Here is a 57671-nt window from a genome sequence, read left to right as displayed (position 1 = left end):
ATTGTTTTTCATTGCATTATATTTCCTGCCATGCTTAAGGCAGAGGGCACTTACATTTTGCCAGATAATGTTCCGGCAAACGAGTTCCTTAACCTTGAGGGCAACAAACTTAGCACCTCTAAAAACTGGGCGGTATGGCTGCATGAATATTTACAGGATTTCCCTAACCAGCAGGATGTATTGCGTTATGCCTTAACCAGCAACGCACCCGAGACTAAAGACAACGATTTTACCTGGAAAGATTTTCAGGCACGTAATAACAATGAGTTAGTTAACATTTTTGGTAACTTTATTAACCGCGTTGTAGTACTTACCAATAAGTATTATGAAGGGCGCGTACCTCAGCCTAACGAGTTTACAGATATAGACGAAGCTACGCTGACCGAACTTCGTGCCTACCCAGCCGTGATTGCAAGCAGTATAGAGCGTTACCGCTTTAGGGAAGCATTAGTCGAACTTATGAACCTAGCACGCCTTGGTAATAAATACCTCGCCGACGAAGAGCCATGGAAAGTTATTAAGACCGACGAAGAGCGTGTTAAAACCCAAATGTATGTGGCGTTGCAAATTGCTGCGGCTCTATCTGTTTTAAGTGAGCCGTTCCTGCCCTTTACAGCTGCTAAGCTTAAAAACATTTTAAAGCTTGATGCAGTGCCCGAATCGGTTTCTGTATTTGGTATTGTAGATGAAACGCTTAGTGCTAATGATGCAAGGTTTAACAACCACGTTACTTCGTGGAACGATGTTGCCCTTAAGCAAGAACTTATTGCGCCAAACCACCACATAGGCCAGGCAGAATTACTGTTCGCTAAAATAGAAGATGAAGAAATACAGAAACAGGTAGACCGTTTAGAAGCTACAAAAACTGCTAACAAAGCAGAGAATAAAACTGCCGAACCGCAAAAAGACCTTATTACGTTTGAAGATTTCGGTAAATTGGACATCCGTACAGGAACCATTCTTGAAGCAGAGAAAACGCCCAAGAGCAAAAAGCTATTAACGCTTAAGGTAGATACCGGTATAGATGTGCGCACCATAGTAAGCGGCATAGCAGAGAGCTTTACCCCCGAAGAGATAATAGGCAGGCGTGTTACGGTGTTAGTAAACCTTGCGCCTAAAGAAATAGCAAAAGTGGAAAGTCAGGGTATGATACTCATGACCCAAAATGCCGCCGGCAAACTGGTATTTATTAACCCTGATGCAGATGGCGTGGGCAATGGGGAAGGGATTAGCTAAGGTAACTTGGGCATTTAAGTGATTAAGATGCTTTTTTAATTGAATTTTCTACGAATTACTAAAATAACTGTAAAATAACGGCGTTGATGTATTATTGTGCTTAAAAAATAGTATTTTTACTATAGTAGTTGTATTTTTGCACCCTCCTAAAACATTCAAAATGAACAAGCCTATTAAAATAGAAGCCTTTGAATATCTGCTTTTTATGCTTGTGGAATGGCATAAGAGTGAAAATAATGGTATACAAAATAACGATATAAGTATACTTAAAGCATTGAAATTATTGTTTTTTGTTTCGGCCGTTGGTACGACACGTAAATCGGAAAGCACTTTACTTGATGACGTGTTTGATAATTTCGTAGCAATGCCTTATGGACACGTAGAAAGTGATATTTATTCAGCGATAAAGGATAATTTGCTTGTCTCGTCCAAAGTAGATAATTCCAAGACTCTGATTATTGATGGTTATTGTATAATGCAAATTGATCTGAACTTAAAACTAAGGATTGATACTTCCGTTAATTGTTTAAAAAAAATTAATCCAAAATTAATTAACATGAATGCATTTGATTTAGTAGAATTAAGTCATGCTTGGTATTCATGGAAATATTATTTTGCAAAAGCTAAAGAGAAGTTTACTCTAAGAGAATTTATACCTTCTGAGATAATTAAAGCTGAGGAAAAAATTTACTTTTTAAATTAATTTTCCATCATACATGGAGAAGTTAATATCAAGAATTCCTGCTTTAATTGATGCTTTTGAGACTAGTTCTATTGATGTTAATGATATTTTTTATGAAATATCGGAGGTAAGATCTTCTTCTGATTCTTGGCTACAGGATACAATAGAATTAGAAGAAGAATCTTTACCTATAAATAATGACGAATCCTTAATTGAAAATTCAACTGATGAAGCCATTGTTACATCTGGTTCAGAAGCACCAATAATCAACTCAATTGCAGAAAATAATAATTCTCATTACGAAGAAAGACTTCTTCTAAAGAAAGATATTTTTTTTCAACAATCAGACGACTATATAAAAGATATCTATAAGCTTTTAAATTATTCTCTTTTAATTGGGGAGTATATCTATAATGTTAACATTAAGACAGAGTTAGAGGGTATTGAAGATCGTTTATCTACAACTTTAAACCTAACTAACTCATTTCATTTAGAATTACAAACTAAAATATCAGAATTTATTAGTGCAGTTAAGATAGGATGTTCGAGCTATAAAATTTTTATAAAAAGAATAGAAAATGAATATTCCTTAGATAAAGTTGAATATCTTTTTTCTTCCGATCAGCAAATAAGACGTGAGTTCAATAAATCTACATTATCTAAGTACTCAGAAAATCTTTGGCGTTATTTAGTAAATAATATTGATCTATCATTTTACGATCATTTTTTTTCAAGTGAAAATAGACAATTTGAAGGATTATATACAATTGAAAAAGTAATAGAAGAATTAGATATTTTAGAATTTGTAAAAGTTACCAAAGTTATAAAATTTAAGATAAGCTATTTAGAACACAAGTGGAAGGCTCGAAAACAGCAAGAAAATCCTTCTGCAATACATTATTCAATTGATGGAAACACTAATACATTAGAAGAGTATCAGTCAGATAATAGTAAACTAATTGATTGGTCAAAATTGATCGATTCACACTACGAATTATTTAATAACTGGAAACATGAAACACAAAAAAGAATTAAAGCCATAAAAAATTCTGAGTTGTCAACATTAAACACGATTCAAATTCATCAGTTAATTAAATATAACAAAGATGTACATAGAAATTATCAAAAATTAAAAGAAATATCGTCACATCTCCTAAAAAAACAGAGTGATGTTAACACAAATTTTTATGATAAATACGCATTAAATATTATTTCAAATTACGCATTAAATAACGCATTTTCCTCATATATTGAAAAAACGGATAATATTTATGATATTAAAGAAGAATATAATAAAACGAAAAGATTACTTAAGGGTGAAATAAATAACTTTTTTTTAGATTATAAATATTTAAACGTATTAATTAATATCCTGTCCAAAAAAAGCGAAGAAGTAACAAATCTCCAATTTTTGGATGAGTATGAAAAATTAATCACTGATGAATGTGGTAATAAATTAGACGAATACTTTTTAAGTAAAGAATGGTCAAAAACAAACAATAATTATATCTTTTTATTACCTTTTAGTGAGTGCCAAGTCCCTATAGATTCTTTTAATATAGATGAATTACCAAATATTTTTATAGCATCTTCATTTATTCTACCCGCAGTAAATAATCAAATTGATAAACAGTATATTGAAATAAAACAAAAATTCAAAAGTTTATCTTTTCAGATTGATTCAATTAAAAGAATTAGAAAAGATTTAGAAGACATTAAAGATCTTAAAAGCGAAATAGAGAAAAGAGATTTTAAATCGATTGAGATAATTAGCATATTTACGGCAATTATAACATTTGTCCTATCTTCAATTCCAGCATTTAAATTTGTAGAATCGGTATGGCAATCTCTATTATTTATGCTTTCACTTGCATCTGCTTTAGGAATTTTTATTATTTTGATATTATTTTCAACGAGAGGTTTTAAAAATAATTGGATAGGTATTATTTATGTTTTTGTTCTCTTTATTATCGCTATAGTTGGTTATAATTCTCTTTCAGAATTTGAGAAAAAAGAGGTCAAATTAGGAGATAATATATCTAAATCAGTAGATTCAATTTCATTAAAAAAGGTGGATTCAATATTAAAAAGTAAAAAAGCTAAGCCATAAAACATGCTTAAAAACAAACTGGCTCAAAAATTGTTACCTTAAATAAAAATTTGCCAGCCATGACCATCAAAAAAATACTCACCACATTACTTATAACCTGCTGCCTGCAAAACGCCTTTAGCCAGGTTGTTTTATCTGCACATAATATTGATTTAAAAAAATCGAGGGACTACCACGAAATCCTTACTGCACCGGAGGCTAAAAATCATGGCGTGGTTGTTTTTGCATCAGATAAAAATACGGTTACTGCCCTGCAGTACACCCGGGTGCTGTACTATAAAGACAGCATTGCTACAGAACGGCCCGATGCCGACGAGTACGATTTTATGGCCGGTTACAGCTATAACGAAAACGGGCAGCCATCGGCTTACTGGGCAAGTTCTGACTATAAAAAAATACAGGAGCTGCATTTTGATTTTGAAACCAAAACCGTTACCGATTATAATTTTGCGCTGCCTTTTACAAATGAGCAAATACTGAGCACCTTTAGCGAAAACAACTATTTTTACATTATAACGCTGCCTAAACTGGGCTCTAAGTTAAAATTATATGCTTTTTACGAGGGCCGCTACCTGCTCAGGCTGTTAGATTTTTCTGCGTTTACGTTTAAGGATGCCGATAACCACCCTACCACTTTAAGCAAACTTTTGGGAGACTATTCGGTTCAGAAAGTTGAAAATGCTTACACTCCCCTGCCCCCTGCTGCTGCAAAGGTAAAATTATACGTTTCTGAGAAAGCCATACAGTTTACATTCGACCAGAACCCTGCCTATACCCAGATTTTTACTGTTAATACAAGCAACTATAGCGTAACAGAAAAAGTAATTCCGCAATTAATTATAAAGGAGGGCAAGTCTAATTCGTTTTTGCACAACCAGAAGTTATACCAGGTTACCCTAAATGATGAAGAACTTAACTTATCGGCAACTAATATATTAAACGGCGAAGTGATAAAAACATACGAGGCCGGTAAAGAAGATACCATTACCTTTAAAAATTCGCCATTGCTGGAGCAAACCGGCGACAGGCGCGGCAACGAGTTTAAGAACACTAAAAAGTTTCTTCGCAAGGCAGCTATGGGCGATGCAGCCGTATCGGTTTACCAAACCCCAAATGATATTATGGTGGTAACAGGCTCTATTCGTAACATCATGCCGGCGGGCGACCTTATTTTAGGCGCCATGATGAGCGGGGCTACAATTGCATCGGGCGTTGGCAGCGGAGACATGTCGGGCATGTTTCCGGGCAATAACCAGAATGTTTATTTTGAAAGTTTGTTTGATGATAGCTTTAACCACAAGCCATTGCCCCAGCAAAGGCTTGCCGCCGATTATATAGGCCAGTATATTGCAGGCCATGAAAAAGCTGTTAGCATGCAAACTGTTTTTAAATACGATTATTATTATGTGCTTGGCTTTTATGATGCTAAAGCTAAAAAGTATGTAATGGTAAAATTTCAGGACGATTTTGTGGAGTAATTAACGGTATCCTGCTCTATAGGTTTTACCTTTGCAATATACTTATTACATACAAAATGCCTGTTACATTAAACCTTGATACCTGGCCACGCAAAGAACATTTTAAATTTTTTAGCAGTTTCAATGAGCCTTTCTTTGGCGTTGTTACCACTATAAATTGTACAAAAGCATACACTGCCGCTAAACAAAAAGGTATCCCTTTCTTTTTATACTACCTGCACAAAACCTTAACTGCCGTTAATAGTATTGAGGCTTTTAAATACCGCATTGCTAATGGCGAAGTGCTTATTCACGATACTATAAACGTGTCATCTACAGTAATGCGCAACGATACTACTTTTGGCTTTTCTTTTATGCCTTACCACAAAAATATAGAAACGTTTGTTGCCGGTGCGCAAACAGAAATTGAGCGCGTGCGCAATACTCCGGGTCTGTTTACCAGAACGTTTGATGAGGATAATTTAATCCACTTTTCTGCATTACCCTGGGTAAACTTTACCTCGTTATCTCATGCACGCAATTTTACGTTTCCTGATAGCTGTCCTAAAGTATCTGTTGGCAAAATGATGGTTGATGATGCTGGCAACCGTACTATGCCGGTATCGGTACACGTACATCATGGCCTGATGGACGGTTATCACGTGGGGCTATTTTTTGAAGTGTTGCAAAAGGCAATGGATGACGGGATATAAAACACTGTTATATGCTCCCTATAGCTTTTCATCCCATATATAAACACCCGCTGCCGGAAGGGCACCGTTTCCCAATGCTCAAGTACGAGCTATTGCCACAGCAATTACTGTATGAAGGCACGGCCGCAGAGGCGGACTTTCATGCCCCCGGCATGCCGGATATGCAGCATGTACTGGCAATACACGATAAAAGTTATGTGGACGATTTGCTCAACCTTACGCTCGACCCACGGGCAGTGCGAAAGATTGGTTTCCCTCTTTCTACCGAATTGGTAGAACGCGAACTTCGCATTGCACAGGGTACTATTTTGGGATGCCACCAGTCATTGCAAACGGGTATCGCCTTTAATATTGCCGGAGGTACGCACCATGCTTACAGTACCCACGGCGAAGCTTTTTGCCTCCTTAACGACCAGGCTATTGCCGCACAATACCTGCTTGATAATAAACTTGCCAAAAAGATTTTAATTGTAGATCTTGATGTGCACCAGGGTAATGGCACTGCCGAAATATTTACTAACAACAATGCTGTGTTTACTTTCTCGATGCACGGTAAAACCAATTACCCATTTAAAAAAGAAGTATCAGACCTTGATATTGCGTTACCGGATAACACGGGTAATGCCGAATATCTTGCTATCTTAAGAGAAACTTTACCCAAACTTATAGACTCTCACAAGCCCGATTTTATTTTTTACCTGAGCGGTGTAGATATTTTAGCCACAGATAAACTGGGAAAGCTGGGCTGCACCATAGATGGCTGCAAACAGCGTGACGAAATTGTATTATCTGTTTGCCATAAGCTGGGCATACCCGTACAGTGCAGTATGGGTGGCGGCTATAGCCCCGATATTAAGGTTATTATAGAAGCACATGCTAATACTTACAGGGTTGCAAGGGATATTTATTAGCTCAAAAAAAGATAATTGCATATCTATTTCCGGTAAAATACCAAATACACAAACATTGAAAACTGCATCGCAAACTGTAATGGGTATCTATTAAAACAAACTGCCCTGTGCCGGGGGGCATTCATGTTCCAGTAGCCATTTTTTGCGCCACAAACCGCCGGCATAGCCGGTAAGGGAGCCGTCGCTGCCTATAACCCGATGGCAGGGAACTACTATCCATAATGGGTTTTTACCATTGGCAGATGCCACAGCACGAATAGCCTTTACATCGCCTAATTGTAATGATAATGCCTGATAGGAAGTTGTTGTGCCAAACGGAATTTTAAGGAGCGCCTCCCAAACTTTTTCCTGGAAATCAGTACCTGCAGGGTTTATTTTAAAATCAAAATCATTACGGCCTCCGGCAAAATATTCCTGCAACTGCGTTACCGCTGTTTCAAGCTCATGAGGAATAGTATCAGAAACCGGCACAGCATCATCTAAAATAGATATTTTACTAATACCAAAGGCATCGCCCTTAATAAGGGCAATGCCAAGTGGAGTTTTAATGTATGCCTGGTTCATGCTGTTTATGTCTTGCCGTAAAGATACGCATCGCAAAAATCAATCGGTAGCCTCAAGTTCAAAAATATCGTTCACGCTTTTATCAAACAGTTTTGCCAGTTTAAGGGCAAGCACAGTAGATGGCACATACTTACCGGCTTCGAGCGCGTTAATGGTTTGCCTGCTTACCTGTATTCGTTCTGCAAGGTCCTGTTGGGTTAAATTGTGTATGGCACGTTGTACTTTTATGTTATTCTTCATCTTGCTGGGTAGTATAAAAACGATACATTTTATAACGAAAAAGTATTATAAATATAATTAGCTGTGAGAACATGGCTCCCATTAAAACATTTAAAAACGGCAGCCCGTAAACAAATAAGTAGCAAAACAGCAGTATGCCATAATTTGCAATGGTTGCCCAGGCAAGGCTGTGAAGGCGGATAGATTGTACCATTTCGTCTTCATGCTTTTCTTTGGCAAAGGCAAATACAACTCCGCTAACAATTACAATTGTAGCAAGTACCTCATCTACAATAGAATTTTCTACCCAGTCAAATATATCATTATTGCCTAAAAAACCGTCGTTGCCTATAATGGCAAAAACTTTTGCCTTGTACTCAAAATTACCAAACTGGTCGAATGCGTAAAAGCTAACAAACAGTATAAACGACAACACAAACAAAATACCGCTTATTGTTTTAAACCAGTGTGCAAATAAATAACTCGTTTTCATGATTGATGATTTTATTTTAAGCTAATGTAAAACAAAATACTCAATAAGTAAAACAAACTTTACATTTTGTAAAGATATTTTTCCAACTAATTTTATTTATAATTATTAAACAAAAAAGCCACCGGTTTCCCGATGGCTTTTACTAACCTTAAATGTAGAGGGTTATTATTGTTGTGTAGGACCGTTAGCAGGAGCAACTACAGCAGCACCAGGGTTTACTTTACCTTTTATAGTAAGTACTTTGTTTTGCTCTGTATCGTTAGCTGTAACAGTAATAGTTTTTGTAAACGCGCCTTCGTTAGCAGCATTGTAAGTAGCAGTTACATTACCGCTTTCTCCCGGTTTAATAGGAGTTTTTGTCCATGTAGGAGTAGTACAGCCACATGAAGCTTTTACATTTGTAAGAAGGATAGTTTGTTTAGATGTATTTTTAAAAGTAAATTCGTGAGTTACCGGTTTACCTTTTTCAATATCGCCAAAGCTGTAAACTTCTTCTTTAAAGGTAAGTCCTGTAGGTTTTTGATCTACCGGTGTAGCGGCAGCCGGGGCTACAGCAGCTTTTACAGGAACGCTTGATGTTTTTACATCTTTTTTAGCAACCTGTTGTGCATTTGCAGAGAAAGAAAGGAATAAAGCTCCTGCTACTGCGAATAAAGAAAGTTTAAGAGTTTTCATAATTACTTAAATACTATTAGTTAATAAATGTTTTTTAAAAATTGATATTACAAATATATTTACTTATAGCCACAAAGTTGTTAACCTGTTTTAAACTCTTGTTAACGACATGTTAACGGGTTGTGGCTGTGCTTATTTTATAGTAATATCGGTATCGCAATTTACGTTATCGTGTACATATAAGCAAATTACATTCCAAAAATTGAAATTCAATAAATTAAATATCATTGTTTTAATAGGGCTGCTCGCTATTGTGGGCGTTATTGCCATGCAGCTGGCCACCCTAAACCAGGCGTATACCTTTGAAAAAAAGGAACTTGGCGAAAAAATACATTTTGCCCTGCAGGATGTGGTTACAAAAATTTACAGGGATAATAAAAGCGAACAGCCGGCTACAAGCCCTATAAAAAAAATATCTGAAGATTATTATGTGGTGAATGTTGATGACGTTTTTGAGGCAGATATCCTCGAAATATACCTCAAGAACGAATTTCAGAAGGTAAAGCTCGACATGGATTATGAGTATGCCATGTATAACTGCGGCAGCGACGAAATGGTTTATGGCGAATACATAACCATGAACAGTAGCGATAAAGAGAAACATACCTGCAAGAACTGTTTTACAAAACGACCGGGGCTGGTATATTATTTTGCCGTTAGGTTCCCGCAGTTGCGCCATAGTTATATAACATCGTTACAGCAGTACTGGGTATATACCGGCGTACTACTTTTAGTATTGGTTATATACGTCTATTCTGTGCTGCTGCTTTTGCGCCAAAAAAAGTATACAGAGCTGCAAAAAGATTTTATTAACAACATGACGCACGAGTTTAAAACACCACTATCGTCTATACTCATAGCATCTAACTATGCCATTAAGCAGGAGGCTATAGAAACTAACCCTAAACTTAGTAAGTACCTTAAAATAATTATAGAGCAAAGCAACAAGCTTAATCAGCATATAGAGCGCATATTATCTGTAGCCAAAACAGAAGGCAGCATTGTATCGCTCGAAAAAAAGGCTTTTAACATTACCGAAACGCTGGAGCTGGTTAAAGACAATGCCATGCTTAAGTTTGAAAATGCACAGGTAAATGTAACGTCTTTAGGCGATAGCCGCCCAGTAAAGGCAGATGAGTTTCACTTTTATAATATTGCTTATAATATTGTAGAGAACGCGATTAAATACGGTACGGCAACACCTAAAATTGATATTACTGTTACACCCGAAGGTAAAGGGCTGCAACTTCAATTTAAGGATGATGGTCCCGGTATTGCAGCAGAGCACATCGATTTTGTGTTTGACCGTTTTTATCGCATACCGCGCGAAAATAAAAAAGAGGTAGAAGGTTTTGGCATAGGGCTTTTTTATGTAAAAAAGATTTGTGAACTTCACGGTTGGAAAATATCCATAAAAAATAATTCGGGAACCGGGATAACCATTACCATACATATACCTAAAAGCAGCCTTGAATGAAAAAAAGAATACTATATGTAGAAGACGATAATACCCTGGCATTTCTTACGGCCGATAACCTTGAGCAATATTATGAGGTAGTGCATTTTACAAATGGTAAAGATGCTTTTGATGCTTTTAAAAAGGAGGATTATGACCTGTGCATCCTCGATGTTATGCTGCCGCAAATGGATGGCTTTGAGCTTGCTGCTGCCATAAGGGCCATAAATATAGAAGTGCCCATTATATTTTTATCGGCCAAGACCTTAAAGGAAGACCGTATAAAAGGTCTTAAGCTGGGTGCCGACGATTATCTTGTTAAGCCCTACAGCATAGAAGAACTTATACTTAAAATAGAAGTTTTTTTACAGCGCAGCCAAAAGCAGCCCACCATAAAAAACAATACCTGCACGGTAGGCTCTTTTACGTTTGACCCCGATAACTATGTGGTAATAAAAAATGGCGAAAGCACCCAGCTAACCGAAAGGGAGTCGGCATTGCTGAAGCTTTTTATTGATAACAAGAATACCATACTAAAACGCGAAAAGATACTTACAGAGCTTTGGGGCACCGATGATTACTTTATGGGCCGCAGTATGGATGTGTTTATTTCGCGCCTGCGCAAAATTTTCCGGGAGGATGAGAGCATCCGTATAGAAAATATCCCAAGGATAGGGTTTAAGCTTATAGCGCCTTAGTTTAGTTTGCAGTCGCAGTTTACAGACAGAGGCCTGACATTGCTACATGTAACGTTTTAATAATTAAATCCAATATAAAATACATACGCTTTTCCATTTCGACGAAGGAGAAATCTCAAACGCTTAATTAAGAGATTCCTCAATTTCGCTGCGCTACATTCGGAATGGAATACTCAGCTCTTAAATTTTTACAACAAAAAAAGATGCCCTAAAGCATCTTTTAACTATTCAATTTTAAATCTTTAAATTTAAAGATTATACATCATCAAAATCTACATAGATCTCCGGAGTAGTAGGGTGTGCCTGGCAGGTAAGCACTAAACCTTCGGCAATTTCGCTATCAGTAAGTATGGCGTTTTTACGCATCACTGCCTTACCATTTGTTATACGCGCCATACAGCTGCTGCATATACCACCCTGGCATGAGTATGGGGCATCTACACCCTGTTTAAGGGCAGCATCGAGCACCGTCATTTGCTGAGACATTACAAAGGTAGTCTCCTCATCATCTACGAGAACCGTAATTTTTGTCTGGCCATCCAGGTTCTCCTCAATTTTCTTCTCGGCAATAGGCGTAGAGAACAATTCGAACTTAATGTTCTTTTCAGGAACGTTCTTTTCTTTAAGCACCTCGTTTACGGTAAGTATCATCTCTTCCGGCCCGCACAGGTAAAATTTAGAAAATTCTTTTTCCTTGTGCTTGTTCATAATTACAAAATTCACGGTAGAACGTTCTATACGCCCAAAAAGTGATCCTTCTTCGCGCGCTTTGCTGTACACGAACTGTACAAAAAAGCGGCCTACATATTTAAGTTGCAGCTCGTGCAAAAAGTCATGAAAAATAGTGTCTTCCGGCGATTTGTTACCATAAACAAGTACAAAAGTACTCTCCGGCTCACCCTCTAAAACAGACTGTATAATGGCAAGCACCGGGGTAATACCGCTGCCTGCGGCAAAGGCGGCATAGTTGCGCTGGCGGTCGGGTTTAGGCTCAAAAGTAAAATTACCTTCGGGTGTGCCTACTTCCATACTGTCGCCTACGGCAAGCTTTTCATTGGCAAACTTAGAGAACCCACCATTTTGAACGGCCTTAATGGCAACACGAAGTTCGCCGCTGCCGGGGGCAGAGCATATAGAGTATGCCTTTCGAATTTCTTCTCCTTCAAAAATGGTTTTTATATTAATGTACTGGCCCGCTGTAAAGTTGTACAGGTCGGCCAACAGAGGAGGAACATCAAAAGCAATAGAAACTGCTCCCGGTGTTTCTCTTTTTATATCTTTTATTTTAAGTAAATGAAATGTGGACATTGCTATATATTTCCTGCAAAAATAAGCATTCCTTTTGCGTTAATAAAATCTCTAACACTAAAATAATACTTAAGAGTATTATGCATAAGAAAATTATGTATATTTGCAGTGAACATTTTTTATATGAAAAACTCACAACTTTACAAAGGCAGCCTTAATACAATAATAATGAAACTGCTGGAAGAGAACGGCCGCATGTATGGCTACGAGATTACCCAAAAGGTAAAGCTTATAACCAAAGGCGAGCTTAATATTACCGAAGGTGCCCTTTACCCTGCCCTGCACAAACTGGAGGCTGATGGCCTGCTGGATGTGGAAGTGGAAAAGGTAGACAACCGTATGCGCAAGTACTACAAGCTTACCGAAAGCGGCGAGAAAGAAACCGTGAACCGCCTTAACGAGCTGGAAGAATTTATAAAGAACATGCAGAGTTTAGTGAGCCCATCGCCTAACCCCGATTTACAATTTTAAGCTATGAAACTTACAGAACATCAAATACAGCTTATAGATAAAGCGCTTATAAAAGCGGGTATAAACTATATTGATATCCGTATTGAATTAACCGACCATATCGCTGCCGCACTCGAACAAAAAGATGAGCGTTTTGAGCATCATTTAAAAGGTTATATGTTAGCACATAAAAGAGAACTTAAAAAGCTTAACATAAGGTTTATAATTATTGCTATGGGCAAAGCTTACAAGCAGTTGCTTATTACTTTGCTAAAGCCTTTATTTTTAGTTTTTACAATAGTGGTTTTTACAACAGGATATGTTATAAATACTTTTTTTGGCAAGGCCGAAACTATCCTTACATTATATATGGCATACATTGGCATTTGCTGTTTGGTAACAAGCAAATCTGGTGCGAGCCTGTTTGACGCTACTTTTAACAGAAAGAAGCAATACTCTTACAGCTTTAGCTTTGCTTTTATTTATGTGCTGCTGTTTTATCCTACTATGCAACTGTTTTTTCATGAAGAATATTTTAACGATACAACTTTAATACTTTGTTTTACAGCAGTAATTATGTTTAGCCTGGCAATGTTTATAACTGCTAAGCAATTTAACAAGCAATACAAATTACAATACCATGGCTAAACCACTAACCCCTTTAGAACTGCGGACTATAGATGAATACCTTGAAGAGGCGGGTGTGCGCTACGACGATATTCGCCATGAAATGACCGACCATGTGGCTACTGCCATAGAAAACATGGATGGCACATTTAAGGATAACTTTAGCCGGTACATGCTCTACAATAAAAAAGACTTGCTTGCTTCTAACCGTGCTTTTAAAAAGCTGGCACGTAATAAGGCATTAGGCATACTTAAAAGCACCGTGCTTAAGCCACAGTTATGGGCCGTAGCATTAACCCTGTTTGCTTTAGCAATACTATCTGGCAATTATAGTGATGTAGAAGATAGGGCCACCGACCTTGAAATTACATTACTTATAGTATCATCTGTGCTGTATGTTTATTTCTGGTTCTATAAAATTATCAGCAGGAATAATTACTCGGTAATAAACAGGCTGGTAACTTTTATATATTGCGGGTCGATAGTTTTTAGGGCAGGCAGGCTTATAGATAATACAATGGTTTTACTATTTTACTATTCGTTTAGCATAACATTCTTTTTGTTCCTAATGCAGTCGTTATGGGCACTTAATAAACAATACAAATTACGCTACAATGCATAAAACTGTAAACGCCGAACAAATTGTACTTATAGATGCAGCCTTAAAAATAGGGGTAGCCTATATAGATACACGGTATGAAATGACCGACCATATTGCCACCGCCCTGGAGGAACTATCGGGAGATTTTAATGAAAAGCTGAAAGTTTACATCGTGTTTCATAAAAAAGAACTGAAAAGAACGAACAGGAAGTTTATGTTTATAGCGTTCAAAAAAAGCCTCAATTACTTGTTTAAAAGTAGTCGTAAGCCGTGGTTCTTCTTGCTGTTTGTTTCGGTATTTTTAATCGCTATGCTTTTACACACTTTTCTTGACAGGGGCGATGTAACACTATTATTGTTTTTAAGCTATGTTGTATTAAGCTGTATGGCCTCTATGCCTAATGCATGGAAAGCTATTGTAGATAAAGACCAATTTTCTGCAATTTCCGGTTTTGGTATTTTACCGGCTCCGCTTTTTTACATAACCTTAAGAATGCTTAAATGGCAAAAAGAAATGGCATCAGATGCCTTGGTAATGCTGTGTTTTGCTGCAATAATTTCTTTTTCGGCATTGCTGTTAGTAACGGCAAAGCAACTTAATAAAGAATACAAATTACGCTACAATGCATAAAACTTTAAACGCCGAACAAATAGAACAGCTTTATACTTTTACCCGACAGCATTTTGTAGAATATTACGACTTGCAGACAGAGCTTGTAGACCATCTTGCCAATGCCATAGAAACACTTTGGGAAGTAAAGCCGCAGTTAACATTTGACGATGCCCTGAAAACAGAGTTTAAAAAATTTGGCATATACGGCTTTAGCGATGTGGTAGAAGAACGCCAAAAAGCGCTGGGCAAAAAATATACGAAGCTTATGGCCCGTTACTTTAAAGAGTTTTTTAAACTGCCGCGCATACTACTTACCATAGCCATGTTTGTAATAACCTATAAATTATTCAAATTTTTTCTTCCTGTTTATATACCGCTAATTCTTATATTAGAAGGTTTCAGTTTTTACAGGATAATAAAGCTTAAGAAGATATACAAAGTAAAAACTGACGCCACAGGTAAACGCTGGCTCCTGGAAGAAATGATATACAGGGGCGGATCGGCTATGGCTGTTGCAGGCATGACCATACAATTCATGCAGTTTGCATTGCGCGATCATCTGCAAGAAATCTTTATATTGTTAATGGCACTTGTATTTGTACTCAGCCTTATGCACAGCTATGTAGTGCTGTATGTTATTCCGGCAAAGGCAACAGAACATCTCTCAGCAGCATATCCTGGTTATAAATGGGAAAAACTGTAACATAGTGTAGTACCATCTATTATTATATTTAGTCGATTTTTGACTATTTTAACTTCATGCAAAGACGCTAAGCCGGATACTACACTCTTACCCACCAAGCGACTGTAAGTCGGCAAAGCTTTGCGTCTTAACAGTTGTTGTAATGACACCTAATTTAGTATACAGCTTTGCGTCTTCGCGCCTTTGCGTGATAAATTATTCAGACTGCTTTATTTTTCAATAAATACTGTAACTTTAGGCGGCATGCAGCTACTAATACCATAAACCAAACCGCAACCCTTTATGTTCAGTAAATTTTTACGCCTTGAGTGGAAATCCTTTACCCGCTCTGCATCTTTTACCGGCAACATGATCTTAAAGATATTTATGATCATTGGTAAAATAAACCTTGCCATTTTATTTGCAATGGGCGGTGTAGGCATGTTTTTTATTTTTAGGGACGAAAAAATGAACCCTATACAAACGGTAAATAGATTCCTGATTTACTACTTCCTGGCAGATGTTACCATTCGCATAATTTTTCAGTCGATACCCGTTATAAACATACGGCCGCTGCTACCCATGCCTATAAATAGGGGTACGATAATAAGCTTTATAATGGGTAAAACGTTTGTATCTATCTTTACATTGCTGCCCGCTTTTTTGTTTATACCTTTTGCTTTATTGCTCATATTTAAGGGAGATTATCCTGCCCTGAACGTAATTTTATGGATGGTATCGTTATGGGCAATAGTGTATATAAACAACCTTATAAACCTGCTGCTTGATGGCAAAGACAACCTCTTTATTATATTTATTGCGGTAATTGCAGGTTTAGGATCATTACACTACTATAACCTGTTTGATGTTACACAGTATACCGGGCCGGTGTTCGATAGTTTTTATAATACGCCTTATATGTTCCTGCTGCCTGTAATAGTGTTAGCGGCAGTATGGAAATACACCTTTACCTATTTTACAAAAGCCATGTACCTGGATACCGGGCTTAAAGGCAAACATACTGAGGCCGTTACCCAAAACCTTACCTGGCTTAACCGCTTTGGGCTTATGGGCACGTTCCTTAAAAACGACATTAAGCTAATATGGCGCAACAAGAGGCCACGCACCACTGTGTTTCAGGGTGTGTTTTTTTATGCCTATGGTATACTTTTATTATCGGGAGTAGTAGAACAATATAATAACCCGTACTGGAAGATACTCGGGGCACTTTCTATAACAAATGGTTTCATGTTTACCTTTGGGCAGTTAGTGCCCAGCTGGGATAGTGCCTACTACCCATTAATGATGAGCCAGAATATTAAATACCGCGAGTATATATCGGCTAAGTGGTGGCTCATTGTTATTGCCACAGCGGTTACAACATTACTGGCTACCGTTTGCTTATTTTTTGGTGTCGAAGCTTACCTTATGGTACTGGCAGCTGCCATATATAACATGGGTGTAAATTCTCATTTGGCATTGCTTAGTGGTGCATTTATAAAAACCCCTATAGACCTTACAACTACACAACAGGCTTTTGGCGGTAAAAAAGCATTTAATATAAAGGCTATTTTGCTGGTACTGCCTAAGCTTATACTGCCTTTTCTTGTTTTTATGTATGGCGATAAACTGTTGGGCAAAGGAGCCGGCATTGCGCTGGTAGCCGCATTAGGCATTTTGGGGTTTGCTTTCAGGAACATCGTATTTAAAGCTATCGAAAAGGTGTACCTATCAGAAAAGTACTCTACTATAGATGCCTACAAACAAAAAAACTAACCACAACTATTACTACTATATATCATGATACAGGTAAATAACCTTACAAAAACATATAAAGGAATCACAGTACTTAACATAGGCAACCTTGAGATACAAAAGGGCGAAAGCTTTGGGCTTGTGGGTAACAATGGCGCGGGTAAAACTACTTTTTTTAGCCTGCTGCTGGATTTAATAGAGCCTTCTACCGGCTCTATAACATCTAACGGGATACAGGTAAACAAGAGCGAAGGCTGGAAACCGTTTACTGCTGCATTTATTGACGAAACATTTCTTATTGGCTACCTTACGCCTGAAGAGTATTTTTATTTTATAGGCGAATTGCGCGGGCAGGACAAGCAAGCCGTAGACGAATTGCTCAAAAAGCATGAAGATTTTTTTAATGGCGAAATACTTAAAAAGAAGAAATACCTGCGCGACCTCTCTAAAGGAAACCAAAAAAAGGTGGGCATTATCGCCACCCTCATTGGTAACCCCGAAGTTATTATACTCGATGAGCCTTTTGCAAACCTGGATCCTACTACACAGTTCAGGCTTAAAAAGATTATTAAAGACCTTTCTGACGATAAAAATGTAACTATTTTGGTGTCGAGCCATGACCTGGCACATACTACAGAGGTTAGTACCCGTATTGTAGCTATGCATAAGGGCGAGGTGGTAAAAGACATAAAAACATCTGCCGAAACATTACAAGAGCTGGAAGATTTCTTTGCGGTTTAAGTTGCAATAAACAGAAACACGAATTGTGGTTTTACCACAAAGGGCGCGATGGTTTCACTAAGAACACAAAGTCAGGCCTGATACTTTGCACAAAAAATGACAATCCTGTCAATCAGGATTGAGTACACAAGGCTTTACGTATTAGCTTTGTGTACTCCCGCCTATGGCGGAATATGTACCTGTTTTATTCATATAGCCTTGTGACCTTAGTGAAAAAACTTTGTGTACTTAGTGGTTTAAATCACTTACATGCATTTGTACGCGATAACTATAAAGCACAAAAAACCCGGCAGTATTAAACACACAAACTGCCGGGGGGAATAAAACAAAAACTAACTTACAAAAACTTATTGTACAAGGGCATACTGAAAGGACGGGTTACCTCTTTCGCCCTGCTGGCTTAGCAATGCTGTAAACCTTAGTTTATAGATGTTGCCCGCCGGATCTTTAATTATATAATATCTGTCAGAATACAGCTGCACCGGAATAACATTTCGCCAGTTAGCACCTATTATTCTTTGGTCCTGCTCTGTATCTGTTTTAAGCCTGGCATCATCTGTTACAAGATTTGCAGCAGTAAAATTATCATAAGGTATTGCACTTGTAAGTACTTCATAAGCCCTTGTGCCGCCTTTGGCATTGGTAATTACAAAATCTGAATAAAAATAAGATCCTGCACCTTCTATAATATTAGTAAAGGTGGTAAAGTTAAGATCCCAGGTTGCTTTCTCGGGTTCTATTGTTACAGGTGCATTATTTTGCAGGCTGTAATAAGTAAAATTATATACAGGGTCTTTTGCAATGGCAACCTCTGTATGTGTGGTGGCATTCAGGTCGGCATATTGCAGTTTGTAACCATTACTATCTCTAAGTATGCGTATTTTTTTCCATCCTCTTAATGGTCCGGCTACGCTTACAGCTCCGTTTCCTGCCGGTGTGGTAGGTACACTAAAGCCCATGTTTACAAGATATACCTTATTATCGGCATCATTAGCGCTAACTTCTGCAATGGCGGTACCGCTTAAAAACCCGTTAGGGTTGTCAATATATACTGCATTGGCAGGGTCAAATGTCCCTATAGACACAAGATTGTTAGATGTTTGTATGGCATCTATATCTGTAGTAGTAAGTTGTTTTACAGCCATGCCTATAGAACCGTTTATTACTACCCTAAAGTTATCGCCACCATAAAAACCTAAATCCCAGTTTGATCTTAACGACGTTTTGTACTGGCCGGAGCTTAAATCAAAATATACCTGGTTAGGCTGATTAGACCCACCCACAAGTGGCGATGCCGGGCCTCCGGTAGAAGCTGTTTCATTAAAGTTTAATGTTACCGTTTCGTTGCCTGTAATTTCTACCTGGCTAAGCGATATCTGTGCTATTTTAAATACTACGTTTTTTACTTCGCCTTCGGCAGCATTGGTAATTTTATTAAAGTTAAATTCTATTGCTGTGGCTCCGGCAGTAAAGGGTAATGTAAACGTGCCACCTTCGGCAGCAGTATTCGTTGTAAAATCAGCGCCATAAGCCACATTTTGCGTGGTATAGCTAATTGTTACAAAACCATCTGATGGTGCGTCTTTATAAAAAAGGATCTTTACGGGAGTTACGGCATCTGTAATATTTACAGATTCTACTGCGAACGATACACCCATGCGGTTTGTGCCGTTATCATCTTCATTACAGGCTGTTAAGAGCAATGCCACTACAAAGGCAAAAAGTGTAACTATCTTTTTCATACTAATAGTTTATAAGTTTATGTTGTAAACCAGTTTAACAAAATAAGAACGGCCGTATGCTGCGGGCAAATCGGTACTGCCACCGCCATGGCCCAGGTTACCGCCTTGTGCTATAGAGCTGCGCACGTTTGTAACATCAAGCAAATTTCTTGCACCCAGTGTTACATCAAAACTCTTTTTAAAGAATGATTTGCGAACAGATGCATTAAGCCAGCTAAATGAACTGATTTTTGCTATACCAAATATTGATCTTGTACTGTCGTTAGGATCTGTAGTAGAAACTATTTGCTGTTGCTGCCCGTTTAGTTTGTAGAATACAGAAAATTCTGTATTCCATTTAGGAACGCTATAGTTTAAATTAGCATTTAGCTGCACTGCCCACAGGTATGAGTCATCACTCCTTACGGCCCCATTGCTTACATTTTGAGACGTTCCTGTTACTGCCCCACCGGCTTTAAGCATAAAATTATTATAGTTAAACTCGTGGCTCGTACTAAAGTTCCATACCTTAAAGTTATCTATGTTTATATACTTGTATTGCAGGGGTACAAAATTTATTTGTACCTGGCCTATCCTGTCTATAACGTCAAGGTAAGTAACCATAAAGTTGTTAGACATTTTTAAGCCCGATGAAAAGTTGGTTATTTTTTTGATATTAAGGTCTACAGATGTACTGTTTTCCGGAACAAGGTCAGGATTACCCCTTACATCGTGGTTAGAATCTACAAGGTATGTGTAAAGCTCTTCAAAGTTTGGTGTACGGTATGATTTGCCCAAAGACGAGCGCACTTCTATACCTTTATCAAACAAGTAGCGAAGGCCTACAGATGCTGCATACTGGTCGTCGAATTTTGATTGTGCTGAGTAACGTACACCGGCACGGCCAGAGAAACGTTCTGTAAAAGCCAGTTCGGCAGCAGTATACACATCATAATTATTAAGAGTAGCTCTTTTATCTGCAAAGCCACCATTTTCGTCCCTGAATAATCCTGTCCTGGAAGATGCAAATCCTTTTTCGTTTACAAGCTCATAACCTACCTGCAGGTTGTATTTTTTATTATTAAGAATGTTGCTTATACTACCCGTAGAGTACAATACCTCTGTAGACTGGTAGGTTAGCCTTTGGTTATCTGCCTCGTTGCGCTCCTCTATAAAGTATTTAAAATCTTCAAAATCGCGCGTTTGTTTTTGGTATGAGGCAGAAATGTTGTAGGCCATTTCTTTAAACAAATACCCCGACGAGTTTAAATGATGGTACAGCCTTTCTGTTTTGTAGCGCCTGTCGTTGCCAAATAAAATATCCCAAAAAGGATAATTATCCTGTATGGTTACAAGAGGGTTATAGTAATCTATATTCTCGTTAAAATAATCAAATTTATAAAATACCCTTGTTCTGTTCTTTTTGTAGCTTAATAGTGCATTGCCCACATACTGCTCTTTAGGCAGCCAGCTGTAACCACGTTGCCTGTTAATATCTGTTTCGTTATAAAGATAGTTTTTACCCCCCCTGTCGCCTTGCAGGCCTGCAAAGTCGTTACGGTTACCGCCTACAGATATAAACCAGTTATCGGTTATTTTGTGCGATACTTTTACCGATTGTATGTGCCGGCCTTTATCTGATGCAGAATATTCGCTGCCTACGCTTTCTTCCTGTAGAGTTGCTTTAATTTCCCAGTCGTGCTGCGTAGATTTTTTAGTAATTATGTTTATAATACCCGATACCGCATTTGCACCGTGGGTAACACCCATAGAACCCTCTATAATTTCTATCTGCTCTACATCATCAAGGTTTATCTGGGTAAGGTCTATGTTGTTGCCAAGGCCGGTATCGCTAACAAGCGGAACGTTATCTACGAGTACCTTTAAATATTGCCCATCCAGCCCGAATACAGATACTGTAGAACGGCCCTGCCCCGGATCCTGGTTTATGTTAATGTTGAGGTAAAAATTCATTAGGTCGGCCAGGTTATTTGCCGCCTGCCTGTCAATATCTTTACGGCTAATTACCTTTACATTAAAAACCGATTTTTTTATAGATTGAGGTTCCGGCTGTCCTGTTACAACTACTTCATCTAGGTTAGTATATATAGTGTCTTTAACCGGTTGTTGCGCCAGGGCACTAAAACTAACAAATGAGGCAATGTAAAAAAACAGTCTTGAAGTGGTTTGCATTCTGATTAAACTTAGATTAATTCTAAATTGCAAATCTAAAGGACATACGTTAGATATGCAAGTTATTTTTATTAATTCTAAATAATAATATTCTAATGTAATTTTAATGTATCTATTACTGCAAAACATAGTTATACCATCAAAGAGTATAGTAAAATAGGATGTTCGCTCTGCATAAATAAATATCTTTACTTAAAAATTTAGAAGTAGTATTAGCGGTATTTTACTTAAATGCCTTACATAATTATTAGAATTTCGCACTATGCAAAAAGATTATGAAAAACAATATCATGATGTTGAAACAGATCATTGGTGGTTTAAATCAAGGCGTGATTATTTATTAGACCTGATTAAAAATGCCCCTAAAGACAGTAAAATATTAGATATTGGATGCTCATCGGGAGTTTTTCTTAAAGATGCAGAAAAACTTGGCTTTGCAATTAACAACCTTTACGGGATTGATATTAGTGAACAGGCAATAAAGAACAGTAAGGCTAACGGTATTAAAAATTCTTATGTAATGGATGGGCAGGATATTACACTTACCCAAAAATTTGATATTATAATTGCATCAGACTGCCTTGAGCACCTTGAGCACGATAGCAAGGCCCTTGCAAACTGGAAAACCCTTTTAAATAAAGGGGGCACAATGTATGTTTTTGTTCCGGCATTTATGTCTTTATGGAGTTATCATGATGATATTAATATGCACTACCGCAGGTATACAAAAGCTGAACTGAAAGCCCGATTTAAAGAGCAAAACCTTAAAGTTGTTAAATCAGGGTACTGGAATTTTTTCCTGTTTACCCCGGTATTCCTGTTTAGAAAAGTAAGCGGTAAATTAAAAAAAGACAAATCTGCGGTAAGCGATATTGCAATGGGCAAAAGTTTTGTAAACACTGCAATGCTAAATCTTTTACTATTAGAAAATAAAATGCTGCGATTGTTCTCATTTCCTTTTGGCATAAGCACATTTTGCATAGCAAAAAAAACCGAAGAATAACTACTCCATATAATACATAAAAAATGCCTCTGTATAGAGGCACTTTATGTATTGCTATATTTAAGCCGGATATTTACAAATCGAAGCCTATATTTACACCAAGTTTAGAGGCAATAAGTTTTGTAATACGTGCTTTAAGTTCCGGTATTTTTATACTTTCTATAACTTCGTTGCTAAAAGCATACATAAGTAAAGCCTTAGCTTCTTTTTTAGGAATACCACGGCTTTGCATGTAAAACATAGCGCTCTCATCGAGCTGGCCTACTGTACAGCCGTGAGAACACTTTACATCATCAGCAAAGATCTCTAACTGAGGTTTTGCATTAATGGTAGCTTTCTCACTTATCAATATATTGTTATTCTGCTGAAAAGCATCCGTTTTCTGGGCTTCTTTCTCAACATATATTTTTCCGTTAAATACCCCCGTTGCATTACCATCAAAAATACCTTTATAATTTTGGTGGCTCTCGCAGTTAGGTGTAGCGTGGCGTACCAGCGTGTAGTGGTCTACAAGTTGCTTATCGCCTATAAGTGTAATACCTTTAAGGGTGCTCTCAATACGCTCACCCTGGTGGTAAAAATTAAGGTTGTTCCTTGTTATGTTACCTCCAAAAGAGAAGGTGTGTACAGATGCGTTGCTTTTACCTTTTTGGGCAATGTAAGTATTGTCTACAAGGTTTGCAGTAAGCACGTCGTTTTGTATCTTGTAGTAATCTACAATAGAACTTTCCTGTGCAAAAATTTCGGTAACGCTATTCGTTAAAACAGGATTACCATTAAGGCTTTGGTGCCTCTCTATAATTTGTACCTGTGCATTTTCGCCCACAATAATAAGGTTGCGCGGCTGTACCATAAGGGCAGCCTCGTTACCGGTAGAAAAATACATGATCTCGATAGGCTTATCGGCAATCTTGCTTTTAGGGATGTTTATAAAGGCACCCTCACTGGCAAAAGCTGTATTTAGCGAGGTAAGGCTATCATCTGTATTTGCTATTTTATTAAAATAGGTATCTATAACCTCTTTATACTTAGGCTTTGTTAATGCCGAAGACATTAAGCAGATATCCTGCCCATCGTGTGTGGTAGAAGACAGGAATGAGCTAAACACACCGTCTATAAACACCAGTTTAAAAGTATCTATTTCGTGCAAAAAGTATTTTTTTACATCAGGGTAATTTATAGCACTGTCCTCTTTAGGGAATACGCTAAAATCGTTTTTAAGAACGGCGTTTAGCGATGTGTATTTCCAGGCTTCTTCTTTTTTAGTAGGGAAGCCTTTATTTTCGAAATTCTTTAAAGCCTCTGTACGAACGTTGTGCAAATCAGAGTTTACATCTATACGCTCTTCAAAAGCTATAAAAGAAGATAATAGTTTTTCTTTTAAATCCATTATTCATTAGTTTGTTTAAAGTTCAATGTTTAACGTTTAAAGTTGAGGAACGGTAAACCGTTATAATAGCAACTTTAAACTTTAAACCTTAAACAAATATTAATTTTCCGACCTTATCCAGTCGTAACCTTTTTCTTCAAGTTCGTAAGCCAGTTCTTTACCACCGCTTTTTACAATTTTACCATTGTAAAGTACGTGTACAAAGTCTGGAACAATATAGTCAAGCAGCCTTTGGTAGTGGGTAATAACAATAACTGCGTTGTTTTCGCTGCGTAGTTTGTTTACACCATTTGCCACAATACGAAGTGCATCAATATCAAGCCCTGAGTCGGTTTCATCAAGAATAGCCAGTTTAGGCTCCAGCATTGCCATCTGGAAGATCTCGTTACGTTTCTTTTCGCCACCCGAAAAACCTTCGTTAAGCGAGCGCGATAAGAATTTACGGTCTATCTCTAAAAGCTCACTTTTCTCGCGGATAAGTTTCAGCATTTCGTTAGCCGGCATTTCTTCAAGGCCATTGGCTTTACGGCTTTCGTTAATTGCGGTTCTCATAAAGTTAGTTACAGATACTCCGGGAATTTCTACCGGATACTGAAACGAAAGGAAAACACCCTTGTGTGCCCTTTCTTCGGGGGCAAACTCACTGATATCTTCGCCTTCAAGGTAAATATTACCATCGGTTACTTCATAATTTTCGTTTCCGGCAATTACAGACGATAATGTACTTTTACCAGACCCGTTAGGACCCATTATGGCATGTACTTCACCGGCTTTAACCTCAAGGTTAATACCTCTTAAAATATCTTTGTCTTCTACGCGAGCGTGTAGGTTTTTTATACTTAACATTAGTTTTTTTGTTTAAGGTTTAAGGTTTAAAGTTGCCTATTGGAACTTTGTACCCCTAAAATCCTTATTATTCAAATAGATTATAAAATTATTTATTTTCCCGCTTAAGTTTTCAAATCTCTCTTTCAGAGCTATAAATTGCTCTTCACTGATATATCCAAAATCTAAAACTCTATATAATTGTGATCTTGCTTCACCGGCTGATCCTTTTGCTATTGATAAAAACTGTCTAAATTCAATGTTCCCATTTCTTTCAAACCCTTCTGATATATTATCCATAACTGAACCAGAAGATGCTTTAATCTGATCACGAAGTTTGAAATCGGTTTTTAAACCAGTGCCAATAGAAACCAAATGAATCTCTTTTGCCAATAATCTTGCTTCCTGCCAAATTTCTAAATCTTCGAATCTTTTTATTGTAGCCATTATTCAAAAGAAACATTTAGGGTTAGAGTAGAACTTTAAACCTTAAACCTTGAACAAATTATTATCCCACACTTCCCTCTAAGCTTATCTCCAGCAATTTTTGCGCTTCTACAGCAAACTCCATAGGTAGTTTATTAAGTACCTCTTTGCTAAAGCCATTTACAATAAGGGCAATAGCTTTCTCTGTAGGGATACCACGCTGGTTGCAGTAAAACACCTGGTCTTCGCCAATTTTACTTGTCGTAGCCTCGTGCTCTATTTTAGCCGATGTATTTTTAGATTCTATGTACGGGAACGTATGCGCCCCACAATTGTTGCCCATAAGTAATGAGTCGCACTGCGAGAAGTTACGTGCATTATCTGCACGGCTGCCTATTTGCACAAGGCCACGATAGCTGTTTTGCGATTTTCCTGCCGATATACCTTTAGATATAATGGTACTCCTGGTATTCTTGCCAAGGTGTATCATTTTAGTACCCGTATCTGCCTGCTGAAAGTTATTGGTAACCGCGATAGAATAAAATTCTCCTACAGAGTTATCTCCTTTAAGTATGCAGCTTGGGTATTTCCAGGTAACGGCACTACCGGTTTCTACTTGTGTCCATGATATTTTTGCGTTTTTCTCGCAAATACCGCGTTTGGTTACAAAGTTATATACACCGCCTTTACCCTCTTTATTACCGGGGAACCAGTTTTGCACGGTGCTGTATTTAATCTCGGCATCGTCAAGGGCAATAAGCTCTACCACGGCGGCATGGAGTTGGTTCTCGTCGCGGCTTGGAGCAGTACAGCCTTCAAGGTAGCTAACATAACTACCTTCATCTGCCACTACAAGCGTACGCTCAAACTGGCCTGTTCCTGCCTGGTTAATACGGAAGTACGTGCTTAATTCCATAGGGCAACGCACCCCTTTAGGGATGTAGCAAAACGAACCGTCGCTAAAAACGGCGGCATTAAGTGCTGCATAAAAGTTGTCTCTTTGCGGTACTACGCTGCCAAGATATTTCTGTACCAGTTCCGGGTGCTCTTTAATAGCCTCAGATATAGAGCAGAATATAATGCCTTTTTCGGCAAGCGTCTTTTTAAATGTCGTGGCAACCGATACCGAGTCCATAACGATGTCTACCGCTACGCCGCTCAGCATTTTTTGCTCGTCTATAGAGATGCCCAGTTTCTTAAACGTTTCAAGCAACTCAGGGTCTACCTCATCCAGGCTCTCATACTTTGCCTTTTTTAAAGGGGCAGAGTAATAGGATATTGCCTGAAAATCGGGCTTAACATAATGCACGTTTGCCCATTCAGGCTCAGTCATTTGCACCCATGCGCGATAAGCCTCAAGGCGCCAGTCGGTCATCCATTGCGGTTCTTCCTTTTTTAAAGAAAGGGCACGCACAATGTCTTCGCTTAGCCCATTAGGAAAGGTATCACTCTCTATATCAGTATAAAAACCGTACTCATACTCTTTAGTTTCGAGTTCGATCTTTAAATCATCTTCTGTGTATTTACTCATCTTCTTTTGTTCCAGGTTTAAAGTTTAAAGTTTAAGGTTGCTTACTCAAACACAAAACAGTACTGAAATAACGTGTTAATTATGGATAAACATTGCGGGTTTAATTTTCAGGCCTTAAACAACTTTAAACCTGAAACCCTAAACGTTAAACTTTACAGTGAAAAACTCTCCCCACACCCGCAGGTCCTGCTGGCATTTGGGTTATTAAAAACAAAGCCTTTACCGTTAAGGCCACCACTAAACTCCAGCACGGTACCGGCAAGGTACAATACGCTTTTTTTGTCTACGGCTATCTTAACGCCATTGTCTTCAAATACTTTATCAGTTTCGCTAAGCGCATTGTCAAATTTCAGTTCGTATGACAAGCCTGAACATCCACCACTTTTAACACCTACTCGTATATAATCGGTAACGGCATTAAAACCTTCATCCTCCATAAGCATGACGGCTCTCTTTTTTGCTGTATCAGATACTTTTATCATAATTCAGTTACTTTAAAAATTAGTCTAAATTTAGTGCAAAGATACCACATTTTTGCGTAAAGCAATAATAGGTGTCTTATTTATACATATAGCAGTATAAGCAATACTTATACCAATAGTTTACTTTAAAATAGTTAATTTGGCTGTGCAAATCTTTAACTATGAAATTATATACAATAGAGAGCGGCAATTTTAAGCTCGACGGTGGCGCTATGTTTGGCGTGGTGCCAAAAACTATATGGAACAAAACCAACCCTGCCGATAGTAATAACCTGATAGATATGGCCGCACGCTGCCTGCTGGTAGAAGATGGCGACCGCCTTACCCTGATAGATACTGGCATGGGCAACAAGCAGGGCGATAAGTTTTTTGGGTACTACTCGCTATGGGGTGACCACTCTATAGATAAATCGCTGGCGCAACATGGCTTTAGCCGCGACGATGTTACCGATGTTTTTTTAACCCACCTGCATTTTGACCATGTGGGCGGTGCCATACAGTGGAACAAAGACCGCACGGGCTATGAACCGGCTTTTAAAAATGCGCATTTCTGGACGAACGATAACCATTGGGAATGGGCAACCAAACCTAATGCCCGCGAGAAAGCTTCTTTTTTATCGGAGAATATTTTACCAATGCAGGAAAGCGGACAGCTAAAATTTGTACAACGCCCGAATGGCGATTTTGTTGAGAAAAGCGAACTGGGATTTGGGATATTTTTTGCCGACGGCCATACCGAAAAGCAAATGCTACCGCAGATAGAGTATAACGGCAAGACCATAATTTTTGCTGCCGATATGCTGCCTACCACGGGCCACATTCCGCTACCGTATGTTATGGGGTATGACACCCGCCCGCTTTTAACTATAGACGAAAAGGCAAAATTTTTGAATGCAGCAGCAGATACTGGCCATTATTTACTATTGGGGCATGATGCACACCACGAGGTTATAACGGTACAGCATACCGATAAAGGTGTGCGGCTAAAAGAAGTTTTTAAAGCTGCAGATATATTAATCTAATGTTAATGTGTACTTTTGTGTAACAAATTCGCAATACTTTCGACAAATTTTCTACTAAAGTAATTTAATCAGATAATGAAATTTAAATCCATTTACCTTTCCGCAGCATTAGCATTGTTTCTTGCAAGCTGTGGTGCAAAAAAAATCACTGCCGAGCCTCTTGCTATAACTACGCCTATTACGGCTAAAAAAGCAAACCTTACAGAAGTGCAGGAAAAACGCTGGAGCGACCTCGATCTTTTAAAAGATACCATTCCCGGTATGAGTGTAGACCGCGTTTATGAACTGCTTAAAGACCGTAAAAGCACTAAAGTTGTTGTAGGTGTTATAGACAGTGGTGTAGATATTGCTCATCCGGACCTTAAAGAGGTTATATGGACTAACCCTAAAGAAATTGCAGGTAACGGTATTGACGATGATAAGAACGGCTATATTGACGATATACACGGATGGAACTTCCTGGGCGATATAGAGCACGAAAATATGGAGTTTGTGCGTATCCTTAAAAAAGGCGATGACGGATCTGCAACGTACAAAAAAGCAAAGGCAGAATTTGATAAAGAGGTTAACGAGGCTAAGGCAAACAAGCAGCAGATGGATTTTATCCTGAAAGCCGACAAATCGTTCCAGGAAAAAACAGGGAAGGAAAACTATACTGCCGAAGACCTTGAAAAACTAAAGACAGACGACCAGATGCTTAATGCTGTTAAAGGCCGTTTTGTCCAGTTCTTGGCAAGGGTACCCCGCACAGAACTTATAGAGCAGGTAAAAAGCGGTGCAGAGCATTATGACAGCGAGCTTAAATACCACCTTAATAAGGAGTATGATGCGCGTAAAATATTAGGCGACAACCCGGATGATTTTACTAACAAAAGCTATGGTAATAATAATGTAACAGGCCCGGAAAAAGAAGGTGCTAAACACGGTACTCACGTTGCCGGTATTATTGCACAAGGCAGGGGTAATAACCTGGGTGGCGACGGTGTTGCTACAGAGCATGTACAAATTATGAGTGTTCGTGCCGTGCCGGATGGCGATGAGTACGATAAAGATGTTGCCCTTGCTATACGCTATGCGGTAGACAATGGTGCTAAAGTAATAAACGGTAGTTTTGGTAAATACTACTCGCCACACAGCGACTGGGTTTATGATGCACTTAAATATGCAGCCGATAAAGATGTTCTTGTAGTTTTTGCTGCAGGTAATGAAAGCACCGATCTTGATGGAGATACATCTGAACGTTACCCTAACGATGATAAAAACACACTTACAGAGTATACTAACAACGTTCTTACCATAGGTGCTATTAGCTATAACTATGGCCCGGAACTGGTTGCAGAATTTTCTAACTACGGTAAAACTAAGGTAGACGTTTTCTCGCCGGGTGTAAGGATATATGCTACTACGCCTAACGATACCTACTCTTTCTTACAGGGTACTTCTATGGCATCGCCTAACGCGGCGGGTGTTGCAGCATTAATACGCTCATACTACCCTAACCTTAAGGCACCACAGGTAAAACAAATTATCATGGAGTCCGGCCTTCCTATTACATTTGATGTAGTAGCCGGCGGAGACCCTGAAAATGTTAAGCCTTTCTCAGATCTTTCAAGATCTGGTAAAATTGTAAATGCTTACAACGCTATTATCCTTGCCGATAAAATGTCGAGAAAATAATAGAATAGTTTATAAATTTTTAAAAACCCACGAATTGCTAATGCAGTTCGTGGGTTTTTGTTTTATTTGGTTGAAGGAAATTCTAATGTATTAAGATTTCTCAATTCCGCTGCGCTCCTTTCGAAATGGAACACCCATCTCGAAGCGCAAAGCAATCTTGTAATTGTGGAATGTAAATTCCACTGCCCCAACCGCTCAAACTATCGTTTGCACAAGTATTTTCAGAAGAAATATATTTGGGTTATGAGTAAGCAGATTTGAGTGAATCTATGCCGTTAAAAATCATTTGCTGTTTGAGCGCAGCGAGTTCAAATGATTTAGCGGAAGCTTGAAATTTGTAGCATAAGAAGTTAGAGCCTTGTCCCGATAGCTATCGGGATTGCTTCTTTTGTTTCAGGATAAAAGAAGAAAATAAAATAATTAAGATGTATACACTACAGTTCTTAAAAAGAGGTTAAAGTATGTTACTGATTATCAAAAGTACTATCGCTATCCTTCTTAAAAAGAAAACAAAATGCTTCATTGGCCTGTCCGTATAATTTTTCATACCCTGTCAGCTTTTCTAAATACTCAATCAACGCTTCATTGGTAAGAGTACTTACTACTGATAAATCTTCAACTTTAAAAGTAAGGTTCCCATTAACTGAACTTTTATGGTCGATAAAAATAGCATCGCTGCCACTATAATAGTCTAAAATTATAGCATATAACGTGTTGCCAGATTGCGTTTCATTAATTTTTTCAGCCAGTAAATCAAAGTGCCTGAATAATTTGTCAAGATGTGGCGCTCTTCGTTTAAAACTGTTGTTGCCATATCTGTACCAGTCAAAATGCAAATGCAGGTTTAAAGGCCAATTAAAGGGGTTATCAAACTTTAAGCCTGTAATTTTATCAAAATCATTCTGAATATAAAGATTTTTGTAATATCGCTTTAAGCCTCTGTGTCGTTTCATAAAGGCAAAGTTATATCGTAAAGGTGTGGCCATCTCACAGAATCTTGAAAAATAATGGAATAGTTTATAAATTTTTAAAAACCCACGAATTGCTAATGCAGTTCGTGGGTTTTTGTTTTATACAATTGATTTGAAACTTATTACCTGTCAATACAAATTAGCTCAAATGTGTTATCTCAATCACTTTTAGATGTAAACAAATTTTGCTTAAATTCGTAGCATTCCATCATAACCACCTTTTATGAAATTCATTAAAAAATTCCTCATTGGGCTAATAGCATTTTTAGCTGTGGCCGTAGCACTGCTGTATATATTTAATGTAGACTATTTGCTAAAGGCAGTGAGGGTGGTGTATTTACACGGCAAAACCACCGCCTATCTTGACGATTATGTGCATTTTGATAACCGTGTTGTAAAAAAAGGTACTGCGCAATCATGGCCTGTTGCTAAAGATTATAATAAAATAAAAGCGACCGCAAGGCTGGAAGAAGTACACAAAGAGCTTGGTACTGTGGCTTACCTTATAATTAAGAATGACAGTATATGGCACGAAAGCTATTACGATGGGTACGGTAAGGATTCTAAATCCAACTCGTTTAGTATGGCTAAAAGTGTAACATCGGCGGCGCTGTTTAAAGCTATAGAGGAGGGAAAAATAAAAAGCCTTGACCAGAAGGTGGGCGACTACTTTCCCGAGTTTAGTAAAGGCCTGGCTGCCAACTTAACCGTGGGCGACTTATCGTCTATGGCTACGGGTTTAGACTGGGACGAAAAATACAGCAGTGCCTTTTCTATAACTACCCGTGCTTATTTTGGTACTGAGTTAGAAAAAACCATGCTTAATGTAGGCGTTACAAGAGAACCGGGCAAGAATTTTGAATACGTGAGTGGCGCTACTGAGTTGCTTGCTATGGTAATTGTAAAAGCGACAGGCAAACATTTGTCTGACTATGTATCAGAGAAGTTCTGGCAGCCTATGGGTGCAGAAAACGATGCCCTTTGGCAAACCGACCATAAAGATGGTATAGAAAAAGCATATTGCTGCTTTGCCAGTAATGCCCGTGATTTTTCGCGCTTTGGTAAGTTATTTGAGCATAATGGCAACTGGAACGGCACCAGATTGTTAGATAGTACCGATGTGCAAAAAATGGTCAATCCGCGCTTTGCTGCATCGCCACAATATGGTTACGGCTGGTGGTTAAAAACTTATCTTGGCAAAAAAATGTATTATATGCGTGGCCACTTAGGCCAGTTTGTAATTGTTGTCCCTCAGGATAAACTTATCATTACACGCCTGGGTCATAAGAAAGGCCTGCAAACCGAAAACGACCCACACAGTAACGATTTTTATGTATATGTAGACGAAGCGTATAAAATGCTTGGCCTGTTAAAACCTAATGAGGGCGAGGGAAACAGCAAAGCATTAACAAAAGCCGGAGCTAAATAAAACTTAGCCACAAATTACACTAATTGCCACAAATTATAGCTTCGTTAAAGAGAAGAACTAATTTGTATAATTGGCAAAAAAATAAACGATGATTGAGAGAATAAAGCTTGAAAACATACTTTTCCTGGATATAGAGACGGTGCCGGAGCAGGAACATTTTAACCTGCTGGACGATGAAACCCGCGAACTTTACAGCCTGAAAACCCAATACCAGCGCAAGGACGATTTTACTGCCGAGGAGTTTTATGACCGTGCAGGTATCTGGGCCGAGTTTGGCAAGATAGTGTGCCTCTCTGCAGGGTATTTTACTTTTAAGGGAGACATACGCCACTTTAGGGTTACGTCTTTTTTTGGCGAAGAAATCAAAATACTTAAAGACTTCAGCAACCTGCTTAATAACCATTTTAGCCAGCCACAACATATAATGTGCGGCCATAATGCTAAAGAATTTGATTTTCCATTTATTGCCCGCCGCATGATAATAAACAGCGTGCCCATACCGCCCAAGTTAAACCTGTTTGGTAAAAAACCGTGGGAAGTACCGCACCTTGATACTATGGAGCTATGGAAATTTGGCGATTTTAAAAGTTTTACCTCGCTAAAATTAATGACAAAAATATTAGGCATCCCATCACCTAAAGGCGATATAGATGGCTCTCAGGTGGGGCATGTTTTTCATGTAGAAAAAGATATAGACCGTATTGTAACCTACTGCGAAAAAGATGTGGTTGCCACAGCACAGGTATTACTGCGCATGCGCCGTGAAGAATTATTAATAGAGGATGAAATTATACATGTGTAATTTGTAAAATATGTTTATTTGGTAATTTGTTTACATACTTGTAAGCATAGAATATTAAATATAACAACTTACAAGGTCTTAAAGACCTTGTAGGTTTTACACCCTGATTACTTACTACACACAGTATTTTCCGGCCCCTGCAAGGTTTTAAAAACCTTGTAGGTTTATTACTTATCCCGTTTGATACTGATTAGCAAAACACGTTAGCTGTTCATGCATAGGCGGGTTTGTGTCTCACAAAATAATAGCGTATTTTTGCGGCATGATAAACGACTTAAGCAACCTTTTTACCGCACAGACTGATAATAAGGTTATTGTTTTTAGCACTAATTTAAAAGATTTTGTGATATCGCTTAACAGCGTTGCTAAAAACCTAAAGCCCTATATGTTTTACTACAGGGCGTTTAAAAAGACCGATTTTATGGAGCATACTGCTGCCGATGGCCGCAAGTTCTATCTTCAAAAAGTAGTATAGTTATTTACTTAGCACCTCATTTACCCTGGCTATAACAGCTGCCGGTGTTATGGTGCGCATGGCATCTTCATAACCCGGTACCACTTTATTACCATAAATAGAGGTGGGCAGCATAGGATATTTATCCCTGTCAGACACTAACGCATTGCTTAAAGGCTGTTTAAATGGCCCAAAACCTGCATAAGGGTGGGTAGCACCCCAAAGGGTAATTACTTTTACACCCTGCATGGCTGCCATGTGTGCATTAGCACTATCCATACTTATCATAACATCCAGGTTGCTTATAAGTTTAAGTTCCTGTCTTAATATAAACAGCCCGCCTGCTATAACTATAATATCCGGATGCCCGTTTGCATATTCCTTTAATATTTTAGACTCTGCCCTGCCCCCTCCAAAAAGAAAAACCTTAGTATCGGGAGTATTGGCAAGCTTGTTTATAACTTCTACCATTAAGTCTTTGGGGTATACCTTGCCTTTATGCTGGGCAAAGGGCGCTATACCTATCCACCTGCCGGTTTTAGTACCGGTAACGGCTATAACATCATCGCTAAGAACCTGTACCGGTGGAAAGTTAACATTGTCAAGATCTATAGGGAAACCCAGTTGTGCCAATACATCGGCATGCCTTAGGGTAACCTGCGGCAGTGGTTTAAAAACTTTATTTTTAAGAGCTGTGAGCTGTGCCCGCTCCTTACGAAGCTTATCTGTAGTAGCTGTTTTTTTACCCTTAAATGCAAACAGTTTTGTTATAACCTTAGACCGCATAACGTTATGCAAATCGGCTACGGCATAAATGTGCAGGTTGCGCAGTTCTTTAAACAACTTCCATAAACCAAAAAAACCTTTATGAAACCGTTCAAAATCAGTTTCATAAAAGTTTACATTAGGTATATTTTCAAAAAAAGCCCTGTAGCTGCCGCGCGATGCCACAGTTACCTTAACATCCGGGTATTGCTGCACAAGTGCCCGTATTACAGGCACCGTCATAGCAACATCGCCCATAGCCGAAAACCGCAAAATGAGCAGGTGCTTTTGTCTTTTTTTGTGTGGCATTCAGCCTATTTTTTGTTTTGGTAAAGCACAGGGTTAAGCTCGTTGTCGTTATACATTTTCATTTGCTTGTATACTTTCATAAATTTAGTACCTGCCTCAATATCAGTAAGCAGGGTATCTATAGCAGTGCTAAGATCCTTTTTTTGCTCTAATAATATATTAAGTTTCTCTGTACATTTAAGCCTGTGTTCTGCAGAGGCATCTTCTCGGGTGGCCTCCTCGTTCATGTGGTAAATTTTAAGTGCAAGTATAGACAGCCTGTCTATAGCCCATGCCGGGCTTTCAGAGTTTATGGTGGCATTTTCATTTGGCGTTACATTGCTGTATTGCTGCAGGAAATAGCTGTCTATATACTCTACCATATCTGTACGTTCCTGGTTAGATGCATCAATTTTACGCTTAAGCGTAAGTGCTGCCACAGGGTCTATATCGGGGTTACGAATAATATCTTCAAAATGCCATTGCACAGTATCTACCCAGTTTTTGGCATAAAGCAAGTGCTCTATTTTATCCTTACCAAAAGGGTTGTTAATAGGTTGGTCTACGCTGTCATACTGGTGATAGTCGTTTATGCTTTGTTCAAAAATAGGATAGGCGATACCTGAAAACATACTTTTTATTTTTTTACAAATATAGTTTTAATACTTTTATCCTCATAATACAAAATTAAACGTAAAATGCAGGTACATAACCTTTCTAAAAACAACAGCATACTCAACCATTTTTTGGCACAGATACGTGATGTAAATGTTCAGAAAGACAGCCTGCGCTTTCGTAAAAATATGCAGCGCATAGGCGAAATAATGGCGTATGAAATTAGCAAATCGCTGTCTTATGCACCTGTAGCTGTAACTACACCTTTAGGCATAAAAAATACTACAGCCATACAAACCCCCATAGTAATATGCTCTATTTTACGTGCCGGATTAATATTGCATGATGGCCTGCTTTCTTCTTTTGATGATGCAGAGAACGGGTTTATATCTGCCTACCGCCATCATTATAACAACGATGATGCCTTTGATATTCAGGTAGATTATAAGGCTGTACCATCTTTAAACGACAAGATATTAATATTAGCCGACCCTATGCTTGCCACAGGGTTATCGTTAGTAGCGGTATTTAAAAAGTTACTGGAAAATGAATTGCCTAAAGAAATTCATATTGCCGTGGTTATTGCTGCTCCGGAAGGTATTGCTTATGTACAGCAACAACTGCCTGATAACTGCCATTTATGGATAGCCGATACAGATAGCCACCTTAACGACAAGAAATATATAGTACCGGGACTTGGCGATGCCGGCGACCTGGCTTATGGCGTTAAGCTATAACTGCATAAAAAATATAAAAATGGCAATCGCCATTACTCCCATAAGGGCGGCTTCGCGTATCCATTTATTATCCTGGGCTTCTATAAAATTTGCCCCCATAATAGCAAGTGGCGCAAAGGTAAAGGCAAGAAAACTATTGTTTTTACCGGCAGATAATACATAAATACCCACCCCGGCAAGAAACGAGAACAGTACTTTTTTATGAGATGCCTGCAGGTTTAAAGGTTTACTGCTTAGCCCAATAGTATATGGCCATACAAATAAAACAACTATTGAGGCATAGAGGGCAAGAGCAATATTTTGATAAACGTTTTCAAAATACGTAAAATCAAAACCCGGGGTAACCTCTTCGAGTATGTGGTTAAAGAACTGGTGCCCCACCATAAGCCCTATCATTAAATACAATACAGCTACTGCAAAAAAGGCTATAAAAGGTATAATCCAGTTGCGGTAATCGCGCGATACGTGAAACACTATTGATATGAATACCAGAATTATAAACAGTATACACCAAAAGTGGAATATCGTGGCGGCAAATATCCAGAAGGAAGCGTCGAATATTTTTTCTTTTGGGGTTATAAGTGATTGCAGCGAGATAAGCCTGCGCAGTGACAGCAGCAGGAAAAAGTTTGCAATAATTATATTTTCGTTTATAAGTGTGGTAGGAAAAAGCACCAAAAAAAACAGGAACAAAGCCAGGGCATAACTGTTTGCCCTGGTTAATGTGTTCCTTAATGTTATAAAGCCTGTAAGCAGTAATGACCCTCCTAATAGTAATAGCAAGCACAGTTTTTTTATTACTAAAATGTACGAATTTGTCCACGACGTATCTTTAAGCACATACATGGCATAGAACAAAACAAGTGCACCGCCAATTAAAACGTAATTTATGGGCCTTGATTTACTAAAAATACTTGCTAACATGTGATTATTTTATACATTTGTGACTGAACTATAATACTTATCTGAAAATGACAGCATTTTTTGAAGCCATAGGATCTTTTTTTACTGATTTCCTTTTTGTTCCGTTGCATTTTTTACGCAACCTTGAGTTAGCTAACTGGTGGACTGCCAACACAATAACTTGGATGTTTATCCTTATTTGCTGTGCAGCTTTTGTATACTGGTGTAAACAAATTGCAATTTTTGACAAAACCGGAGAAGACAATCAGGATACTACAGCGCACTCGTTCTTATCTTAATTATAAGTCGAAGCCTATATCTGTTCTAAAATACATCTTATCAAAATGTAGTAATGCTATGTTTTGGTAAGATTTTTTTATGGCTTCTTTATAATCATGCCCGTAAGATGTTACAGCAAGCACACGGCCACCGGCACTAACGGCATCATCTCCGCTCACGCTTGTACCGGCATGAAATACTATAGAACCTTCTACCTTATTAAGGCCTGTAATTACTTTCCCTTTTTCATAATCTTCAGGATAACCGCCAGATACTAACATTACTGTTGCAGCACTTTTAGGGTTTACAGATAGTACGGTTTCATCCAGTTTTTGGTTTGCCACAGCAATAAATAATTCTACAAGGTCACTTTGTAATCTTGGTATTACCACTTCGGTTTCCGGGTCGCCCATACGCACGTTGTATTCTATTACAAACGGGTCGTCGCCCACTTTTATAAGCCCTATGAATACAAACCCTTTGTAATCTATATTATCGTTTATTAGACCCTGAATAGTAGGTTTAACAACACGCTCTTCTACTTTTTGCATAAAAGCATCATCTGCAAACGGCACCGGAGATACAGCACCCATACCACCCGTGTTAAGCCCTTTATCGCCTTCGCCTATGCGTTTGTAATCTTTAGCAGTAGGCAATACTTTATAGCTTTTACCATCGGTAAGTACAAAGCAGCTAAGCTCTATACCATCAAGAAATTCTTCTATAACAACCTTAGTACTTGCCTGGCCAAATTTTTCGCCTACAAGCATGTTTCTAAGCTCCTGTTGCGCTTCGGCAAGATCCTGCAATATAAGCACGCCTTTACCGGCCGCAAGACCATCTGCTTTAAGCACGTATGGCGCCTGCAGGGTTTCTAAAAAAGCACAGCCCTGCTCTACGGTTTCTTTAGTAAAACTATCGTAAGCGGCAGTAGGGATATTATTTTTTACAAGGAATTTTTTAGCAAACTCTTTACTGCCTTCCAGCTCTGCACCATGCTGAGACGGGCCTATAACAGGAATAGCTGCAAGGGCGGCATCATTTTTAAAAAAATCGTATATGCCTTTTACTAAAGGGTCTTCGGGACCCACAACAACCATGTTTACAGCCTGCTCTAAAACAAAGCTTTTTATCGCTTCAAAATCAAGGGGGCTAATGTTTATATTTTGTGCTATTGTGGCAGTACCGGCATTGCCCGGCGCTACAAAAAGGGTATTGCACAATGGGCTTTGCAGCATTTTCCATGCAAGTGCATGCTCCCTCCCTCCAGAACCAAGTAGTAAAATATTCATGTTGTTGTGTGTTTATTTTTGCAAAGGTAATTATTAATAAGCTTTTTCTTCGCCCATAAATATGTTTACCACTGTTTGTATTATAATTTTAAAATCAAGGAGCAGCGACCAGTTCTCTATATAAAACACATCATACTTAATGCGGTTTATCATGTCTTCGTCGTTAGTAATTTCGCCCCTAAAGCCCCTTACCTGTGCCAGCCCTGTAATACCGGGCTTAACATACAGGCGCACCATGTATTTTTTAATCCTGCTGCTGTAAAGGTTATTCTGCGTCCATAAATGCGGTCGCGGCCCCACTACAGACATTTCTCCATGCAGCACGTTTAAAAACTGCGGCAGCTCGTCTATACTTGTTTTGCGTATAAACTTGCCTATACGGGTTACACGGGGGTCGTTCCTGGTTACAGACTGCTCTGTGGTTTCGTTTATTTGCATGGAACGAAATTTGTAGCAAAAAAATTCTTTTTCGTTATGCCCGGGGCGGCTTTGCTTAAAGAACACAGGCCCTTTAGATTCTAACTTTATAAGTATGGCAAGCAGAGGTGCAAGCCATGACAATACAAGTATAATAACCAGCATAGAAAATGCAATATCAAAAACCCGCTTTATAACTTGTGCTGCAGGTTCGTGTAACGCTGTTTTGCGTAAAGACAGTACCGGAAAAAACTCATAGTAATCTATACGCAGGTTTTTAGAGAATATCTCTTTAGTATCGGGTATAAATTTTATGGTTTTGTTTGTAATATCGGCAAAGTTAACAAGGTCTTTTAGCTGGTCATTGCTAAGCTCGTTAAGGGAGCAGTAAATTTCGTCTATGTGATTTTCTTTTACAAAGGTTTTAATATCTGCAATGCGGCCTTTTACATCATTGTTTACTGCCGTATCAGAAAAAAACCCCGAAAAGCGGTAGCCATATTCTGTTTTTTCTTCAAAAAAACTTTTTAATCTAAGGGCGTCCTGTGTATAGCCTATAATTACTGCGTTCCTGTAATTGCTACCGGTAACCATCCTGTATTTTTTAAGGTAATAAAACAGCAGGAATTTAAAGAGTGTAATTAATGCAAATATTACAACCATGTACTTAGCCGTAGCCTCGCCACTAAAAACTGTTTGCTTTGCAAAAGGAAAAAATGCTATTACCACTAACAGGAATATAATGCCCTGCTTAACCAGCATGGCTCCTATTTGCTGTGGCGGAGTGTATCTGTATACTTCGTAAAACTCTGAAAAATAAGCTATAATAGACCAGCACACAAATTGGTATATACCAAAATGCAGGTTGTTTAACCCAAGGCCCGTAAAAAACATGGGAAAGAGCAGCGTAATTACTAAAACATCAAAACTGATGTTGATTAATCTCAGATATTTTGAGTACCCTTCCCTGTCAGATAAAATCATTATATGTATAAATCCTGAGAGAGGTTTATTTCTCTCTTTTTAATAAATAGTTACCACATTGAGTGTAAACCACTCAATATCTAAACCTAAGCATCGGGAGCTTGTGCCGGCTTAAATACACGTTGCGGATACAAGTCGTTAAAAAGGCAATAAAAAACTGTAAAAAATACTACGCCCCTTTGCCTCCATAAAAATGTCTCGGTCAAAAATAAGCTTATCATAAGAATTGCAAAAGCAATATGCACAAAATATTTTTGTTTAATGCCGTTTACCAAATTGATAATGGCCATTATAAAAATGATGAGTACACCAAAAATGCCCAAATCGGCAAAGGCTTCTACATACTGGTTATGAAAATTTAGCTTATTATAGCCCACATTTTCATCGTTACCGTGGTACAGGTTATGCTCATTTCCCTTAGCCTCTATTTTAATGCCGGAGTTATTAAGCCCATAACCGGTAAATAATATAGGGTCTTCCTGCAGCATCTCTGTAAATATCCGTATTTGGTAGGTACGAAAAGCAGTACCGTTAAAATAGTCGTTAGACGAAAATTGATTGTTACTCCATGCTTCATTTATTGTTACATTATGTATGCCCATAGAAGTTACTGTAGCACCTGTCTCTGTTTCATGAACAAACCTTTGGTATATTTTGCCATAGTAGCCCAATATTGCTGCAAGAATGCAAAACGTTGCTATAGCGGTTATCCTGGCTTTTTTTGCCATACCCGAAAAGAACAGGTAGTAATTAATTATAAGAACTACGTCTATAAAAATTATATTTTTAGAGGATAGCATAAAAACCATTATCAATAAAAAAAGCATAGAAACATTACCCATAATGGTTTTGTGCGTTCTGGATAAGAACTCGAACAATGCCAGCGAAAAAAGTACAGAGAGGTATATAGCATTAAGCCCCACCCCGGCAAGCTCATGGTAAAAAAGAACATTTGCATTGCCGGTGGCAGTATACCTTACTATTGCCCTTATTAAGCAATACAGGCCAAAAAGGCACATGCCTATGCTGTAGTTTTTTAAAATATCATCTACACCGCGGCGGCCCAGGCGCCTGTTTAAAAAGAAAGCGAGCGGTATAAAAATGAGCGATGCCTCTTTGCCCAGTGCCTTTATAGATGCAGTACAGTTTACAGACCATAATACAGAGGCAACCATTAATAAAAATAACAGTACCGGCCATAACAATACAGACCTGAAAGAAACATCCTGCCGGCGTACAGCCAGTACAGATAACAGTACAAAAAATATAATTGAGATACTGTTATACACATTGCCCATAGGAATTGTTATTGCTACAAGCGATAATAAAAAAACCAAAAGTTTTTTACCCGGAGACAGGCCTATTCTTTTTAGCAAAGCATTCCTCGAAAAATTGTAGATATTCGCCATTAATCTTATCCCAGTTAAAATCGTGCACTATGGCATTATAATTATTGTCAATTTTTTCTAAATTCTCCTCTCTTTTAAGGGTGGTAAGCAGCTGTGCCGCCTCTGCCGGATTAGAGAAGTAGTAAGCATTATCTTTAAGTATAGCGCGGTTAAAATCGTTATTGTGTGCTATAATAAATGCCCTTGATGCCATGGCCTCCAGCAACGACGGGTTTGTACCCCCCACAGAGTGCCCATGAAAATAAAGCTTAGAGTAATAACGCAGGTTATTTAAATAAGTTATGTTAAAAATACCACCGGTAAACCTAATATTGTTATAAGATTCATATTTCTTTTTTAGGTATTCGCCATACTTTGTGGTATTGTTGCCCACTATCAGTATGGTAGTTTTATCATTGCCATCTGCTACACCCTGCAATACCATGTCTATGTTATTTTCGGGTTCAAAGCGGGCAATGATCATGTTGTAGGCACCTTTCTCTACACCATATTCTTTTAAAATAGCATCATCTGGCGTTGTAAACGGGTGTGCGCCATAAGGTATATACTGCGAGTCTTTTTTGTATTTGTTTTTAAGGTATGATTGTATACCTAAAGAATCGGCTACCATGTAATCACTACTGTTAGCAGCAAGTTTTTCGGCAAACTTTAAAAATTTTTGAACCGATGGCGAATATTTAGAGCGTTTCCACTCCAGCCCATCCATATTAGTTACTATAACCGGTTTTTTGGGCAGTAAAAAATACCATATAGAGTTGCTTGTGTAACCAAGCTGAAGTATAACATCAAAATTATGTTTGCGGGAATCTGTAATACAGTTATAATCGTAAATAAACTGCCCAAACGTACCCAGCTTATATTCCGGGTCATGCTTGTGTATAAGGTTTACCCCTTTAAAGGTTTTTTCCTGGTATAAGTGGTTATGGGAGTTGTATACGTAAACGTCATGCCCTTTATCTGCAAGGTACACAGAAAAATATTCGGCAAACTGCTCAAACCCGCTGTAATGGTTTGGTATTCCTCTTGTACCTACAATAGCTATTTTCATCGCTTATTTTTTGAAAACGCAAATATATGTTTTTAAATCATTATTCACTTTATTAAGCCCGCCTTATACGGTTTAATAAGTATTGAGTATACTCACCATTCCTTCTACATATTTTTCCTGAGAAAAAGACTCTTTAGCTCTTTCATACCCCTTTTTACCCATTTCTAAGCGCAACCCTGCATCATCTGTAAGTTGCTTAATAGCATCGGCAAGGCTTTGCTCGTTACCCGGCTCTACAAGAAAGCCCGTGCTGTTCTGTACCACAATCTCAGTTAGCCCGCCGTGATTAGCAGCAATTACGGGTTTTTTAGCCAGCATGGCCTCAAGTGCTACAAGCCCGAAGGACTCTGCCTCTGTAGATGGCATCACAGCAATATCTGTAATAGTCCAAACTGCCTCCAACTCTTTTGTAAATGGTACTGTTTTTACCTTATCACTAATATTTGCTGCCTGTATAATACCTTCCACCTCATGCAGGTAATATTCCTGCCCCGGTACCGGCGACCCCACAAAAAGTAGTTTTACATTGCTGTTTGCTAAAAAATTAATGTAAGTGCTCAAAAGCCATTTATGGCCTTTTAAACGACTTATCCTCCCTACAAGGGTAACAATTATGTCGGTGTGGTTAAAACCCAATAGCTGCCTTGTAATCCCCCCGGTTACGTGTTGCACAGCTTCAGGATCGAGGCCGTTATGTACCACAATACATTTAGATGCAATAGCGGGAATGCGGCCTGTAAGATTAGCCCGGGTTGCAGCCGAGTTACATACCACAACATTTGCATACTTGTTAAGCAAATATGTAAAAAGGCCGGCTATAATTTTAGGGTGTACAATTATTTCATGCACGTGCCATATATGCTTTATTTTGCGCTTGCGTGCATAAAACATGCCTAATAAAACGGCAAGGGTATTAGAATATACTATATCAAAATTATATTTTTCATTAAGCTTGTCTAACAGGGGTATTGTTCTTGCCAGTTCTTTAAAAAACAGAATCATGTTTTTAGGGGTAAACATTTTTCTGTACAGCTTAAGTACAGGTAATATAACCACTTTAATTCCTTTATTTTCCAGTTCCTGCACCAAAGGCCCCTGACCGGGCAAAATTACTAATATGCTGAATTTTGTTTTGTCAAGATCTCCCAACAGCAAAAGCAGCGTTTTATCGGACCCATACAATTCTGCCGACTGATGTATTACAAGAATGCTTTTCATTAATAAAATAGATTTTTACTCCCCGTTTTTAGCCTTTCACGTTTTATCATCATCTCCCTGTAGCATATTATAAAACCTATGATAATAGATTTGTTTTCAGTTTTGTAATAAAGCCCAAGCAATACCCAGCTGGAAAGGAATAGAAAAATTCCTGTTCCTAATAATAATAAATTAATTTGGGTTATATAATCATCCTGTGTTTTAGGCAGCTTACATAAATAAAATAAAAATAGTATATATAATGCAATACCTACAAGGCCGGCTTTTAAATATATTGTAATAAAACCATTGTGAAGTGTAGGCAGATACCTCATAAATTCGCCATCATTAGTCCATACTTCACGGCGAAGATCAACTGTAGAACCTAAACCTTTACCCAAAACAATCCCTACATTGGTTTCTCCAACCTGCTTTAAAGTAACAATTTTTTCGTAAGAGCGGTAATTGTCATTAAAATCCTCCCAGTTTTCTTTATTAACCTTAGATTTAAAAGCTTCAATTGGTGCATTTTTAACTTTAAACCAAAAGGCCTCCATGCCGGAACCGTTTCGAGAAAATTTCATGTTAAACAAAGCTGTATACAATAATATTATGAATACTATAAAACTGCCTATTACCTTTAATGAGCGCTTATTAATTTTAAAATAACCACTCATGGCCATCCAAAAAATTAAAAACTGCAAAAAATTTGTCCTGGATACATATAGAAATGATGAAATCAGCAGGATTGATAAAATAATTAATTTGCGGTTTTTAGAAAAATTGAGCTTAAAGCGATCGCTGTAAATAATAAGTAGTAAAGAATATACTTCAAAATCACTAAAGTAACCGCCATAGTGCCTTAACTCATGTATATTTAATACTCTATATACCACGATAGAGTAAGCAATTATACACAAATGTATAACCGCAATAAAAAGCCCTGTATATACAATTGTGTGAAATGGTTTAATATCTTCGTTTCTGCATAAATTGTAGCCCAGCAATAATCCTATTACGGGCTTTAATAAATAGCTTACATCTCTAAAGTAATTATATTGAAGAAACTCATTAAAGAAAGCGCTTATAAAAGCAATTCCTAAAATAGATGTAAATATAAATATATAAAATAATATTGTTGAGGAGTATCGTTGCTTTAAGGTTAATACAGCAGTTAGTGACCAAACAACAAATGTAAGTTCATAATTATTTAAATAGGTTACCGCTATGCAAAGCGCAAATAGTAACTGGTAGATCAGGTTTTTTTTTAACTTAATCATTGTATTTGTATATCATTATTTTTTAAACGCCGTTTTTTAATTGCTAAATATGGTACAACATTAAGCATTAACATTCTCTTTTTCTATCTGGCCTTTTAAAAAAAGGTATGAATATTTAAAGTATAGGGCGGCAACAAGCATTTCTGAAAGCAGTAAAGATAACACTATACTTATAATTCCATAGTTGTTTACTACAAGAAGCATGAGCACTATGGTTATGGCAGCAACACTCATAATTATCCTTACATAAGCCTTGTTCCTGTTTATAACAAACATTAATTGCTCTAACGGATAAGACAATGCCATTATAAAAGGAATAATTAAAGCTACCCTAAAAACAGGATCGAGCGTGGCAACACCATCATTAGCCACGTTAAAGAACAAGAGTATTTTTACAGAAAAAAAGTAAAGTGTTGTAGCTCCTGTACACATTATAAGTATGCTATATCCTGTATATTTTTTCCAGAATGTAAATCCTTCCACCACATTTTTTGATATCTTATAGCAAACTGAAGGATAAAAAAACCTCAAAAATACTTGTATAAATGTTCTAAACATGCTTAATACCCTTTCTATTATGGCATATTGGCCACCTGTAACATAACCTAAAAAATAGCTTACTATAAAAAATGGAGATAACTGTCTTGCTGAAAGGAAAAGTTGCGAGATACATAAAGAAAAGTCAGCCCGCAACACAGCCCTTATTTCTTTTACATTTGGCTTTAATAAATTTAAATGGTATTTTTTTATTACATAAATAAGAAATATAATATTAAAAATGAGAGAACTAAGTCCTAATACCATATTTACATATATATAATCGCCCTTGTACTTTAAAAATATATAAACAAAAATCACGTAAGTAACCTTAGATGCTATATTGATTGCACTAACGAGCCTGAAATTTTCTAAACCCTGTAAAAACCAGCAGGGATTAAACACCTGTGCTAAAATTATTGTGGTGCTAAAAAAGTATAACAACCGCTCGCTATATAAAAAGGGTACAAACCATATAAGTATACTGATTGCTAAAAACACTACTATAAAAATTACAAATTTGGAATAAAATGTTATGTTCGCTATTTCCTGTAATTTATTAGGGTTCTCCCTGTTTTCAGATACTTCTTTAGGGCTTTTTATCTCAAAGCCATAATCAACAATAAGTATTAAAAACAAAGCCATACTAAATCCTAAATTTACCTTGCCAAAGCCGTCTTCGCCACAAATAAGTACAATGTAAGGAATAACAATTAACGGACTTATAAGGTTAAATGCTTGTCCGGAACCATATATAAAAAAATTTAGTAGCCGCTTATTTTTAAGTATCGTTTTAATCATTTTTTTTTAAATCTTTAAAATTGCAATCGTGTACTTTAATAATAAAGAATTAACTATCTCCAGTAATAAATAAAAAAAGGCTAACCTCATTTGAGATAGCCCTTTTAATTAGCTTATAGGATTGTATTACTTAATAAGTTTAGCAATGGCATTATTTAATTCAGCACCCGGATAATAAAGTGCGGCAGAGTTACTTTTAAGATTTTGTTTAAAAGTAATAGTGCCTGCTGCAGCATCTATTTGTGTATCTATAGAGTCGTTCTTTACAAAATAAGTAAAAAAATCAGAACCTTTTATTTCAAAATCTTTATTATAACAAGTAATTTTAACTTTTTTCAAAAGTACATTTCCCTGGTTTTCTTTTGTTTTAAGACCAAAATCTAATCTTAATGCTTTAGGTACTATCCCATCAGGAAACTGGAACATAAGTTTTTGTTCACTACCCGCTTTTATGCCGGCCCATAGGGCTTTATCAGCAGTAAAATTTGTAGATCCATCTTCGGTGTAGTATACTGCAAAATCATCATTTTTATCTGTAGCAGCATCAACTTCTACTTTAAAATCAGGTTTTACTTCAGCAGTTTCAGCACTTGTTTCAGTTGTTTTAGTATCTGCATCTTTTTTGCAGGATATTACTCCCAATGATAAAATAGCAGCTAAAATAAAAATACGTGTTTTCATTTTTTTGTTAATTTTTTTGCAAAGGTATATAATTTTAAATTATGTTAAATACCAAGGTTATACAATTTTTTATATATACTTAATTATTTGATTTACAGTTATCTATTAATAAGTAATTGTTAGCAATAAAACATGCCACTACATAATGCTATTATTTGGTTATTGTCTTATCGGACATTAATAGCGATTCTTTTTTTGTTACAGGGTCTGTAAGATATAGTGCAAGTTTATAGGTTCCCGGTTCAAGATTGGTTTTATCAATTTGTATTGTAAATCCAGAGTTCGACAGGTCATATTTACTTTTAAAATATGTAGTAACATCTTCCCTTAAAACACTCTCAGTATCTAATACAATATCCTTTTTGTCTGTAACCAGCACAATTGATATTTTAGATTTCTCCATAGATTGGTCATGAAAATAGGCCCATCCAGTAACAGTAACCTTCCTGCCAAGATCCTTAACAACTTCAATAGAGAATTCTGCTTCAGATCCATTTCTGTCTTTATAAGGCTTAAATTGTTCAATGCCTCCGGTTGGTTTATAATCTGCCCTTGTATGATAATGTTTTGCAGCCGCATCAAACAGTTCTAATTTTTCATCAACAACATATAAACTATCTAAAAGTTTGAGCGTAGACTCTGAATCTTTATCCGGAAAATCAAAGTAGAGAGGATTTACATACCAAAATGATTCAGGTTTTTCATTCTCATTAGTAATGCGATACGCAATTTCATTTAAAGAATTATTTATTACTTTATGATGCTCCTCTGGCCTTAAATAGTATGAAAAAAAGAATTCAAAAGTAGAGTAAATTTTTTCGTTGTTTTTGTGGTGCTCTTTAACAAAAATAGATGCTTCTCTAAATTGGGTCTTTGTGTTTTTATTATAATAGTTTTTAACAAAAACAAGGTCTGTTAAAGAGAATATTATAAAAACTGATATTAAGGTTACCTTTACAGTACTGTTTTTTATATAGTTTATTCCTGCAGCTATTAGCAAAAAAACAGGGGGCAGTACATTTATAAAATACCTGCTTACAATCATTGGCAAATGCGCAAAAGACAGCAAAAAAGGTATGAAAATGCACATGAAAATCCAGATGAAGAGAATTTGGAAAGCAAAAACCGGCTTATCTGTTACAGGATTAATTTTATAATTGCTGGATTCTTCTTCGTTAAACACCTTATAAAGAAAATATAGAATTGCTATAACAGCAATAACGATAGCAATCTCTGAAAAACCAAAAAACTCTTTAAACATTGTAGTATATACATCTCTCTCAGGAACCGGAATCCAAAACGACTTTATTCCTTTTGTACTTAGAAAAATTACAAGAGAAGGTATAAAAGATATTAATGTAATTATACCTGAAATTAAGGCATGAAAAAATATTCTTTTCCACGTAGTATTATATGGCTTAATTATAAAATATAATATAATAAGATACTGTGTGCAAAGTGCAAATAAAGCATAGAAATGCGTATTAACCAGCAAAGCGGTACTAAAAGAGTATATTAATGCAGATTTTAATGTGGGCGTTTTAATATAACGAATTAAAAAAAGAAATGATAATGTTGTCGAAAAAAACAGCATGGTATACATCCTTGCATCCTGAGAATAATATATATCAAAGTGATTTATACATAACAGAGCCACTGCTATAAGCGCAACATTTTTATTAAAAAGTTCTTTTCCTAAATAGTATAACACTACAATGCCGCCTACTCCAAATAATAATGATACAAACCTCGCCACATAAATAGAATCTCCAAAAATTTCTAAGAAAAAATGTATCGTGTAATAATACAAAGGCGGGTGTACATCGCCCTTTAAAACTTCGAAAATTTCACCTAATGATTTATCAGAATGCGAAAATATTAACGTGAATATCTCATCACCCCATGGACTTTGAAAGTCTAAGTTGTAAATCCTAAATGCAAAGCTTAAAATTATAATCCCTAATAAGATGTAATTCTCTTTACACCAATTAATTATTTTCATGTTTTTATTTAAGTTAGATAATTATGAAACTTTTACGTTATAATTTGTGGTTAGTATATACATCTCCTTTAAAATTTTAAAAGCTGTCTTCCAGCCTAATTTAGAGCCTTCTACGTCTGTCCAGTTACGCAAAGGAAATTCTCTGCCGTTAAACATTAAGTCATTGTTTTTTAGCCTGATAAATATTTCCATATCAAAAAGCCAGGATGTTAAAAACGGCTTGTTAAATGCCGTTTTTGCAATGCTTACCGGAAAAATCTTTGCCCCGCACTGGGTATCGTACACCCCTAATTTAAACCTGAAATTTACTAATGTAACTATGATCCTCCCTATAATATGGCGGTACAGTTTTCTGTCAATATTTGTATTTAAAAGCTTTACCCTGCAGCCAGTAATAAAAAATTCCGGCTTCCTGTAAAGTTCTTTAAGCATTTTTAACATCTCTGGAACAGGTGTGCTAAAATCAGCATCAAAGTAACCAATGTGCGAATATATATCTTTACTTATAAGTTCGTTAGCGGCATTATAAATTGTGGTTGCCTTGCCTCTGTTCTGTTTATAATTAAATATAAAACAGCGCTCATTAAAATCCTTCACAATATCCTCGAGCACAATAATTGTATTATCTGTACTGCCATCATTTGCAAGATAAACATCAACCGATGACTGAGCTAATAATGAAACTACTAACTCTTTTTTAATTCTCTTCTCCTCATTATAGCAGGGAATTATTATGGCTATTTTTTGCATTTTAATTAACTCTATCTTTCTCTATATTATTTTCCAGAGAATCCTGCCAGTCTGGTATACTAATAGCAAAAGATGTTTTTATTTTTTGTTTGTTAAGCACACTATAAGCAGGCCTCTTAGCAGGCGTAGGATAAGCTTTAGTGGTAATTGGCCGTAAATCTATAGTAATTTTATTTACCTCAAATATTTTTTTTGCGAAATCATACCAGCTGCATTGCCCCTCATCACTAAAATGATATGTGCCAAATTTAGGGTTAGCCTTATTAGCAGCGTTATAAGCAATTATTGCAATAAGGGTATTAGCAAGGCTATTGGCATTAGTAGGTGTACCCACCTGATCGTTAACCACGCTTAGAGAGCTGCGTTCTGCAGCAAGCCTCAGCATGGTTTTCATAAAATTACTGCCATATTGAGAATATACCCATGATGTTCTTACTACGTAATACTGCTCAATGATTTTCTGGATTTCAATTTCGCCATCGCGCTTTGTTGTACCATAAACACTTTGCGGGTTTGTGGTATCATCCTCGTTATAAGGAGTTTTCTTAGTTCCGTCAAATACAAAATCGGTAGATATATGTATGAGTACGGTATTAAATGCTTTACATGTCCTGGCAATATTTGCTGCGCCGGCAACATTAACGGCATGTGCTTTCTCCGGCTCGCTTTCGGCTTTATCAACAGCAGTGTAAGCTGCAGTATTAATACAGTATTGTGGCTTTATTTTATCAAAAATATCATGCAGGCTTTGGGCATTAGTAACATCTGCCTCGGCAGATCCTGCAAAATAAAACTGTATATTATTATGCACCGGTGCCGCCGCTTTAAGTGCCTGCCCTAACTGGCCCGTTGCCCCTGTTACTAAAACTACCATACTTTTTTGCTGTTTTGCAAATCGGGCAGCGCAATATCCTTGTCAGATATCAGGAGATTTTCCTGTGCCATACCCCAGTTGATGCCTATGGATGGGTCATTATATACAATACCCCCTTCAGACTCTTTATTATATAGATTATCGCACTTATAAAAAAAAGTGGCAGTATCGCTAAGTACTAAAAACCCATGGGCAAAACCCCTGGGTATAAAAAGCTGCTTATTATTTGCCGCGCTAAGTACTACCGCTACATGGGCACCATACGTAGCAGATTCCGGGCGAATATCTACCGCCACATCTAATACATCTCCCTGTAGTACCCTTACAAGTTTAGCCTGGGCATAACTTCCTGTTTGGTAATGCAGCCCTCTTAAAACGCCTTTTGTGCTATAGGACTGGTTATCCTGTACAAAATTTATGGTAAGCCCTGTGCCGGCTTCAAATTTAGCCTGGCTAAAACTTTCCATAAAAAAGCCCCTGCCGTCGTTTATAACATTAGGTTCTATTATAAAACAGCCATTTGGCAGTGTAGGTGTAAATGTCATGTCCTGTTTAAACTACAATTAAATATTTGCGGCTGCTTTTCTTTTGTTAATCTCGTTTTTATAATACTTTCTAAAGTTATAAATAACTATAAACAGGAACAGGAACAGTAACGGTAATATAACTTTAGAACTGCTACTTAATTTAGTAACCTTGGTGTTAAGTAAAATTCCGTTGTCTTTAATTACCTTACTATTTTCTATACGTTTAGTATTGTAGTAAGATTTAGTTTCGGCAAGCGACTGTTTTGTTCTAAGCAGGTCGTTAATCGAAGTTTTTTCGTTTAAAGCTACAAGATTACTGCTTGCTACGCCTGATGAAGATGAATAAGCCCTGATCACGGCATCTATTTGATTTGAAATAGAATCGTTAGTTGCTATTGTCATTTCGAGATTACTGTAAAACGTTTTTTGCATTGATTTAAAGTAATCATTGTTCTCTAAATGTGTTAAAAGGGGGTCTATAAGATTTTTTTGCGTAGCCCTGCCCTTAGTAGTAATCGTAATTACATGGTTTTTATAATATTTACTGGTGGTATTATCTTCGAGCATTTTGTTCATATCACCATTTTCCGATATCAGTTTAAATAACTGAAATTTACTGTCGTTTTCTGCCACACCACCATTATCATCTATAAACTCATAGATATCTACAATAGCTTCTATCTCTATTTTCGCAATGTTGTCAGCATCCGTAATCCCTATTTTCTCAAGGTATTCATAATCCTTTTCCTTTAACTTAGCATTAATGCGGTTTACTTCCTCATAAAGGTAGTTCACACTTTTAAAGTTAGGCATAACGATAATTTTATGAGAAAATGTCTCGTTATCACTATCTAAATAGGTTCCTAAACCCACACCTACTACAATTAATGCCACGATAATTATAATATTGCGTATTATAAACTGTATTAAATTAAAAAAAGCATCATTTATACTATTAAAAACACCTTTAACTTTATCGGCCACCTGAGACAGGCTAATTTCATCAGAATTGTTAATCTGGTTTTGCATAACTATTTATTGGATATTAAATATTTGTTCTAAAATTTTTATGGTAATAAGGTAGGTAGGCTTTACACCCGTAGTGCCCAGGCCGCCGGATGCCAGTGTACTACCGGTCTCGAGAGGATTATCTGATGCATAATAGGCATAGCGCACTTTTACATCGGGGTTAATGCTCTTTCTTATTTTTGAGGCAGATTGTATGGCTTTCTGGTAATAGGCGCCTTCCATCTCCAGCCCTATAACGCCCCAGGTGCTCTCGTTAAAAAACTTAAGCAAGTCGCGGTTTTGCAATGATGTGCCTAATACTGTTACCATAGGGCCGCTGTAAACAGGGATTCCCTGGCCACTGAGCAATTCTTCGGTAAGTTCGTTTACAAACGGGTAGTTGTCTCCTGTACCTTCGTTTATATGGGCAGACGGTATCATGATATCTCCCTTGTTACCCTCTAATATACCTGCTTTACCCATTATGGATACCGACTGTACATTAAGCAATGTTCGTATATCTCCCTCTTTATAAGGTTTAAGCAGTTCGTCTATAGTTTCATAAGCCTGTTCGCCAAAAGCGTAGTCCATAACAATAATTACGGGTTTATCATCGCCCAGTTTAGCTGTAGGGAAAGACGTTTTAGAGAAGTCTATCTGTGCAGTGTCAAATATCTGTACATCTATATTAGTGCCAGATGTATCGGGCATGTAAACCATGCCGTTCTTTAGTGCAAAATCCTGAACTTTGTTACGGGTAACATCGTTACCACGTTTGCTCAGCTCTTCAAATATCTGGTAATTAGCGTTATCCTTAAACTTCGACTTAAGCACATCGGCTGCAAAAATAGAGTTCATAACACTGTGCATATTAGCGCTAATAATATGTATAGGCCTTTCCAGCAAGCCGTTTTGCTTAAGCACTGCCTTAATGTTATCGGCCCATATTTCGCCATGAATGTGGTGTCCAAGGCGTTCCTGCAATATAGGGCTAAAGGTAATGGTGCGCTTGGCACCGCCCATAGCCTCTTCTATAGCCAGTTTACCCAGCCAGTATATAACATGTAAAAACCTGTCCGGCTGCGCCTTGGTGCCAAAAGCATCATAAATATCTATGATTTCGGCAAAAGTGCGCCCCAGTATATTTGATACGTGCGATATCGATTTTTCGCGTTCTTCAAGTGTCAACGGTTCTTCATGTGCAATTGCCTGTTCCAGTTTTACCCAGTCGCGGCCCATCTCGCTGTTATCATCTACCAGTACGCGGTTCTTTATCTTTTCGGCTTCAATAAAAATAAAGGTAAGGTGTGTAAGTATATCATAAATATCAGAGCGGCCACGGGTTATCTCCACGTTCATTTGCTCTTCATCTATACGGTAACAGTTACGTTTACGTTTAGGCGGTACAATAGCTTTAAAATGAGATTTAGAATACCCCTCGTCAGACGTAAGGTTAATAAACCTGCACTGCTCTATACCCACCGGCAGGCGTTCTATAACATACAACAGGCCGTTAAGCTCGCCCTTTTCATCTGCTACCGACCCATAAATTTCCGGGCGAAGAGACAGTAATGCCTCCCTTAATGTATCGCCGGATACTCCCATGGGCTTATAAAACCCGCGGTTAAACAGGTGGCGCATGGTTATATAAAGGCGTTCTATAGCGGCAGAAGATTCCTGCGCACGCGACCGAGATATGTTTTTAATTCCCTGCATAGTATCTTTTATGGCAAATGTAGTATTTTATTTTTAGTTAGTTAACATTGCTTTAAGAGCTGTGTTATGGCTGTGTTATTACTTTTTTACTGAATTGTTTGCTGTAAGGCATCTGCAATTTTCCTGTCGTTACTTAACCGTGGCAGCTTGTTTTGCCCGCCCAGCTTACCTATAGATTTCATGTAATCCTGAAAGCCATTTTTGTCCACTTTTGTAATAACAACCGTACGCAATACATTGCCCACAATAAGGTCGTCATAATAAACATTTTGTTTGCGCATGGCTGCATCTATGCCCAGCGCAAAGGCATCCATATCTGCAGGTTCTTTTTCAAACTCTATAAACCATTCGTGATAGGGCAATCCTGACACCGGATTTATTTGCGGGGCAACAGTAAACTCGTTAATGCTAACCTTTGTTCCCTGCATGGCCTCGTTCATGGCGCTTTCTACTTCTTTACCAATTACATGCTCGCCAAATGCCGATATATAGTGTTTTATCCTGCCGCTAACAATAACCCTGTATGGCGCGAGTGATGTAAACTGTACGGTATCGCCTATATTATATGCCCACAAACCTGCATTAGTAGAAATTATAAGTACATAATTTACCCCCAACTCCACTTTGCCAATGGTATAACGGCGCGGACTTTCAGTAAAAAAATCATCGGCTTTAATAAACTCGTAAAAAATACCTGCGTTAAGCAGTAGCAGCATACCTTTTTCTTTCTGGCTGTCCTGGTAGGCAAAAAAACCTTCCGAAGCCGGGAAAAGTTCTATACTGTCTACCTTTCGGCCAATAAGGTTCTCGAATTTAGCACGGTAAGGTTCATAGTTTACCCCACCATATATAAACAGGTTAAAATTCTTAAAGATGTCCCCCACCTTTTTGCCTTCTTTTTGGTGCAGCTTTTCAAAATACATTTGTACCCACGACGGTATGCCCGATATTACCTGCATATCTTCATGGTAGGTCTCCCCTACTATAGCATCTACCTTGGTTTCCCAGTCGTCTATCATGTTGGTTTCCCAACTGGGCATGCGGTTTTTTTGTAAATAAGCCGGCACATAATGCGCCACAATGCCACTAAGGCGGCCAAACTGTATGCCGTATTTTTCATCAAGCTCCGGGCTTCCCTGCAAAAAGATCATCTTGCCATCTACAAAGCCTGCCTTGCCCGTTTCGTGAATGTAAGCCAGTATGGCATTCCTGGCAGCCTCTACATGATAAGGCATGCTCTCTTTTGTAAGCGGAATATACTTTGCCCCACTTGTAGTACCCGATGTTTTGGCAAAATACAGCGGCTTACCCGGCCAGAGAATGTTCTCTTCGCCATGCACCACGCGGTCTATATAGCTTTTTAAGCCCTCGTAATCACGCACAGGAACTTTTGCAGAAAACTGCTCGTAAGTGGCTATCCCTTCAAAACCGTGGTCTATGCCAAACTGGGTGTCTTTGGCCTTTGCCAATAATTGTGCAAACACCTTTTGCTGTATGGCAACAGGGTTGTTAGCCCATTTTTGGGTCCTGCCATGTATTATGGCTGCGAATATTTTTGCCCCTAATGTTTTTAAAGACATTGTATGTGTAATATTAAGATTTGTCGAATCGTTGTTTAATAGCCTTCTCTGTGCTGTATAATAAATAAGCCGCGCCTAAAAGGAGCAGGAATACACCTAAAAATTGTTTGATAGCTGTATCTACCGGGATAAAGTAAAACAATAACGATACTACTATCAGTACCACCGAAACTTTCATGGCCTGAACGGCACAAAAGCGTTGGGCAAAATCCCACCGTTTCTGCGATTTCATAGAACTACCGGTGCGGTAACCGTACAGGTCGTTTATTTTTTTAGGCGGGTAGTAATACATAACAAGCCCCATGCCCACAAAGGCAATACCACATATAAATGACGACAGGGCAATATTTGCAACAAAATCTTCCATTATTCAAAATCAATAAACTGGGTTGGGTTTATAGGATAGCCATCTTTCCAGAGCTCAAAGTGCAATGGTATACCACCCTGCTGTATGCCGCTACTGCCGGCCATAGCTATAACCTCGCCCGATTTTACAATATCTCCCTGCTCTTTTGTTACGCTGCCGGCCTGTTTGTAAACCGATATTATACCGTCGTTATGGCGCACTATAATTACATTGCCGTTAGTAGGTGTCCAGTCGGCAAGCAACACGGTTCCCGCGGCAATAGCTTTTATAGGTGTATTGTTAGCAAGGGCAACGGTTATATAAAATTGTTTTTTACTGGCATTGTAAGGCTGGATAATATGCCCTTTTACCGGGGCAAATAATACCTGCGTTACGCGGGGCTGTGCCTTTTCAAAAAGGTTATATTTATCTTCCAGAGCCACTTCCTGGCGCAGTTTAGCATCTGCTTCAGATGGTTTCATTTCCTCCGGCGAAAGTTCTTTTTGGCCTGTAGCAACTATAGAGTCGCGACTTAGTTTAGTAGGGTCAAGATCGCCGGTAAGTACTTTTTTAAGCGATGCCAGGTAGGCATCATTTTGCTGGATTACTTTAATGAGCGAGTCAGATTTTACGGCATTCTCGGTAGCTTCGCGCTTAAGTTTTGTAGAGGCGTAACCGGGAATATACTCCCTAAGGGGCGTAAATGCAATGATGTAAGTGGTAAGCGCAATCATTACGATACTTACGGTAGTAAGCCCCACAAACACGTTCATGAGGTTAAGCCTGAGCGAAAAAATTTCCTCAAAGGTATCTTCGTTAAGTATTACCAGGCGGTTTTTATTAAACAGCTTTTTCCTGATAATTTGTTTTTTAAGCCTTTTTGCCGGCATACTGTAGGTTTAATTGACAAATATACTAATCCCTGCTTATTTTAGTGTTTTGTGAGCAGTAAACCTTGCCCTAAAATAAGGGGTTCGCAATATTTTGTTTTATTTAACGCAAACCATAACCAAATAATTGTCGTAAATAGTTTAAGGAAATCAATTTATAATTAACTTTGTCTTTATAATTAAAATTTTGTGTCATGGGAAAATTAGGTATAACAGAAATACTCGTAATATTGGTAATTGTTGTATTACTGTTTGGTGGAAAAAAAATCCCCGAACTTATGAAAGGATTGGGTACCGGTATTAAAGAATTTAAAAATGCCGCTAAAGAAGGAGATGAGCCTGCTGTAAGTAAAAAAGCACAGGAAGAAAATAAATTATAACATGCCGTAAGCTGTTATAAACCAAACCCCTTTAGGTACTGCCTAAAGGGGTTTTTGATGTTGGGTTAGAATCAACTTCTTTCTAAAATGAAAGCTTGCTCTGTCATTCTGAGCGGAGTGCAGCGCAGCCGAAGAATCTCAATAATGATAGATATTACATTCGACCAAAGCGTAGCAGCCCGAATAGATCGCTTCGTGCCTCGCGATGACCAGGAACCCGGGATTTCTCCTACCTTTTAAATGCAAGTTTATGAGTCAACGGTTTCCATTTCGACCGAAGCGCAGCGTAGTAGAGAAATCTCAGCTATCATCGTGACGCTATAACATGAGATTCTTCGGCTGCGTTGCACTCCGCTCAGAATGACATAACCAGACTCTATTAAATGATTAATTTATAGCTGATTTAATATTGAAAAATCCGTATCTGCGGTTCTTCCATTTCGACCGA

Annotated in this window: 57 protein-coding genes (1 of these 57 running past the window's edge); 24 read left to right on the top strand and 33 right to left on the bottom strand. The window is 37.8% G+C overall.

Features of this window, described 5'->3' with window-relative positions:
- From metG to F565_RS0119785, 6 genes are all read left to right on the top strand, one after another.
- Positions 1-1236, top strand: the 3' portion of a protein-coding gene (gene metG / locus F565_RS0119810) for a methionine--tRNA ligase (RefSeq protein ID WP_020214992.1). Its footprint begins 900 nt before the window's first position; the window shows 1236 of its 2136 coding nt (coding positions 901-2136); its start codon lies off the left edge, out of view; its stop codon occupies positions 1234-1236.
- Between the two features lie 160 nt (positions 1237-1396).
- Positions 1397-1939 carry a type II toxin-antitoxin system antitoxin SocA domain-containing protein gene (locus F565_RS22545; RefSeq protein WP_020214991.1) on the top strand — a complete coding sequence of 181 codons (543 nt, stop codon included), beginning with the start codon at positions 1397-1399 and terminating at the stop codon, positions 1937-1939.
- Positions 1940-1952: 13 nt separating this feature from the next.
- The gene (locus tag F565_RS0119800) at positions 1953-4028 is read left to right on the top strand and encodes a TrbL/VirB6 family protein (protein ID WP_020214990.1); all 2076 of its coding nucleotides are present in this window, start codon (positions 1953-1955) and stop codon (positions 4026-4028) included.
- A 59-nt stretch (positions 4029-4087) separates the two neighbouring features.
- On the top strand, positions 4088-5506 hold the full coding sequence (locus F565_RS0119795) for a hypothetical protein (RefSeq protein WP_020214989.1): 1419 nt from the start codon (positions 4088-4090) through the stop codon (positions 5504-5506).
- 56 nt (positions 5507-5562) lie between these two features.
- A complete protein-coding gene (locus F565_RS0119790) occupies positions 5563-6198 on the top strand; it encodes a chloramphenicol acetyltransferase (protein WP_020214988.1) in 636 nt (211 codons plus the stop codon).
- An 11-nt stretch (positions 6199-6209) separates the two neighbouring features.
- Positions 6210-7109: a histone deacetylase family protein gene (locus tag F565_RS0119785; RefSeq protein ID WP_020214987.1), complete on the top strand. Its 900-nt coding sequence runs from the start codon at positions 6210-6212 to the stop codon at positions 7107-7109.
- A 90-nt stretch (positions 7110-7199) separates the two neighbouring features.
- Here F565_RS0119785 and F565_RS0119780 read toward each other — a convergent pair whose 3' ends face one another.
- The 4 genes from F565_RS0119780 to F565_RS0119765 form a co-directional block, all read right to left on the bottom strand.
- Positions 7200-7673 (bottom strand): methylated-DNA--[protein]-cysteine S-methyltransferase, encoded by a 474-nt coding sequence (locus F565_RS0119780; RefSeq protein ID WP_020214986.1) that lies wholly within the window; start codon positions 7671-7673, stop codon positions 7200-7202.
- A gap of 39 nt (positions 7674-7712) precedes the next feature.
- Positions 7713-7913, bottom strand: coding sequence for a helix-turn-helix transcriptional regulator (locus F565_RS0119775; RefSeq protein WP_020214985.1), 201 nt, complete (start codon positions 7911-7913; stop codon positions 7713-7715).
- Positions 7903-8385 (bottom strand): hypothetical protein, encoded by a 483-nt coding sequence (locus F565_RS22055; RefSeq protein WP_020214984.1) that lies wholly within the window; start codon positions 8383-8385, stop codon positions 7903-7905. Before F565_RS22055 ends, F565_RS0119775 begins: the two co-directional genes overlap by 11 nt.
- Positions 8386-8550: 165 nt before the next feature.
- Entirely contained in the window at positions 8551-9060 is a 510-nt protein-coding gene (locus F565_RS0119765) for a DUF1573 domain-containing protein (protein WP_020214983.1), read from the bottom strand.
- Positions 9061-9262: 202 nt separating this feature from the next.
- Here F565_RS0119765 and F565_RS0119760 point away from each other — a divergent pair, with 202 nt between their 5' ends.
- Complete coding sequence (locus F565_RS0119760; protein WP_026300196.1) at positions 9263-10537, top strand: sensor histidine kinase; 1275 nt, start codon at positions 9263-9265, stop codon at positions 10535-10537.
- A complete protein-coding gene (locus F565_RS0119755; protein WP_020214981.1) occupies positions 10534-11214 on the top strand; it encodes a response regulator transcription factor in 681 nt (226 codons plus the stop codon). Before F565_RS0119760 ends, F565_RS0119755 begins: the two co-directional genes overlap by 4 nt.
- 255 nt (positions 11215-11469) lie before the next feature.
- Here the strand turns inward: F565_RS0119755 and F565_RS0119750 are convergent, their stop codons facing one another.
- Positions 11470-12522 carry a ferredoxin--NADP reductase gene (locus tag F565_RS0119750; protein ID WP_020214980.1) on the bottom strand — a complete coding sequence of 351 codons (1053 nt, stop codon included), beginning with the start codon at positions 12520-12522 and terminating at the stop codon, positions 11470-11472.
- Between the two features lie 123 nt (positions 12523-12645).
- Between F565_RS0119750 and F565_RS0119740 the strand changes: the two genes are divergently transcribed.
- From F565_RS0119740 to F565_RS0119710, 7 genes are all read left to right on the top strand, one after another.
- Positions 12646-12993 carry a PadR family transcriptional regulator gene (locus F565_RS0119740; protein ID WP_020214978.1) on the top strand — a complete coding sequence of 116 codons (348 nt, stop codon included), beginning with the start codon at positions 12646-12648 and terminating at the stop codon, positions 12991-12993.
- A gap of 3 nt (positions 12994-12996) precedes the next feature.
- Positions 12997-13620: a hypothetical protein gene (locus tag F565_RS0119735; protein WP_020214977.1), complete on the top strand. Its 624-nt coding sequence runs from the start codon at positions 12997-12999 to the stop codon at positions 13618-13620.
- Positions 13613-14221 (top strand): hypothetical protein, encoded by a 609-nt coding sequence (locus tag F565_RS0119730; RefSeq protein WP_020214976.1) that lies wholly within the window; start codon positions 13613-13615, stop codon positions 14219-14221. The genes F565_RS0119735 and F565_RS0119730 overlap by 8 nt, the downstream gene beginning before the upstream one ends.
- Positions 14214-14831: a hypothetical protein gene (locus F565_RS0119725; RefSeq protein WP_020214975.1), complete on the top strand. Its 618-nt coding sequence runs from the start codon at positions 14214-14216 to the stop codon at positions 14829-14831. Before F565_RS0119730 ends, F565_RS0119725 begins: the two co-directional genes overlap by 8 nt.
- Complete coding sequence (locus tag F565_RS0119720; protein WP_020214974.1) at positions 14824-15516, top strand: hypothetical protein; 693 nt, start codon at positions 14824-14826, stop codon at positions 15514-15516. The genes F565_RS0119725 and F565_RS0119720 overlap by 8 nt, the downstream gene beginning before the upstream one ends.
- A gap of 282 nt (positions 15517-15798) precedes the next feature.
- The gene (locus F565_RS0119715; RefSeq protein WP_026300195.1) at positions 15799-17271 is read left to right on the top strand and encodes a DUF5687 family protein; all 1473 of its coding nucleotides are present in this window, start codon (positions 15799-15801) and stop codon (positions 17269-17271) included.
- 24 nt (positions 17272-17295) lie between these two features.
- Positions 17296-17991, top strand: a complete 696-nt coding sequence (locus tag F565_RS0119710) for an ABC transporter ATP-binding protein (RefSeq protein ID WP_020214971.1) — start codon at positions 17296-17298, stop codon at positions 17989-17991.
- Positions 17992-18338: 347 nt separating this feature from the next.
- Here the strand turns inward: F565_RS0119710 and F565_RS22050 are convergent, their stop codons facing one another.
- Together F565_RS22050 and F565_RS0119700 are read right to left on the bottom strand one after the other, a co-directional pair.
- Positions 18339-19733: an HmuY family protein gene (locus tag F565_RS22050; RefSeq protein WP_020214970.1), complete on the bottom strand. Its 1395-nt coding sequence runs from the start codon at positions 19731-19733 to the stop codon at positions 18339-18341.
- A 9-nt stretch (positions 19734-19742) separates the two neighbouring features.
- The gene (locus F565_RS0119700; RefSeq protein WP_020214969.1) at positions 19743-21905 is read right to left on the bottom strand and encodes a TonB-dependent receptor plug domain-containing protein; all 2163 of its coding nucleotides are present in this window, start codon (positions 21903-21905) and stop codon (positions 19743-19745) included.
- A 262-nt stretch (positions 21906-22167) separates the two neighbouring features.
- On the opposite strand from F565_RS0119700, the gene F565_RS0119695 reads away from it, so the two are divergent.
- The gene (locus tag F565_RS0119695; protein WP_020214968.1) at positions 22168-22908 is read left to right on the top strand and encodes a class I SAM-dependent methyltransferase; all 741 of its coding nucleotides are present in this window, start codon (positions 22168-22170) and stop codon (positions 22906-22908) included.
- A 73-nt stretch (positions 22909-22981) separates the two neighbouring features.
- Here F565_RS0119695 and sufD read toward each other — a convergent pair whose 3' ends face one another.
- From sufD to F565_RS0119670, 5 genes are all read right to left on the bottom strand, one after another.
- Positions 22982-24298 carry a Fe-S cluster assembly protein SufD gene (gene sufD / locus F565_RS0119690; protein ID WP_020214967.1) on the bottom strand — a complete coding sequence of 439 codons (1317 nt, stop codon included), beginning with the start codon at positions 24296-24298 and terminating at the stop codon, positions 22982-22984.
- A gap of 99 nt (positions 24299-24397) precedes the next feature.
- On the bottom strand, positions 24398-25144 hold the full coding sequence (sufC, locus tag F565_RS0119685) for a Fe-S cluster assembly ATPase SufC (RefSeq protein ID WP_020214966.1): 747 nt from the start codon (positions 25142-25144) through the stop codon (positions 24398-24400).
- Between the two features lie 36 nt (positions 25145-25180).
- Entirely contained in the window at positions 25181-25570 is a 390-nt protein-coding gene (locus F565_RS0119680; RefSeq protein WP_020214965.1) for a four helix bundle protein, read from the bottom strand.
- Positions 25571-25631: 61 nt separating this feature from the next.
- On the bottom strand, positions 25632-27080 hold the full coding sequence (sufB, locus tag F565_RS0119675; protein ID WP_020214964.1) for a Fe-S cluster assembly protein SufB: 1449 nt from the start codon (positions 27078-27080) through the stop codon (positions 25632-25634).
- Between the two features lie 152 nt (positions 27081-27232).
- Positions 27233-27562 carry a HesB/IscA family protein gene (locus tag F565_RS0119670; protein ID WP_020214963.1) on the bottom strand — a complete coding sequence of 110 codons (330 nt, stop codon included), beginning with the start codon at positions 27560-27562 and terminating at the stop codon, positions 27233-27235.
- Between the two features lie 161 nt (positions 27563-27723).
- On the opposite strand from F565_RS0119670, the gene F565_RS0119665 reads away from it, so the two are divergent.
- Positions 27724-28584 (top strand): MBL fold metallo-hydrolase, encoded by an 861-nt coding sequence (locus F565_RS0119665; protein WP_020214962.1) that lies wholly within the window; start codon positions 27724-27726, stop codon positions 28582-28584.
- 75 nt (positions 28585-28659) lie between these two features.
- Positions 28660-30261, top strand: coding sequence for a S8 family peptidase (locus tag F565_RS0119660; protein WP_020214961.1), 1602 nt, complete (start codon positions 28660-28662; stop codon positions 30259-30261).
- 464 nt (positions 30262-30725) lie between these two features.
- Here the strand turns inward: F565_RS0119660 and F565_RS0119655 are convergent, their stop codons facing one another.
- Entirely contained in the window at positions 30726-31214 is a 489-nt protein-coding gene (locus tag F565_RS0119655) for a hypothetical protein (RefSeq protein ID WP_020214960.1), read from the bottom strand.
- A gap of 241 nt (positions 31215-31455) precedes the next feature.
- On the opposite strand from F565_RS0119655, the gene F565_RS0119650 reads away from it, so the two are divergent.
- The 3 genes from F565_RS0119650 (at position 31456) to F565_RS0119640 (ending at position 33938) form a co-directional block, all read left to right on the top strand.
- Entirely contained in the window at positions 31456-32661 is a 1206-nt protein-coding gene (locus F565_RS0119650) for a serine hydrolase domain-containing protein (RefSeq protein ID WP_020214959.1), read from the top strand.
- Between the two features lie 88 nt (positions 32662-32749).
- Positions 32750-33463 (top strand): 3'-5' exonuclease, encoded by a 714-nt coding sequence (locus F565_RS0119645; RefSeq protein ID WP_020214958.1) that lies wholly within the window; start codon positions 32750-32752, stop codon positions 33461-33463.
- Between the two features lie 262 nt (positions 33464-33725).
- On the top strand, positions 33726-33938 hold the full coding sequence (locus F565_RS0119640; protein ID WP_020214957.1) for a hypothetical protein: 213 nt from the start codon (positions 33726-33728) through the stop codon (positions 33936-33938).
- Here F565_RS0119640 and F565_RS0119635 read toward each other — a convergent pair whose 3' ends face one another.
- Together F565_RS0119635 and F565_RS0119630 are read right to left on the bottom strand one after the other, a co-directional pair.
- A complete protein-coding gene (locus F565_RS0119635; protein ID WP_020214956.1) occupies positions 33939-34991 on the bottom strand; it encodes a glycosyltransferase family 9 protein in 1053 nt (350 codons plus the stop codon).
- Between the two features lie 5 nt (positions 34992-34996).
- Complete coding sequence (locus F565_RS0119630; protein ID WP_020214955.1) at positions 34997-35602, bottom strand: DUF4254 domain-containing protein; 606 nt, start codon at positions 35600-35602, stop codon at positions 34997-34999.
- Positions 35603-35668: 66 nt separating this feature from the next.
- On the opposite strand from F565_RS0119630, the gene upp reads away from it, so the two are divergent.
- Complete coding sequence (gene upp / locus F565_RS0119625) at positions 35669-36322, top strand: uracil phosphoribosyltransferase (RefSeq protein ID WP_020214954.1); 654 nt, start codon at positions 35669-35671, stop codon at positions 36320-36322.
- Here the strand turns inward: upp and F565_RS0119620 are convergent.
- Positions 36317-37246: a DUF6427 family protein gene (locus F565_RS0119620; RefSeq protein ID WP_020214953.1), complete on the bottom strand. Its 930-nt coding sequence runs from the start codon at positions 37244-37246 to the stop codon at positions 36317-36319. The genes upp and F565_RS0119620 overlap by 6 nt on opposite strands.
- Before the next feature lie 47 nt (positions 37247-37293).
- Here F565_RS0119620 and F565_RS0119615 point away from each other — a divergent pair, with 47 nt between their 5' ends.
- Positions 37294-37524: a DUF6341 family protein gene (locus tag F565_RS0119615; RefSeq protein ID WP_020214952.1), complete on the top strand. Its 231-nt coding sequence runs from the start codon at positions 37294-37296 to the stop codon at positions 37522-37524.
- Here the strand turns inward: F565_RS0119615 and purD are convergent, their stop codons facing one another.
- The 17 genes from purD to F565_RS0119530 all read right to left on the bottom strand — a co-directional run bounded on the left by purD (position 37525) and on the right by F565_RS0119530 (position 56843).
- Positions 37525-38796, bottom strand: coding sequence for a phosphoribosylamine--glycine ligase (purD, locus tag F565_RS0119610; RefSeq protein ID WP_020214951.1), 1272 nt, complete (start codon positions 38794-38796; stop codon positions 37525-37527). It abuts the gene before it with no gap.
- Between the two features lie 33 nt (positions 38797-38829).
- A complete protein-coding gene (locus F565_RS0119605; protein ID WP_035642679.1) occupies positions 38830-40197 on the bottom strand; it encodes an undecaprenyl-phosphate glucose phosphotransferase in 1368 nt (455 codons plus the stop codon).
- 86 nt (positions 40198-40283) lie between these two features.
- Entirely contained in the window at positions 40284-41606 is a 1323-nt protein-coding gene (locus tag F565_RS0119600) for an O-antigen ligase family protein (protein ID WP_081621370.1), read from the bottom strand.
- Positions 41542-42654, bottom strand: coding sequence for a DUF1972 domain-containing protein (locus tag F565_RS0119595; RefSeq protein WP_020214948.1), 1113 nt, complete (start codon positions 42652-42654; stop codon positions 41542-41544). The genes F565_RS0119600 and F565_RS0119595 overlap by 65 nt, the downstream gene beginning before the upstream one ends.
- Positions 42655-42726: 72 nt before the next feature.
- A complete protein-coding gene (locus tag F565_RS0119590; protein ID WP_020214947.1) occupies positions 42727-43872 on the bottom strand; it encodes a glycosyltransferase family 4 protein in 1146 nt (381 codons plus the stop codon).
- Positions 43872-45131 (bottom strand): hypothetical protein, encoded by a 1260-nt coding sequence (locus tag F565_RS0119585; RefSeq protein WP_020214946.1) that lies wholly within the window; start codon positions 45129-45131, stop codon positions 43872-43874. The genes F565_RS0119590 and F565_RS0119585 overlap by 1 nt, the downstream gene beginning before the upstream one ends.
- Before the next feature lie 60 nt (positions 45132-45191).
- The gene (locus F565_RS0119580) at positions 45192-46469 is read right to left on the bottom strand and encodes an oligosaccharide flippase family protein (RefSeq protein ID WP_020214945.1); all 1278 of its coding nucleotides are present in this window, start codon (positions 46467-46469) and stop codon (positions 45192-45194) included.
- Between the two features lie 126 nt (positions 46470-46595).
- Entirely contained in the window at positions 46596-47150 is a 555-nt protein-coding gene (locus F565_RS0119575) for a hypothetical protein (protein WP_020214944.1), read from the bottom strand.
- Positions 47151-47301: 151 nt separating this feature from the next.
- Positions 47302-49152, bottom strand: a complete 1851-nt coding sequence (locus F565_RS0119570) for a glycosyltransferase family 39 protein (RefSeq protein ID WP_020214943.1) — start codon at positions 49150-49152, stop codon at positions 47302-47304.
- 21 nt (positions 49153-49173) lie between these two features.
- On the bottom strand, positions 49174-49902 hold the full coding sequence (locus F565_RS0119565; protein ID WP_020214942.1) for a glycosyltransferase: 729 nt from the start codon (positions 49900-49902) through the stop codon (positions 49174-49176).
- A gap of 1 nt (position 49903) precedes the next feature.
- Positions 49904-50776, bottom strand: coding sequence for a dTDP-4-dehydrorhamnose reductase (gene rfbD / locus F565_RS0119560; RefSeq protein WP_020214941.1), 873 nt, complete (start codon positions 50774-50776; stop codon positions 49904-49906).
- Complete coding sequence (rfbC, locus tag F565_RS0119555) at positions 50770-51321, bottom strand: dTDP-4-dehydrorhamnose 3,5-epimerase (protein ID WP_020214940.1); 552 nt, start codon at positions 51319-51321, stop codon at positions 50770-50772. Before rfbC ends, rfbD begins: the two co-directional genes overlap by 7 nt.
- An 18-nt stretch (positions 51322-51339) precedes the next feature.
- On the bottom strand, positions 51340-52332 hold the full coding sequence (locus tag F565_RS0119550; protein WP_020214939.1) for a hypothetical protein: 993 nt from the start codon (positions 52330-52332) through the stop codon (positions 51340-51342).
- Positions 52333-52338: 6 nt separating this feature from the next.
- Positions 52339-54027 (bottom strand): DUF6909 family protein, encoded by a 1689-nt coding sequence (locus F565_RS0119545; RefSeq protein WP_020214938.1) that lies wholly within the window; start codon positions 54025-54027, stop codon positions 52339-52341.
- An 86-nt stretch (positions 54028-54113) separates the two neighbouring features.
- Positions 54114-55607 (bottom strand): GH3 family acyl-acid amido synthetase, encoded by a 1494-nt coding sequence (locus F565_RS0119540; protein WP_020214937.1) that lies wholly within the window; start codon positions 55605-55607, stop codon positions 54114-54116.
- A 13-nt stretch (positions 55608-55620) separates the two neighbouring features.
- Entirely contained in the window at positions 55621-55974 is a 354-nt protein-coding gene (locus F565_RS0119535) for an SdpI family protein (protein ID WP_020214936.1), read from the bottom strand.
- Entirely contained in the window at positions 55974-56843 is an 870-nt protein-coding gene (locus tag F565_RS0119530; RefSeq protein WP_020214935.1) for a murein hydrolase activator EnvC family protein, read from the bottom strand. The genes F565_RS0119535 and F565_RS0119530 overlap by 1 nt, the downstream gene beginning before the upstream one ends.
- A gap of 194 nt (positions 56844-57037) precedes the next feature.
- Between F565_RS0119530 and tatA the strand changes: the two genes are divergently transcribed.
- Positions 57038-57223, top strand: coding sequence for a twin-arginine translocase TatA/TatE family subunit (gene tatA / locus F565_RS0119525; protein WP_020214934.1), 186 nt, complete (start codon positions 57038-57040; stop codon positions 57221-57223).
- The last annotated feature ends 448 nt before the right edge of the window (positions 57224-57671 follow it).

It is taken from the genome of Flavobacterium rivuli WB 3.3-2 = DSM 21788, from assembly GCF_000378485.1.
GTDB lineage: Bacteria > Bacteroidota > Bacteroidia > Flavobacteriales > Flavobacteriaceae > Flavobacterium > Flavobacterium rivuli.
Note: the sequence above shows the minus strand (reverse complement) of the source record. Positions and strands in the feature narration are given on the sequence as shown.

Bases quoted from the DNA above. Each gene is read 5' to 3' on its own strand.
- F565_RS22545 (WP_020214991.1), top strand. From the start codon at position 1,397: ATGAACAAGCCTATTAAAATAGAAGCCTTTGAATATCTGCTTTTTATG.
- F565_RS0119800 (WP_020214990.1), top strand. From the start codon at position 1,953: ATGGAGAAGTTAATATCAAGAATTCCTGCTTTAATTGATGCTTTTGAG.
- F565_RS0119795 (WP_020214989.1), top strand. From the start codon at position 4,088: ATGACCATCAAAAAAATACTCACCACATTACTTATAACCTGCTGCCTG.
- F565_RS0119790 (WP_020214988.1), top strand. From the start codon at position 5,563: ATGCCTGTTACATTAAACCTTGATACCTGGCCACGCAAAGAACATTTT.
- F565_RS0119785 (WP_020214987.1), top strand. From the start codon at position 6,210: ATGCTCCCTATAGCTTTTCATCCCATATATAAACACCCGCTGCCGGAA.
- F565_RS0119780 (WP_020214986.1), bottom strand. From the start codon at position 7,673: ATGAACCAGGCATACATTAAAACTCCACTTGGCATTGCCCTTATTAAG.
- F565_RS0119775 (WP_020214985.1), bottom strand. From the start codon at position 7,913: ATGAAGAATAACATAAAAGTACAACGTGCCATACACAATTTAACCCAA.
- F565_RS22055 (WP_020214984.1), bottom strand. From the start codon at position 8,385: ATGAAAACGAGTTATTTATTTGCACACTGGTTTAAAACAATAAGCGGT.
- F565_RS0119765 (WP_020214983.1), bottom strand. From the start codon at position 9,060: ATGAAAACTCTTAAACTTTCTTTATTCGCAGTAGCAGGAGCTTTATTC.
- F565_RS0119755 (WP_020214981.1), top strand. From the start codon at position 10,534: ATGAAAAAAAGAATACTATATGTAGAAGACGATAATACCCTGGCATTT.
- F565_RS0119750 (WP_020214980.1), bottom strand. From the start codon at position 12,522: ATGTCCACATTTCATTTACTTAAAATAAAAGATATAAAAAGAGAAACA.
- F565_RS0119740 (WP_020214978.1), top strand. From the start codon at position 12,646: ATGAAAAACTCACAACTTTACAAAGGCAGCCTTAATACAATAATAATG.
- F565_RS0119735 (WP_020214977.1), top strand. From the start codon at position 12,997: ATGAAACTTACAGAACATCAAATACAGCTTATAGATAAAGCGCTTATA.
- F565_RS0119730 (WP_020214976.1), top strand. From the start codon at position 13,613: ATGGCTAAACCACTAACCCCTTTAGAACTGCGGACTATAGATGAATAC.
- F565_RS0119725 (WP_020214975.1), top strand. From the start codon at position 14,214: ATGCATAAAACTGTAAACGCCGAACAAATTGTACTTATAGATGCAGCC.
- F565_RS0119720 (WP_020214974.1), top strand. From the start codon at position 14,824: ATGCATAAAACTTTAAACGCCGAACAAATAGAACAGCTTTATACTTTT.
- F565_RS0119715 (WP_026300195.1), top strand. From the start codon at position 15,799: ATGTTCAGTAAATTTTTACGCCTTGAGTGGAAATCCTTTACCCGCTCT.
- F565_RS0119710 (WP_020214971.1), top strand. From the start codon at position 17,296: ATGATACAGGTAAATAACCTTACAAAAACATATAAAGGAATCACAGTA.
- F565_RS22050 (WP_020214970.1), bottom strand. From the start codon at position 19,733: ATGAAAAAGATAGTTACACTTTTTGCCTTTGTAGTGGCATTGCTCTTA.
- F565_RS0119700 (WP_020214969.1), bottom strand. From the start codon at position 21,905: ATGCAAACCACTTCAAGACTGTTTTTTTACATTGCCTCATTTGTTAGT.
- F565_RS0119695 (WP_020214968.1), top strand. From the start codon at position 22,168: ATGCAAAAAGATTATGAAAAACAATATCATGATGTTGAAACAGATCAT.
- sufD (WP_020214967.1), bottom strand. From the start codon at position 24,298: ATGGATTTAAAAGAAAAACTATTATCTTCTTTTATAGCTTTTGAAGAG.
- sufC (WP_020214966.1), bottom strand. From the start codon at position 25,144: ATGTTAAGTATAAAAAACCTACACGCTCGCGTAGAAGACAAAGATATT.
- F565_RS0119680 (WP_020214965.1), bottom strand. From the start codon at position 25,570: ATGGCTACAATAAAAAGATTCGAAGATTTAGAAATTTGGCAGGAAGCA.
- sufB (WP_020214964.1), bottom strand. From the start codon at position 27,080: ATGAGTAAATACACAGAAGATGATTTAAAGATCGAACTCGAAACTAAA.
- F565_RS0119670 (WP_020214963.1), bottom strand. From the start codon at position 27,562: ATGATAAAAGTATCTGATACAGCAAAAAAGAGAGCCGTCATGCTTATG.
- F565_RS0119665 (WP_020214962.1), top strand. From the start codon at position 27,724: ATGAAATTATATACAATAGAGAGCGGCAATTTTAAGCTCGACGGTGGC.
- F565_RS0119660 (WP_020214961.1), top strand. From the start codon at position 28,660: ATGAAATTTAAATCCATTTACCTTTCCGCAGCATTAGCATTGTTTCTT.
- F565_RS0119655 (WP_020214960.1), bottom strand. From the start codon at position 31,214: ATGAAACGACACAGAGGCTTAAAGCGATATTACAAAAATCTTTATATT.
- F565_RS0119650 (WP_020214959.1), top strand. From the start codon at position 31,456: ATGAAATTCATTAAAAAATTCCTCATTGGGCTAATAGCATTTTTAGCT.
- F565_RS0119645 (WP_020214958.1), top strand. From the start codon at position 32,750: ATGATTGAGAGAATAAAGCTTGAAAACATACTTTTCCTGGATATAGAG.
- F565_RS0119640 (WP_020214957.1), top strand. From the start codon at position 33,726: ATGATAAACGACTTAAGCAACCTTTTTACCGCACAGACTGATAATAAG.
- F565_RS0119635 (WP_020214956.1), bottom strand. From the start codon at position 34,991: ATGCCACACAAAAAAAGACAAAAGCACCTGCTCATTTTGCGGTTTTCG.
- F565_RS0119630 (WP_020214955.1), bottom strand. From the start codon at position 35,602: ATGTTTTCAGGTATCGCCTATCCTATTTTTGAACAAAGCATAAACGAC.
- upp (WP_020214954.1), top strand. From the start codon at position 35,669: ATGCAGGTACATAACCTTTCTAAAAACAACAGCATACTCAACCATTTT.
- F565_RS0119620 (WP_020214953.1), bottom strand. From the start codon at position 37,246: ATGTTAGCAAGTATTTTTAGTAAATCAAGGCCCATAAATTACGTTTTA.
- F565_RS0119615 (WP_020214952.1), top strand. From the start codon at position 37,294: ATGACAGCATTTTTTGAAGCCATAGGATCTTTTTTTACTGATTTCCTT.
- purD (WP_020214951.1), bottom strand. From the start codon at position 38,796: ATGAATATTTTACTACTTGGTTCTGGAGGGAGGGAGCATGCACTTGCA.
- F565_RS0119605 (WP_035642679.1), bottom strand. From the start codon at position 40,197: ATGATTTTATCTGACAGGGAAGGGTACTCAAAATATCTGAGATTAATC.
- F565_RS0119600 (WP_081621370.1), bottom strand. From the start codon at position 41,606: ATGGCGAATATCTACAATTTTTCGAGGAATGCTTTGCTAAAAAGAATA.
- F565_RS0119595 (WP_020214948.1), bottom strand. From the start codon at position 42,654: ATGAAAATAGCTATTGTAGGTACAAGAGGAATACCAAACCATTACAGC.
- F565_RS0119590 (WP_020214947.1), bottom strand. From the start codon at position 43,872: ATGAAAAGCATTCTTGTAATACATCAGTCGGCAGAATTGTATGGGTCC.
- F565_RS0119585 (WP_020214946.1), bottom strand. From the start codon at position 45,131: ATGATTAAGTTAAAAAAAAACCTGATCTACCAGTTACTATTTGCGCTT.
- F565_RS0119580 (WP_020214945.1), bottom strand. From the start codon at position 46,469: ATGATTAAAACGATACTTAAAAATAAGCGGCTACTAAATTTTTTTATA.
- F565_RS0119575 (WP_020214944.1), bottom strand. From the start codon at position 47,150: ATGAAAACACGTATTTTTATTTTAGCTGCTATTTTATCATTGGGAGTA.
- F565_RS0119570 (WP_020214943.1), bottom strand. From the start codon at position 49,152: ATGAAAATAATTAATTGGTGTAAAGAGAATTACATCTTATTAGGGATT.
- F565_RS0119565 (WP_020214942.1), bottom strand. From the start codon at position 49,902: ATGCAAAAAATAGCCATAATAATTCCCTGCTATAATGAGGAGAAGAGA.
- rfbD (WP_020214941.1), bottom strand. From the start codon at position 50,776: ATGGTAGTTTTAGTAACAGGGGCAACGGGCCAGTTAGGGCAGGCACTT.
- rfbC (WP_020214940.1), bottom strand. From the start codon at position 51,321: ATGACATTTACACCTACACTGCCAAATGGCTGTTTTATAATAGAACCT.
- F565_RS0119550 (WP_020214939.1), bottom strand. From the start codon at position 52,332: ATGCAAAACCAGATTAACAATTCTGATGAAATTAGCCTGTCTCAGGTG.
- F565_RS0119545 (WP_020214938.1), bottom strand. From the start codon at position 54,027: ATGCAGGGAATTAAAAACATATCTCGGTCGCGTGCGCAGGAATCTTCT.
- F565_RS0119540 (WP_020214937.1), bottom strand. From the start codon at position 55,607: ATGTCTTTAAAAACATTAGGGGCAAAAATATTCGCAGCCATAATACAT.
- F565_RS0119535 (WP_020214936.1), bottom strand. From the start codon at position 55,974: ATGGAAGATTTTGTTGCAAATATTGCCCTGTCGTCATTTATATGTGGT.
- F565_RS0119530 (WP_020214935.1), bottom strand. From the start codon at position 56,843: ATGCCGGCAAAAAGGCTTAAAAAACAAATTATCAGGAAAAAGCTGTTT.
- tatA (WP_020214934.1), top strand. From the start codon at position 57,038: ATGGGAAAATTAGGTATAACAGAAATACTCGTAATATTGGTAATTGTT.